The organism is Ruegeria sp. CF8, assembly GCF_056537285.1.
Map to the genome: position 1 here is coordinate 1 of NZ_JBQFRG010000016.1, position 56588 is coordinate 56588.

Consider the following 56588-nt stretch of genomic DNA (forward strand, 5'->3'; position numbering starts at 1 on the left):
GGTCATGTAGACAGAACGCAGCGTATCGAGCCCTGAGCCGACTATGGCGCTCTAACTGAGCGTTGTGGACGAATGGGTCTGTTCGCAGCCCAAAGCGGCCATTGCTGAACCCCGAGCTAACTTCCGCTATTCGGCAAGGAGGCAGAGACCTTTGTATGACCTCTGCCTCATCACTTCATCTATTGAAGAACTTAGCAACAGCATCGGTTGATGCCTTCACGGCCTCGGGCTTGTAGTAGAAGTCCACATGGGAGAACTCATCAAACGCCAATTCCACATGCTCATTGGTCAACTTCTTGACAAACTGCGTTGAGCACGGGGCCGTAAATGCTGAGCTGCTATAGATGGTCAGGGACGGCTGAACGATCTTGTCGGCATAGGCTTCCCCAATAGAAATCAGCGACTGCATGCCCTGATCGCCAATATGCATGTTGGTATAGGTCGGAACCGCAACCGGGCCTTTGACCCCGTCGCGTCCGTAGTAGTCATAGGATTCTCCGGCCATCGGATTGACGCCTGATCCGACAAAGTCTTCCCTGGACTGTTCATCATTTAAACCGAATGGAGCGACATAGTCTGGTTCGCCTGTTTCGTAGATCTTTTGCTTTGAGGCGTTCGAAGCTGCGATTTGTTGGTTAACCACATCGCGGTCGGTCCATTGGAAGCCATCAGCTGCCATCATCCCCGAAACCATGGCGATCTTCTTGATCCGATGATCGGTCACGGCAGCCGATGCGATGATCGAGCCGCCTTGGCATACTCCCAGACCGTAAATCTCGTCGACGAACGGCAGAGTGCCGAGGTAGGACACGGCATCCCATGTGTTTTCGATGAGCCGGAACATGTAGCGGGATTGCTTGTGCTCTCCGGGTAGCGCAGGGGACGAGCCCATTCCGAGGTAGTCGAAACCGAGGTAGATGAAGCCCCGTTCGGCCATTTCCGGACCGTAAGTGGCCGGGATCTGATCTTTGACCTGCGGGAAGGGGCTGGCCCCAACGATTGCCTTGTAGGTCTTGGTCTCATCAAAGCCTTCGGGCAGGTAGAGATCGCCGGCCAAATCCACGCCAAAGGATGTGAAGGTGACTTCGTTTTTGCCAGCGGTGAGATTTTGGGTAGTCATAGTCTTGGTCCTTTCGGGGTCAGACAGCTTTGCGCCTTGCTAAAGTAAATCGTTGTGTTTACTTATGGTGATGAGCAGTGTTTTGTAAACACGTCTTTTTACTTTTTGAGGCTGAAATCGTGAAACGCACTGAAAAGAAAAGAAAAGATATAATAGATGCGGCCATTGATGAGTTCAAAGAGCAGGGGTTTCTGGGGGCAAAGACCACTTCAATCGCGAAAAAAGCCAACGTATCGAGTCGCACGCTCTACAATCACTTCGAAAGCAAGGAGGCCCTTTTTGAAGCTATCTCACAGATCATGCTGGAGCAAAACCGGAGCATGGAGCCAGTGCCCTACGACCCGGATCGCGACTTCGTTGAGCAACTGAAGGACGCCTTATGGCACTACATAGGGGTGATCACCGAAGAGACGGCCATCGGATTAAACCGGATGGTCATCTCAGAATTGATCCGTGACCTTGACCGGTCCCGGCAATTCTTCACTGAAACCGCGACACATGATTACCCAATAACGAGGCTGATCAGCGAAGCCATGGACGCAGGAGTAATACGAAAGGCTGATCCGGTTTTTGCAACCAACCAGCTTCTGGCTCTCGTTAAAAACTTCTTCTTCTGGCCTGAGTTCTTCCTCGGTGAGAACCCAACGCCGAAGAGCGCACTAGACGATTGCATCACGATGTTTATGGCGCACTACAAAGCAGGCGTTTAATCGGCCATCACGAAGGGCAGGAAAGTCCGCAAAGCGGCCGTTCACGCCATGTAGAGCGAATGACCGCACCGAGCCCATATTGCCCAGCTTCCGGCATAAGATCACATTTGCCCCAGTTCTTTGATTTTTGGCAAATCGGGCTTAGGCAGGCTTCTGCTTTCGCCTTGAAAGTTCATGATAGATTGATGGAAATACAGCAATACACTTAGGTAAGGAAGCTTAATGTGAAACGATTGGTTTCTCTGTTAAGGGAGTTCTGTTCATTAAACTCTGGCCCCTTGAGAGTGCTGATCTGCATTAGCCCAGGCATAGTGTGGAAGTTTATGTATCCAGATGCCTACTATTCGACCGGCTGGTCCGGATATGCTGACTTCTGTATATTTGTACTACTCCCGGTGGCGCTGATTTTGATGATCTGGGAATTCATCAAGCATAAGCGCAAGCAATCCCAAAAGTGTTGAACAGCGTTTGAACCTGTCCTCCGGGCGAAAAACACGAATGACCGCTAAGTCCGCACAGCAGACATTCACTGAAATCTGCTGAACGGCCGCACCGACCGCATTCTACCCGACGCTGAGAGGTGCACGAGAGGCAGCTATATGCCAATGGCTCATCGAATCGTGAGAACCACAGCGGGAAAAAGAGTATGTTGTTGGGGGGGTAATTAAGGTGATTAAAATGCCGCAGAGAATAGCGATTGTTACAGGTGCAGCGAGAGGCATTGGACTTGCCACTGCACGCTTGTTGGTAAGTCAGGGAGTAGGCGTTGCGCTGGTGGATCGCGATACTGAGGAGCTTGCCAAGGCTGCCGAAAACCTAGGCCTCGCGCTGCCCTATGACGTGTCTGTTCCTGATCAAGTCGAGCAGATGGTTAACGATACGCTAAAGCACTTTGGCCGGATTGACACGCTCGTTAACAACGCCGGAGTTGCAGATTTTGGGCCAATTGAAGGCACCACCTTTGAGCGTTGGCGGCGCGTCATGGAAACTAATCTCGATGGGGTCTTTCTTTGCTCGCAAGCGGCGACACCAGCATTGCGGACTTCGAAAGGGTCGATCGTTAATATTGCGTCAATCTCAGGTTTACGTGCTTCGACGCTACGCGTCGCTTATGGCACGTCTAAAGCTGCCGTTATGCACTTAACTCAGCAGCAAGCCAGCGAGCTGGGTGAATACGGAATCCGGGTCAACTGCGTTTGTCCCGGCCCCGTGCGCACAAAGCTCGCGATGGCTGTCCATTCGCAAGAGATCATAGATGCGTATCATGATGCTATACCCTTGAACCGCTACGGCTCAGAAGACGAAATTGCGCGGGTAATTGCCTTTCTAACATCTGATGATGCGAGCTATGTGACAGGACAGATAATCTCTGTCGACGGTGGATTCCAAAGCACCGGAATTGGTCTCCCAGCCTTGCGTCAATAGGCATCAGCTTCGAGAACCGGGCATTCATGTGGAGATGCCGAGTGGCGCTTTGTCCGCATCCAGTGAATTCGCAGACGTCGAGATTTTGCATTTGCAGCGGATGGCAGGTTCGACGGGCCGCGCCGCAGCAGGTCGACCAGTTGGTGAATGTCCGGAATGGGTCGAACTCGCAGTGCTAAGTGCTACTTCGGGTTTGGATGCTGCGCCGCCTCTTAGGTCTGCTCTGAGCACAATTTTACCGAATGCTGCGCAAAACACTAACGACTGTTTTCACCTACCGCGCTCTCAACGTTTAATTCCGTAAGTGTGATGCGACCTCTCTCAATTGATTGCCTAGGTGCACGTTTTCCTGTTGAGCTATTCACTCAGAACCTCTTCCTTCAATTGGAACTGCGCAATGGAAAATGAGCACAACAATAGAGCCCGTGAACTCCCTTTCGCGCTTTATGATGCGTTTACGGCCACTCCATACTCCGGAAGCCAGGCTGGCATCGTATTGAATGCTTCAGGACTCGAAAGATCAGAGAGGTCGCGTATTGCGCAAGAGATCGGCGCGCCCGCCACCTCATTTGTGGACTGTGTTGAAGATGGCCGCGTTGTTCTTCAATTCTTCTCCACGGTGATGGAGTTGCCGATGTGTGGGCACGGCACAATTTGCTTGGTTACCCGTTTGGTGGATACTGGCCTGCTTGATCTGCCGCACAAAGGCGCCAGAAATATCACTTTGGTTCTTCCAAACAGTGAAGCAAACGTTGAGTACCACCTCAATGAGATGTCTCGTGTCGAAGCGATGCTGGATGTCGCCGTGGCGGATTTCTCATCGGCAGACATAGACATGAAAAAACTCGCAGACTTGCTGGGCATTCAAACGGCCGATTTGTCGACAGAATTACCAGTAGAAGTGGCGCGTGGTGATTTTGTCCATCTTTGCCTACCAATGCGTGACCTCGCCGCTATGAAAGCTCTAAGGCCGAATTTCAGCAGGCTTGCTTCTTTCTGCGTTGCGCATGGCCTAGAGACGGTTGCCGCGTTTTCAACTGACGTTATGAGTACAGACCGGCATTTGCATGTTCGCGATTTCTGCCCAGCAGTCGGGGTGGCGGAATCCGCTGCGGCTGGAACGACGAACGCAGCTCTCGCAACTTACGCCCTGCGTCACGGGCTTGTGCAGGCCAATACAGAAGGGGTCGCTACTGTGCTGGCGGAACAGGGGATTGAACTTGGCAGGCCGAGCAAAGTGACCAGTCGTGTTCAAATGCATGAAGGGCAAGTCTTGCGACTTCAGGTCGGTGGGGTGGCTACACAAGTAATGGAGGGAACGCTAAACGTCGCGTTCGCACAGACATGATAAATTTGATAAGTGAAGCTCTGGTGTGGGATGCCCACGCTGGAATTTTTCCGTCGCCAAACGTTGATCTGGACACTCTTGGCACTTGGCAGACCCACCACGTTAACTATCTGAGCATTAACGTCGGTTTCGACGTCATGCGACGTGATGAAACACTGGCGACACTCGCAGCCTATCGCAGATGGATACTCGCCCGTCCCGAAAACTACGTTCTGGCTGGAACATTGGAAGATATCAAAGCGGCCCACGAGACAGGTAAACTGGCGATAAGTTTCGATATAGAGGGGATGAACGCACTGGGCGGTGACTTGAACATGGTCAGCATTTACCATGCTCTGGGCGTTCGGCAGATGCTTTTTGCCTACAACCTTGGAAATGACGCAGCAGGGGGCTGCCATGATGCAGATACCGGGCTTACTCCATTTGGATGCGACATACTCAGTGAAATGAACCGCGTCGGCATGATCGTTGACGCCAGTCACACCAGTTATCAAACAAGTATGGAACTGATCGAAAGATCTGCCACGCCGGTTGTTTTTTCTCATTCAAACCCCGCATCGGTTTGGCGGCATCAGCGCAATATCTGCGATGATCAGATCAAAGCCTGTGCCGCAAAGGGGGGCGTCGTCGGCCTGAACGGACTTGGTATATTCCTTGGTGAAAATGACGTTAGCAAAGCTGCGCTGTTACGACACCTACAGCACTTGTTGGACGTAGCAGGTTCGCAGCATGTTGGTCTTGGTTTTGACTACACCCCAGACTTGAAAATTGATCTGAGTGTCATCCTGTCTGCCAGGCCGGACTATTGGCCCACTGGCCAACAGTATGACACATCTATGATTGGCCACGCCGGGCCCGACTGTATTCCGGTTTTGGTTGAAGCGATGCAAAGCTGGGGACTGACCGGGGAGGAAATTCGGGGTGTCGTTGGAGGGAATTTCGCCCGTGTTGCGAAACAGTCTTGGAAGGGTGAACTACATACCAAACAGACAAATGTATGAAGTGACCTCTACGAAAATCCCAATTGGCTAAGAGCAAATTCCAACCCAAACGGACGCTCTGATTTTCAAATTGTAAGACTGTAGAGGCCCGTGTTTCACCAACTCGATCTATGTGTGTTTTGCACTCGCGGCGAATGCCTAGTAGCGGAATGCAAACGTAGAACCAACGACCGTGCTCAAGGTCCGCTTGGGGTCGGTTAGTCTTGGTAGTTATTTAGCCGAGTAGCAGAAGCTGCAGCCGCCAATGACCTCAAGTTCCAAGTGTTCTCGGGTTTTAGCAATTATAAGACTGGTCACTCTGTTTCTGACGACCTTGCCCATAAATTGATATCTTCTTCCGAACTGATTTCATCGATCTTTTTCAACTCGTCAGAACTGAAGTCGAGATTATCAACAACGCCTGCGCAGTCGACGATCTGTTCCGGCCGGGACGCACCGATAAGTGCGGTGGTCACGCGCCCACCTCTGAGCACCCAGGCCAGAGCCATTTGCGCCAGAGTCTGACCACGAGCTTCGGCCATATCGTTCAGAGCACGGACACTTGCCAGAGATCGCTCGTTAATCATGCCATCGAGTAGCGACTTTCCTTGTGTGGCACGGCTGCCATCCGGAATATCGCGCAGGTATTTCGACGTAAGAATGCCTTGTGCTAGCGGCGTGAATGCAATCGATCCTACCCCAAGATCGTCGAGGGTATCGAGCAAACCGTCCCGCTCCACCCAACGGTTGAGCAAGTTGTAAGAAGGCTGGTGAATCAAACAGGGCGTCCCAAGGTCGTTTAGAATTTTCACCGCCTCGCGCGTGCGTTGGGAGTTGTAGCTTGAGATACCTGCATAGAGCGCGCGACCCGACCGTACGATATGATCCAAAGCGCCCATCGTCTCTTCAAGCGGGGTTTCGGGGTCAAAGCGGTGGGAATAAAAGATGTCGACATAATCAAGCCCCATGCGCGCGAGTGATTGGTCACAGGACGCAATCATGTACTTGCGCGACCCCCATTCTCCGTAAGGTCCCGGCCACATGTCGTAGCCTGCTTTGGAGGAAATGATCAGCTCATCCCTGTAACCCGCGAAATCCGTTTTGAGGATCTCGCCAAATGCCTCTTCCGCCGATCCGGGTGGTGGACCGTAGTTGTTCGCCAGATCAAAATGAGTGATCCCATGGTCGAATGCGGTCCGACACATTGCTCGCTTGTTTTCGTGCGTCGAGTCCGCACCGAAATTGTGCCACAGCCCCAAGCTGACAACAGGAAGCTTCACACCAGACCGCCCACATCGCCGATACACCATCCGCTCGTAGCGGTCCGGCTCCGGGGTGTACGGCATGGGTTTTGGCTTTGGCGGTCGTTGAGCTTTGGTCATGCGCACATAATCAATGGATTGTTGGGCCTGTCAAACGGATCACCTCCAGTAAGATCGACACGAGTTTCAGCGCGTCCAGGATGGGTGCTTATGGTTAGTCTTACTTCAAGCACTAAAGTCTTACGATTTGATCGATTGCATTCGGTACCGCCACATAGACGCCGCGAAAGTCTGCAAAGCGGGCTGCAACCGCAGCATCAATATGGCGGGTTGGATGTCGGCTCTGGGCCGCCCGCGAGAGCGACCCGTGAGCGTTTAATCTCAATGGCTTCGGCGATGGCCAAGGCATCCTCGAGTTCGACGCCGAGACATTGGACTGTACTATCCATCTTAGTATGGCAAAGAAGAAGCTGAACAGCGCGAAGGTTTCCGGTTTTCTTGTAGATCTGAGTGACCTTTGTTCTCCTCATTGAATGGGTGCCGTAGGCGCTTGCCTCGAGACCGATCGACGTGACCCAGTCGCGTACAATCCGCGCATATTGACGCGTCGAGATGTGCAATCGCTCGTGAAATCGGCCGGGCCAAAGGTACTCCGAGCCGACCATCAGCTCGTCTTCCATCCACTTCTCAACAGAGGCTCGTGTGCCTTCGGATATTTCAAAGCGCACGGGTTTCTGCGTCTTGCTTTGAAGGACCGAAGCCCGTTCCCTGATCTGACCCGATGACATGACATCGGCCACCTTCATCTTCGCCAGATCGCAGCCGCGGAGCTTACTGTCGATTGCCATGCTGAAAAGTGAAAGATCGCGATGGTTTTCGGCAAGCTCGAGGCGCACTCGGATCGCCCAGACATGTTTTGGTTTCAGAGGGCGTTTTTGACCGACGATGCGACCTTTGTTCCAAGCGGGGCGAAGTGCACGAATGGCAGGTAAGTTTGGGGTTTCCATGGCTGATCCTCCGATCCGCCATGCCCGCCCACAACGACAACCTGACGTTGACACGATACAATATCACAGGATGCTGCGTGCCGCTCGAATGACAGTGAAGCGCAGAAAGCTGACTTTGCAAAGTCTAGCTTGAGCCCAAAACGGACGTGCACTGAAATAAATGAAATTGGCTTTCGCCGCTTTCAGAAAAAAGGGTTGTGAGTTTCCTTCTTTAATTCGAAGTATCCCAAATCATACCTAGGTAGGAGGAGTTACCATGAAGACAGCGGTTGTGACCGGCGCCGCGGGAGGGATGGGGCAGGCCATCTGCCGCCAATTGCAGACAAACGGGTTGCATGTGATTGGTCTGGACCTCAAAGAAGAGCGTCTTAACGAACTGGCATCAGAATTTAGTTCGGACTTCACACCTATTTATGTTGATCTAACGGATCCTTTGGCCGTGGCTCAAACGTTTGAGCGCATTAGGACAGCCTATGGCGGTCTGGATGCTTTGGTAAACAACGCGGGCACCTGCTTCATGTCTGACTTCCCGCACATTCCGCCTCAGGAACTCGAAAAGCAGATGGCAATAAACTTTAACTCCGCATTCCATTGTTGCCAGCAGGCAGTCCAATTGATGTTGCAACGCGAAGGTATCAAGAAGATTGTAAATATCTCATCGAATGGTGCTTACAATTTCGATGTGTTCGACCCTCCTCATTACCGTGCGTCAAAAGCGGCGATGGATACACTTACGAAAGACCTCGCCCGTCGATACGCACAGGAAAAGATCTGTGTAAATTCTCTAGCTCCTGCCATGACTGAGACACCGTTGTTCAATGTGTTAACTGAGGAAGTCTTGGAGAAAGCGGTTAATGCCATGCCGCATGGTCGCGCGATGCTGCCCGAGCAAATCGCCTCTTGGGTCGGTTTTCTCATTTCGCCGGCCGGAGATGTTTCTAGTGGGAATGTGATTATTCTGAACCAAGGGCGCGACGTCAGATAACTCTTGGTTGCGGCGTCACTTTTCGGGAAATGGTCCACGGTGTGGGGTCAGCTGTAGACTTCTGGTGCTTTCTTCAGAACAGGCCACTGCTTTGGACAATGCCCATAGATTACAAAGGCACCTCGCTCGGACGCTAGACGCATCAACCTGTCTGCGCTGGCAATCGCTGCATCTTCGTTCCAAGATCCGGCAAACTTCTCGTCGATTTCTGCTGGTCGGGAAATCGCATCACTGGTTAATAAAATCACCCCCGACGGAAGATCGACCATCACGGCGATCTGGCCAGGTGCATGGCCCGGCGCCGCCAAAACGAAGATGCCCGGTCCAAGCTCTACGTCGCCATCAACAACCAGATAATCCTGATCGGGCCACTCCAATGGCCGCATATCGCCCCAGTACAACGGGCGGGGTAAGGCTCGCTCCGCAGCAGAGATAAGAATTGGACTGCTTGGAAAGTCGCCGAGTGCCCCGATATGGTCGATATGGGTGTGCGTACAAATCTGTAATGTAATATCTGACGGAATAAGCCCAAGTTTTGCCAGTTGTGCGCGTGGCAGATTAGCTGGTTCACACTTCAGGACCTCGCCAAACTCGTACAATCGATCTTCATTGACCGCGGCGTCGGTATCGTTGGCATATTTTTCAGGAAACCCAGTATCGATGAGTATTGCTTCTCCTAAATCTGTCCGGATCAGAAACCCGCAGATCCCTATGATGCGGCCAGTGGAATGGACCTTGAACAGCCCATAGTCCAAAACTGCAAGGTCAATCGGTCGCCCTTTGACAAATCCCTTTGCTTGCACAGAATCTCTCCCAGATTGACTACAAAGATTTTGAGTAGAGCATGAAAGTCAAGATACACACACTCTTTCAGTACCTTCTGGATACCACGGAAGCGGATCCAGAAGCTTTCGTTGGGTTTTCCTTGTCCGAGTCGCCGCGTTTGGGTGAGTTCATGGATGCGCTGGATCCAGCGCTGCCGTTGGATTGGAACCAAAAGAGCTTTCGGGGTCTGCCTGCTTTACGACGGCATGTTTTGGACCGCGCCGGCCTGTCTGATGATTGCAAGCCAGACGACGTCCTAATCACCGCCGGCGCCGCAGAGGCCAATTATCTTGCATTCATGCAATTAGTCCAACCGGGCGACGAAGTCGTAACGGAACGCCCGGGCTGGCCACAAGCGGGCGTATTGGCAGAGGCAGTAGGCGCGACGCTAAAAGTTGTCGACCGCGAAGAGAGTGCTGGTTGGGTATTGCCGCTCGACAAAGTTGAGGCCGCAGTAACAGCGCGCACGCGGCTCATCTTTATGACCAACCCCAATAACCCCACCGGGCAGTTGATGACACAAGCAGAGCTGGAAAGGCTTGTCCAAATCGCAGATCGCGTAGGCGCATGGCTGGTTGTTGACGAGGTTTACGCGGGATTGGAGTGGGACGGGTCCCGTGCCCCTTCGATTGCTGGTTTGTATCCAAGGGGTATCACGACGGGCAGCGTTTCCAAGGCACTAGGGCTCCAAGGACTGCGTACCGGCTGGATGATATGCCGTGATCCCGGTCTGATTTGGGACGCTATTATTCTGCGGGAAAACTCGAGCGAAATTATGAATATTCTCGGCGAAGTCATCGCCGAAATCGCCTTTAGGCCTGACCGATACAATCAGGCTATAAAAACTGCACGTGCAGATGGGATGAAAACGCTGGAACGCCTGGATCGGTTTGTTGCCGATCAACCCAGCCTCGATTGGGTCAAACCTCAGGCTGGATTGATTGGTTTGGCATGGCTCGATGGGATTGATGGCGACGTTTTCGCAAAACGCTTGCTCGCCGATCCCTATCGGACATTTCTTTTACCGGGTTCGTCTTACGGGATGCAGAGCCACATCCGACTGGGTGTGGGGGGAGGTGCTGCTGCCAACCTTGACCTTGGCCTAGAGCGCATGGGCGAACTGTTGGCAAACTGGTAGATTTAGGACACTCATTTCGGCTTCTCGGCCTGCAACGCCGGTCAAAAAAGTGCTGCCCGATCAAAGCTAACACTGAGCGTCTTGATGGTGCAAGTTCACCCGCCATGTGCTGGAAGCTTTTCCGCTAGAATAGCGCCGGTTACACGCTAGTTCGAAGATGGAACAAACGATTCATAGCCAAGGTTCGAAATGACAAGTTGGACAACTGAAAACGTCCAAGACTATCCGCGACCACCTGCGATGCGGGCAGTGCCCCATAGGGTGCGGATCGAGCTCGGCGGTCAAACAATCGTGGAGACCGATCAGGCGTTTCAGGTTCTCGAAACCCACCACGCCCCCACGTATTATATTCCGCCTCAAGACATTGGTGCCGTTCTGACAAAGGTTTCGGGTAGATCATTCTGCGAGTGGAAGGGTGTTGCGAGCTACTGGGACGTTCAGAGCGGGGCGGCCGCGGCTAAGAAAGCTGCGTGGAGTTATGCTGCGCCAACCACCAGATTTGAACAGATTAAGGGCTATCTCGCCTTTTACGCCGGACTTATGGACGCTTGTTTTGTTGGTGAGTGCCGGGTGATCCCGCAACCCGGGGACTTCTATGGAGGCTGGGTCACTGAACACTTGAAGGGTCGCATCAAAGGCGCTCCGGGCACGGAATTTTGGTGAGTATTGATGACTGACCCTAAATCCTCAACAACCCCTTTGGCAGTTCCAACAAGCCGTTTGGTCCGTGTTGCTGGTTTAGGTAGCATGACGGCAGGTATCGCGGGGAACATGGCAACACGCGCCCTAAGAGATATTGGTCGCGGAGCAAAACCCGATTTTAGAGGCTTATTGATAACTCCCGGCAACGTGACACGCATTGCGGATCAGCTTTCGCGTATGCGCGGGGCCGCGATGAAGGTGGGTCAGTTGATTTCGATGGATACAGGTGAGGTCTTGCCGCCTGAACTGGCTGACATCATGGCGCGTTTACGAGATCAGGCGCATTTCATGCCACCGAAACAATTGCGTGACGTCCTGAACCGAGCTTGGGGTGCAGATTGGCGAAAATCCTTCAAAGATTTTAATGTTAGGCCCATAGCGGCAGCGAGCATTGGGCAAGTACATCGTGCGACATTGAAAGACGGGCGCGATGTGGCGATCAAAGTGCAGTATCCGGGCATCGCTCGTAGTATCGACAGCGATGTTGCGAATGTCGCGACTCTGGTTCGGATGTCAGGTCTACTCCCGAAGAGCTTTGATCTGGATCCGTATATCCAAGAGGCGCGAAGTCAACTGCATGAAGAAACCGATTATGAACGCGAAGGACAGCACCTGCGCCACTTTGCTGACCTATTGCAGAATGATGAAGCGTTCGAAATCCCAGAGTTCTATCCAGATTGGAGCACGCCAGAAGTTCTAACGATGTCCTTTCTGGAAGGTCGCCCTATCGAAGCCGTGGGTGATGCGACCAGCGAGGAACGCAATCGAGTCTCAAAAGCCTTGGTCAATCTCACGCTGCGCGAGGTTTTCGAGTTTGGTATCATGCAGAGCGATCCAAACTTTGCCAATTACCGATACAACCCATCCAATGGAAAAGTCAGTCTCTTGGATTTTGGCGCGGCACGCGCACTGCAACCATCCGAAATAGATGGATATGTGGATCTGTTGCGGGCCGGTTTGCTTGAAGACGGCGCGGCGCTTCGTAAGGCTGCCAAGCAACTGAAGCTTATTGAAGGTGATGGCCCATTTGACGACCGGATCTTTGTAATGATCCGCAGCGTTTTCGAAGCAATTCTATCTGCCAATGAATTTGATTTCTCTGACCGAACGCTTTCCCTCCGCCTGAACAAAGAGAGTATGGCCCTGGTCGAGGCCGGCTATATCCCGCCTCAGGTGCCAATGGACGTTCTTTACCTTCAGCGAAAGATTGGGGGAATGTTCCTGTTGGCCACTCGATTGAGTGCCTCGCTACCCGTGAAGACGCTTCTTGAAAAGTACGTCAGCTGAGCGGCCACGATTCACTCAAAACCAACAAGCCGAACAACTACAAACCTGCGTCACTGATCAGCGTGACAAACCGAAGACGAAGTGTGAATACGGCTCGAATGTTGCCAAACGCGGATTCGAGAACGCCTTTGAAGAGACAATCCAGCCTTTAGAAATGCCCATCGTATAGGTTAATCATGTCGACGAACTTGTCCTGTTAACCGGCTTCGCTCCGAACCAAGAGGCGATCTTCGAAAGCTTCGGTCTTAGGGGCAGGAAAACTCTGTATGCAAGTTCTAGCAGAGGCGTTACCCCGGGTAAGCCTGCCAGACGGGCTAGCCAACGCCATTTGGGTAAAGTGCCCCAGAGTTCCGTGAACCCGCGCGCACCGGACACAAGTTCTCCATCTGGTCGGCGCACAGTGAATCGATTCATCGCTTCTTGCCGCGTTAGATTTGCACCAATACGAGCACTGGGTTCTGAAACGTCGACAAACCGCAGATGTTCAGCGCCCTTGCAAGAAGCATAATGCCTGATCTCAACCGAGCAAAGCGGGCATGATCCATCGTAGTACACCGTAGTATGCGATTGACCGGTGTCATCAGATGTGAGTGCAAACTCAGCATTGTCCGTGTTGTGCATTTTGTTTGACCTTGCCCATTGGGTTTCGCCTATACATTTGTAAGAACTAGCGCAAAAACCAAAGAAACGAGGGGGCAGCCGTGGTAGACAGATGCGCTATGAAGCCGCAACTTGGGATGCTGCAAGTCAGAGTTAACGGCAGCTTCCGCTCGAATTGTAGGCGTACAGGCAAATGTATTGGATGAGGTCAAAAGGCATAAGTCTGATCCAAGAAACCCGCCGAAGCGTATCTATCAGAAACCATTGGGAAGGAGATAAACATGCGCTCGAATAGTATTCTTGCAGCGACCCTCGGATTACTTGCGGCCACTTCCCTTCAGGCTGGTGTACAAATTCGATTCATAGAAGGCGCGCCTAAGGACCGATTTGTTTTGACAAATGTCGGAGCTTGCGAAGTAGAAGCCTCGACCCTAAAAATTGACTTGTCGCAATCTGCCGGACGTTTGATTTTCGATGTTACCGAAAAAGGTGCAGGCGTGGAGGTCTTCCAACCTCTTGAGTTCGTTGAGGGTGCGGACGCTTTGCGGCAAATTCCAGCGGTCGTGGACGGGCAAGATACAATTGAACTTGAGATCGCCTCCCTTGCGGCCGGGGACAGGTTAGCTTTTACCATCGATGTAGACGACACCATTGGGCAACGCGAAATCACTGTAACGGGGTCGGAGATCGAAGGTGCCACGGTGTCATTTACCGATGCCGATGAGATCAGTACTGCGACCTTCACTTCTGAAGCGCTTGTCAACGTGCCGACCATGGACTGCTGAAAGCTGTCCCACAATGTCGACTTGGCTGATCCGCGTAGCATTTCTTGCGCTCACCTTGGGGGGCGGCATCCTGATCGGTACACTGACCGCACCCGGCGATTGGTATACCCAGCTTTCTAAACCGGGTTTCAATCCTCCAAATTGGATTTTTGGGCCGGTCTGGACGGTGCTTTATGTCTTGATCGGCATGGTGGGTTGGCGTCAGTTCGAAACAGACCGCGGCTCGACCGCCATGAAGCTGTGGTGGACACAGATGGGTCTGAACTTTTTGTGGTCCCCGGCCTTTTTCGTACTGCAACTGCCGCGGTTTGCCCTTTTGGTCATTGTCGCGTTGTTGGCTGTCATCGTCATGTTCATCACTCAGGTTAGGAATTCAGATCGGGTTTCCGCACTGGCCTTCCTGCCGTACTTCGCGTGGGTCGCATTTGCCACGGCTTTGAACCTCTCCATTGCGATACTGAACTGAGAAGGAACAATATGCGTGCCAGCTTACTTGGGCTTGTTTCAGGTCTTGTTATCATCGGATGCACTATGGCTCAGGCTGATGAAAATCTTGCAGAAGACTTCTCCAAGTCTCCGGAGGCGCGTTGGGACTACGTTGCCGACACCGTCATGGGAGGTGTTTCCTCAGGACAGGTGCAGTTTCGTTCGGAAGGTGATGTCGCATTCGCGCGGCTGACCGGAACCGTCAGTACAGAAAACAACGGCGGTTTCATCCAATTCCGACGCAAATTGTCTGATCGTCCAGATGAGGGTGTGTCAGGCGTTAGGCTATTGGTACGGGGGAACGGCGAGCCATACTTCGTTCACCTCAGAACGCGTGGCACGGTGCTTCCGTGGCAATACTATCAGGCCGAGTTCGCAACTTCTGACAAGTGGACCGAAGTTTATTTGCCTCTGTCAGGCTTCAAGGCTTCAGGTGCCATGTTGCGCGCTATTCCCGTTGCTGATTCAATCACCTCAGTTGGAGTTGTTGCCTACGGGCGCGATCACGAGGTTCGCGTAGATGTCAGCGAGATTGGTTTCTACTGAAGGTTTCCCAAAATTGGGCTGATATCTTCAAAAAGGTTAGTTTGACATGGTTCGAGATCGAAGTGTGCCAAAAGAAACTGCAAAACTTGATTTTGGATGTCTGCTTTGGGCTGCGAGCGCAGTGGCAGAATTAAATTTGATGTGTGCCTGAAGTGAATTAGACTGAGAACTAACTGTTCAGATAGCTCATTAAGAGGACATCATGGCAGCTCCTTTAGTCCAAAACTGGGAACTGACCGCCGCAATCCAGGACATAGCAGATTGGCTGGTTCAACAGGGCTTAGAGAATGCGCCGGTGGAGATATGGCTCGAAGCATTCTGCAACCGCCTTGTTTCGGCGGGTATTCCACTTCAAAGAGCAAACATCACTGTGCGCGCACATCATCCCGAAATTGGGACAGTCGCTTTCCGATGGCACAGGGACGGAGGAAATGAGCGAGAAGAGTTTATTCGAAGAACGGATGCACCTGAAGAATACGTTCTGAGCCCGATTTACTATCTTTTGGCAAACAACGTTGAAGAGATTAGACAAGACCTGACGGTCGACGACCCGGAGCTTAATTTTCCTTTGTTTGACGAACTCCGCGAGCGCGGTGCCACAGACTACTTCGCTGTCAAACGGTTCTTCCTTCTTCCAGATAATGCTACACCTGTCGATCCAATGCAGGCCGAGGAAGGCGCAATTATTTCATTGGCAACCGACGCGAGCGGGGGCTTCACAAGCCAGCAACTTGACGGTCTGCGTCAACTGATATCTCCACTTTGCCTGACGCTGAAATGTGGGGCAAACAGGCTGATGGCTGAAGACATAACCGCCGCGTACTTGGGAAAAGACGCCAGTAGGCGCGTTCTTTCCGGGGACATCACCCGAGGTTCATCCGAAACGATTTCAGCCGTGATTTGGTACTTTGATCTACAAGGATTTACCAAATTATCAGAGGCGCTTCCGGGACATTCAATAATAGAATTGCTAAACGATTACTTCGCGGAAGCTGTTGACGTCGTTGAACGCCATGGCGGTAATGTTCTGAAGTTCATGGGAGATGGAATGCTTGCCATCTTCGATATCAATCAAGTTCCGGATGCGCGCCGCGTTGCAATTCACGCAGCAGCGAAGTTGCGAGATACCTTTGACGAACTCAACCAACGACGGCAAGCGGACGGTTTACCAACGACCGGCTTCACTCTTGCGCTGCACGCCGGCGATGTTCTTTATGGAAACATTGGCGGCAGAACCCGCTTGGACTTCACAGTGGTCGGCCCGGCAGTCAACACATCGTCGCGCATTCTTGGCATGTGCAGCGCACTAGATCAGAACATTATCGTCTCCAACAAGGTGGCCGGCGACTTGGTGAACTTCATTCCAAGTCTTGTTTCCCTGGGGCAATACAGATTGCGCGGTGTTGCTGAAAGGCAGGAGCTGTTCACGATAGACTAAACGCGAATTGAAAGGCACTGCCTAACCCGTAGGGCCGCCGGACGGTCTTCAATCATTAACTTGTCCTGAGTGGTGGACTGTTACGATGATCAGTCAGCCTTCGCCATAAACGCCTCGAAAGCCTCCTTATAGTCTGGATGCCATCGGCTCAGTGCGGGGCGATTTTCGATAACGTCTCCCACACTCCAGGCAATGCGTTTCTCATCGATATCACGTGAGACATCATTGTCGGGGCAGAGGATGTAAAAGTCCCCGCGGTTCACGCCGTCGACAAAGAAGTCGACCGTCTGCTCTGCGGTCCAAGCGGAGGCGGGTTTTTCAGGCAGGGAGATCATACCAGTATAAACAAAGCCAGGCACAAGGAGATGCGCTGTGATCTGATGGCCGGGGCCGTTTCTCAGCTCATGTGATAGCGCCTCTGTGAATGCTTTCAGAGCTGCCTTTGAGACGTTGTAAGCCGGGTTGCCCGGAGGTGTGGTGATACCTTGCTTGGACCCTGTATTGATTATTGCACCTGGCCTGTTTCGCGCGATCATATTTGGCGCGAATACCTGAGTGCCATGGATCGGACCCCAAAGGTTCACGCCCAGCATCTTCTCCCAAGCCGTGGCGTCCCCAATGGTCGATGATTTGCCGCCGACACCCGCGTTGTTCATTAAGATGTCTGCCCCGCCGTAGCGGTCTGCTACCATCCGTTCCAACGCCTCTAGTTGCGCGCGATCACTGACATCTGTCTCAGACGTCATCACATCGGCCGCACCGGCGGCAGACACCATGTTTGCCGCGGCAGCCAGTTTCTCGGTGTCTTGATCAACAATAACAATGCGCATGCCCATCTGAGCGAACTTCACTGCTGCTGCGAGGCCAATGCCGGAAGCACCCCCAGTGATCACGGACACAGAGTCTGAGGAAAATGCGGGGTGTGTCATCGGCTAGGCTCCTCCTATGCTCGTGTTGGATCGACAGGCCCGGAAAACCCCAGACCTGCCGTAGTTATTAGGCCGCGTTGGCGACGTTAGTTTTAAGCTTCATCATACCTTCCATACCGTAGGCGGTGAAGAGCACCTCGGTTGCTTTTTCCGCTTGCACGTTCATCGGAATGACAGGGTCTGCCATGCCGCTCTTGTCCACTTCATTGCGAAACTGCCGCTGTCCAGGCGCGGTATGGATCACCTCAAGCACCGCGTCCGACACGATCTGCGGAACCTGTAACGGGTTGTTGGCTAGGGATTCCCCCATGCTTTGCAGCATGGCCTCGGGCGCTCCGGCAAATTCGCCATAGCTTGCATCCCGGTCGCGCGAAGACGGCTGAATGAGGTTGGTGAAGAAGTTCGTGGGGAAGCCGCCGGGCTCGATGACAGCGACATCGACACCAAACTGGCTCAACTCCCAGCGGTAGTTTTCGCTGAGCGCCTCCACGGCCCATTTCGCCGCGTTGTAAGGGCCAAGGAAGGGTACTGTCACGCGGCCAAGAAGGCTAGTGACGTTCAGGATCAGCCCACATTGCCGTGCCCGCATTTTGGGTAGGACGGCGCGGATCATCCTCTGCACACCAAAGACATTGACGTCAAAGACGCGCTGAAAATCGTCGCCAGAAAAATTCTCTTGCAGACCGTGTGCACCAGCCCCGGCGTTGTTGACCAATACATCGATCTGACCGAGAGCACCCTCTGCCGCGGCCAAGCCCGCTTCAACAGAAGCATCGTCTGTCACATCGATATCGACAACCTCAACGCCGAGATTGCGTAAGGTCTGCGCGGCCTCTTTGTTGCGTCCTCCAGGATCACGCACAGTGCCGGCAACGCGATGCCCGGCCTTGACCAAATCCGCCACCATCAGATTTCCAAATCCGCTGCTGGCACCTGTAACGAGTATGTTCATGTCTTTTCTCCTGCATGTGGCCCTGCAACGGGGCCCGTGATGGTTCGAAGTTAAAGATTGCCAACTCAAAGCAACAGAGGTATCAAATTGAACTGATGGTTGCGGATATTAGAACGATTGGCATACCTGCCTTGGTCAGCTTCCACACCGTCGCGCGGCTCGGTGGGATCAGCGTTGCAGCCGATCATCTCAACATGGCGAAATCGGGTGTGTCCCGGCACATATCGCGGTTAGAAGACCATTTTGGTGTGAAGTTGGTCGAGCGGAGCGGAAGGTCCGTCAAGCTCACCCCGACAGGCGTCCGACTGAACCAGCGTATCCAATCCATTTTGGCTGACATTGATTTGCTTGGTGACATCGCCCGTGAAGAACGGGGGGACGTCTCGGGCCAGGTAAACTTCGCCGCAACAGCGGAATTCGGCTCGGTGATTGCTTCAGTAATTCTTCCGGCCGTCCAAGAGCGCTTTCCAGATCTTTCGTTGGTCATGCGCCCGGCTTATGATTTCGAGGATATGCAGGATCCCAATACGGATTTGGCATTCCGGATCGGAACTTTCGAAGATGACAGACTGGTCGCGAAGCAGCTTGGCAGCTTTCGTTGCTGGCTCGTCGCGTCACCCGAGCTTGCAGCCCAGACAGCGATCAACACACTAGACGACCTGAAGGACCAACCCTGTCTCACCTTCAGAGGTGATGTTGCCAATACTACCTGGACCTTCTTTTCCCCAGACGATGTCTCAACCATCAAGGTAAGCGGACCCTTTGCCACACGGAGTTTTTCTGTCTTACTTGATCTTGCCATGGCGGGGCACGGATATGCGTTTCTGCCTGAGTTCATGTTGGGTGAGGCCTTGCGAGAAGGACGGCTTGTCCGCTGCTTGCCCAATCATGTCTCGCGCCCATATTCGGTTTATCTGACGTTCCGTCCTGGCTCGCGGCGCATCGCACGAGTGGACACAGTCGCCTCCCTTGCAGAGGAACTTGTCCCGAAACTCCTTTCTTGCAATTCGATATAGGATCTTTACTACAAACGTGCACAAATGCCGGGCGGTCTTCTTTGCAAGAGCCTCTAACGAAGATGAACACCGGGCTCCAAGATCAGGCAATTTAGCTTGTAAGCTGCCATTGGATTGAGCGGATTGAATGGGCGCTCAGTCCGCAAAGCGGATGCTCATGCCGAGTGGAGCGAATGACCGCTACGAGCCAAGTCTCAGACCTTGGTGTCCGGCGCAGCATTCGACGGGATGGGCGGGAACCGGACCTTCGCTGCGGAAGCGCTACAATTGCCCGTCACCTCGGAAAGCTGACATTCGAGCAGTCGATCGTCTCCTCGGTGGCTTTGTAGCCGCTGGAGCTGAGCGCCAGCGGTTGGCGAAGCGAGTCTAACCCACTCACTGAAACCGGTCCCGCTTGTCGATCAGATCACCTGTGCCAAAATTTCAAGACTGCTTTGCTGCTTTTGCTGTAGATGACAAAGTCGGGGCTTCTTACCTGTCTCAGTATTCAAATGCTGAGGAAAACTCTGATGACACGCAAGATTTTCTCTCCCTATACGTTGGGAGAGCTTGAGCTGGCCAACCGAATTGCGATGGCACCCATGACACGTTCGCGCACGTCCCAACCAGGGGACGTGCCCAACGACACGATGGCAGATTACTACAGCCAGAGAGCGAATGCTGGTCTAATTGTCACTGAAGGCACACCAATCTCAGCTGTTGGTCGCGGCTATTCGATGACACCAGGGATCTACACTCCCGAGCACATTGAGGGCTGGAAAAAGACAACCAAAGCCGTGCACGATGCTGGTAGTTCGATCTTTGTGCAACTGTGGCATGTTGGACGTCGCAGCCATTCGGTTATCTCGGGCCAAACACCCGTTTCGGCTTCGGCAGTGAAAGACCCCGACAAGGTTTTCGGTCCGACGCCAGAAGGCACGTTTGACATGATCGAAACTGAAACACCCCGCGAAATGACTGTTGAAGACATCCAGGCGACAATTGCTGACTATGTCCAGACTGCTCATAACGCGATTGAAGCGGGTTTTGACGGGGTCGAAATCCACGCAGCCCATGGGTATCTGCTTGACGGCTTCCTGCGTCTGGCCAGCAACCAGCGTGACGACATGTATGGTGGTAGCCAGGAAAACCGCATGCGGTTCGTGCTGGAGGTTCTAACCGCCGTGAGCGACGCAATTGGTGCCCATCGTGTAGCGGTTCGCCTGTCGCCTTATGTGATCGAAGGCTTTGCCGATCCCGACCCGGAAATCGTCGAGATCACGCTGAAGTTGCTTGAGAAACTGGCCCCCATGGGCCTGGCCTACGTACACTTCTCCGAGCATATCTCGCGCTATGAAAGTGTGCCCGAGAGCTTCCGCATTGAAGCGCGTGCCCGATATCCTCGTCCGATCATGGTGGCGGGTAAACTGAGCCTGGAAAGCGCCGAGGAACTGCTGGAAAAAGGATATGTAGACATGGTTGCCTTTGGCACGCCCTATGTCACAAACCCGGATCTTGTGCAGCGGTTCAAGAACGGTTGGCCGTTGGCCGAGTTTGACGCTGATGCCCGGCTGACGCTCTATGGGGGCGGTGCCGAGGGGTACAGTGACTATCCCCCATACGCACCTAAACAAAGCGCCGGTGAAAAAAGCCAACCAGAAATGGTCAGCTAAGCTAAATCACCGATTCAAATAAATACGTCCTGACCTTAGGAATGCGGGCTGCCAAGTTTGGCGGCCCGTTTTTCTTTGGTCACTACTGAGGCGGTTGGTGAACTTGCAATATGTGAAAATTTTTCACAGCCGAAACGCCATTTTACTCCCTACTGGATCAAGGTCTTTCGAAACAGGGTAGTCCTCATCGCGGGTCAGTTGGTTGAGGAGCTAACGTCCGTGTTCGACAAACTGGGAGGATCCAAGTGTCCAAAATCGGAAAACTACTCAAGCAGGCCAGCGCGACCGCATTGGTGGCGGGCCTAACCCTTTCATCCGCCGCGGCAGAGACTTTTATGCCCAACTGCTACATCCCGGCGCCAGGCAACGAAAAGATCATTCAGTACGAGGCCAAGGATGGTCCATACCGTGTTGCCCTGGTTAATGGCCATACGGGTATTCCGTGGCGCGAACAGATGATCCAGAGCGTTCGAGCCTGGTCCGAACGTCCGGAAAACAAGGAAACGATCAGCGAACTGCGCGTTGTTTCTACTGGCCCTGATGTGGCGACCCAGATTGCCGCTGTCGATAACTTTATCCAGGCTGGCTATGATGCGATTGTCTTTATCGCCGTGAACCCGACCGCTTTTGACGCTGTTGTGCGCCGCGCAAACCGCGCGGGCACCGTTCTGGTATCGTTCGATAACCCGGTCGACAACGACTCGATCCTGCGCATCACCCCAGACTGGGTGGATTTCGAAACAATCAAAGCCAAGTCTGTGCTGAACCAAATGCCTGAGAAATCTGGCCGCATCCTGGAAATTCGGGGCATCCAAGGCAACTCGACCGACCGTGATCGTCATACCGGTGTTGAACAGGTTCTGGCGGACTATCCTGATATCGAAGTGGTTGAAGTTGTCGGCAACTGGGACACAGGAACCGTTCAGCGTGTAACTGCAGATGCCTTTGCCGTGCATGGGCAGTTTGATGGCATCATCTGTCAGCATGGCTGTCGTGGTGTGACCAATGCGATGGCTGCCGCTGATCACCCAGCAGTGCCCGTTGGTGGAGACGCTGAGAACGGATACGTGAAAGCGATGGCCGGGAACGAAATCCCTGGCATCTCCGTTTCGGTTTCTCCGGGCATGGGGCCGTTGGCCGTGCGCGCCGCAGTGGCGCTGCTGCAAGGCGAGTCATTCCCATCCATGGCGAACCTGCCGATCCCGAATGTCGAAACTGCCGATATGGTCGCGGGGACGCACTATTACCCCGATGAGCCCGATACGTTCGAAACTGTAACGGGCTACGCAACTTGCGGGGCGGATATGGTCTTTACCCCGGATGAGCTGCGGTCGCAGTCGTTCGAGAACGACAGCTAATTTCGGTTCAGCCCCGAGATGTCATCTCGGGGCTGGCTGAACGGGAGGGAAGGCAATGCGTGAAACATCCGCATTTTTGACGCTTGATGGGATCAGCAAGCGCTACGGGGGCATCTTCGCCCTGAAAAATGTACATTTTGAAGCCTCCAAAGGCTCGATCCACGCCATCTTGGGCGAGAACGGCGCTGGCAAGTCCACGCTGATGAAATCTCTGGTCGGTGTTGTGCAACCCACCGAGGGGCAGATCATGCTCGAAGGCCAGCCACTGAGCATGAATGGGTCGGCTGAAGCCGCCCGTCATGGTATGGTCTGCATCTTTCAGGAGTTGTCGATTGTTCCTGACCTGAATGTCGCAGCCAATATTTGTCTCGCGGAACCGCCGACCAATCGTTTCGGCCTGATTGACCGTCCCAAGCAAGCCCAGATGGCGCGGGATGTTTTGCAAGAGATGGGCGTCGGTCTGGATATCGACGTGCGTAGCAAAGTTGCTGATCTGCCGTTGTCAAAACGTCAGATCGTGGAAATCGCCAAGGCGGTGATACGCAAACCCAAGGTTCTTATTCTGGACGAGGCGACATCCGCCTTGACCGCCGCGGACGTTGAGCCGGTGATGGAGCTGCTGCGAAGGCTGCGTGACGAGGGAACGCTGATCCTGTTCATTTCACACCGCATGCACGAAGTTGAGGCGCTGGCCGACACCTGCTCGGTTTTTCGCAACGGTGAGCATGTGGACACTTTTGCAACGGGCAGTCGGACGGACGAAGAGATCGTTCAGATGATGATTGGCAAACCGTTGTCACAGGTCTTCCCCGAAAAGGCGCCCGCCGGGCAATCTCATCCCCCATATCTGGAAACGCGCGGCCTGACGTGGAACGGCAAGCTCAAAGGTGTTGATCTGACGGTCAGCCCCGGAGAGATTGTGGGCCTGGGCGGGCTGGACGGTCAGGGCCAGCAAGAGGTGCTTCAGGCGTTGGCCGGAGTGCTGCGCGGTGTGGATGGTGACATCCGGATCGGCGACAAAACTGAGGTGCCATTAGGCCCCCGTGATGGTCTTGACGATGCGTTCCGCGTCGCCTTGGTGCCCGAAGATCGCAAGACCGGCGGTCTGTTCCTGCCGCAGTCAATCGCGAACAATCTAACTGCACCTATTCTCGACCGTTTCAGCCCGCATGGCATTGTCAGCGGCAAGGCAGAACAGGCCAAGATTGATGAGATGATCGAGACGCTGCAAATCAAAGTGAGCAGTGCGGATCTGGCGGTTTCCACTCTGTCTGGCGGCAATCAGCAAAAAGTGGTCATCGCCAAATGGCTGGCCACCCGGCCCAAGCTGTTGCTGCTGATCGACCCCACACGCGGTATCGACGTGGGCACCAAGCAAGAAATCTATCGCCTGCTGCGTGATCTGGCCAACGATGGCTTGTCGATCCTTCTGTATACCACCGACTATGACGAGTTGATCGGCCTCTGCGACCGAGCGCTGATCATGTACGACGGTCGGGTCAATTCAGAACTGAGCGGCGATCAACTTACCGAACAAAACATACTGTCCAGTGCGCTCAACATGGGTGACCGGCAGCAAGAAAGGGCAGCGTCATGAATTCCGCATTCTTGAAGACGCATGGGCGAACTCTGTTTGCGTGGGGCGTATTTGCCGTGCTGATGGGAATCTTTCTAAGCGTGCACCCCCGCGGGGCGACATTGGGTGTGTTCACTACCTGGTCAAACCAATGTGCCGCATTGGCATTGCTCGCGGTCGGACAGACCATCGTGGTTCTGTCCAAGGGTATCGACCTGTCCATCGGTCCGATCATGGCGCTGACCAACTGTATCGCGTCACATCTTGTCAACGGATCGCCAACCGAAGTGGCCTTTGGCGTGATTATTGTCATTCTGGCGGGTGCCTTGTGCGGCCTGATAAATGGTCTGGTAGTGGTCATCGGCAAGTTGCAGGCGATCATCGCGACGCTGGCAACCGGCGCGATCTTTACAGGTCTGGCTTTGTTGGTTCGTCCGATCCCCGGTGGCGATATCTCGATCGGGTTGAGCGATGCGTTCACCATGGATGCGTTCGGCATCGTGCCCTCCGCCGTACTGGTCATGGCGGGTGCCGTGGCGATCTGGTATCCAATCCGGCGTCACCCTATCGGACGCTCGATCATTGCGGTCGGTTCGTCTGAGGCGGCGGCCGAAGCCTCGGGGCTGAACGTGGCCCGTGCTAAGATCGCGGCCTACACATTGGGCGGGGTTTTCGCAGCCTTGGGTGGTCTGTTCATCGGCTTCCAGACTCTGTCGGGTGATCCTTCGATTGGCTTGACTTATACGCTGAACTCGATCGCGGCTGTTGTCATTGGTGGTACGATGCTGACGGGCGGTGTCGGCAGCGTCGTGGGCTCGATCGCGGGTGCTTTGGTTCTGCGCACCATCGGCAGCCTGATCTTTTTCATCGGCTTGCAGCCCCTCGCGCAGCCCTTGTTCGAAGGCACCGTTCTGCTGATTGCCGTTTCGTTCGGCGCCACGCGCCTTTTGAAAATCACCAACCGCATGGAGGTGTTCCAATGAACAGCGTGGCACAAGACAAACCACTCATTGCGCAGAAACTTCCTTTTGATGGGCCAACGCGTTCGGTTTTTGCGGCCATCATCCTCTTGATCGTGGTCGGAGGCCTGTTCTTCCCGCAGTTTCTGTCGCCCTATTACCTGGCTCAGCAAATGCAGAACGGTGCCTTTCTGGGGATCGTAGCTGCGGGTGCGATGATGGTAATCCTGCTGGGGCAGATTGACCTATCGGTGCCCTGGACGATGACCGCGGCGGCAACAATCTCGACCGCCGTCGTGGGTGCAAACCCCGCGGCCGGAATAAGTGAGCTGGGGCTGTTGGCGGGCCTGGGTGTTGGTGCCTTGGTTGGTCTGGTGAATGGATTTGGCGTCGCGGTCATGCGTATTCCATCTATGATCTGGACACTGGCCACAAATAACATCCTGCTTGGGTTGTCGGTCTATTTCAGCGGATTTTACGCTTTGGCGAGCCAGCCATCCCCGATCATGAGCGCACTTGGCCAAGGGCGGATTGCCGGGCTGCCCGTGGTGGTTCTGGTCTGGATTGCGGTCTCGCTCCTGACCATCTTCCTGCTTAAACGCACTGTGTTCGGTCGAAATATCTATCTGGTTGGTACCTCCGAACCTGCGGCCTATCTGTCCGCAATAAATACCAAGCGTGTCACTATTCTGGCCTTTGTCTTTGCCGGTGTGATGAGCGCTCTTGCGGGCATGATGTTGGCAGGGTACGCCGGTCAGTCCTATCAGCGGATGGGGGATCCCTACCTGCTGCCGGGTATTGCGGCGGTCGTTTTGGGCGGCACCAGCCTGTTCGGTGGCGTTGGCCGCTATGCTGGAACTGTTGCTGGTGTGCTGCTGATAACGCTGATGTCATCGATGTTGTCGATTATGCAGGCCCCCGAGGCCGCCAAGCAGATCGCATACGGCGTCGTGATCATCGTGATGGTCGGACTCTATAGCCGCAAGAACGCGGCAAAAGGATAGGTCCATAATGCAGGTTAGAACATCCAACACCGTCAGACTCACCCCTCCGGCCGATTGGCCGGAGGAACGCCAGGCCGAACTACTACGCAACATCCGCAATGGCTGCGTTGGTCGATTTGTCCTGTCCGAGAACGCGCGTATGCGTGTCTGGCGTCTCGATCTCGACCCGGGTGAGCGGCTGGGGTTTCACTGTCACGTTCTTGACTACTTTCGCGTCGCTTTGACCTCGGGGCTTGCTTCATCATGTGACCATCTGGGCAATGAGGCTGAATTCAGTTTTGAGGCAGGTGAGGTGCGTCACGTGCAGTTCCAGGAGGGCGACTTTCTGCTACACGACATGAAAAACACTGGAGATACTCGGTTCTCCATGATGATCTGCGAGCATCTGCGCAGTGAGAACGCGCCATTACCGATCCCGGATCATATCCGGGTCAAACCGCGCCATATTGATGACGTTCACTGGGAGCCTTCGGCAAGTGCTGCGGTCACGTAATCAATGAACACGCGGATACGGTTCGCCATATGCGCGTGATCTACAAATAGCGCCTGCACGGGTTCAGTGTCACCCGGATTGAATTCTTCGAGAATGGGGATCAACGCGCCGTTGGCGATATCTGCTCCGATGTGAAACTCGGACAGGCGGGCGATACCGACACCTTCTAATGCCATCCGGCGCATGGTTTCACCGTCGCTGACGCGCAAGTTACCCTTAACCGCTTGATCCAAACGTTCGGATTCACCCTGTTTCTGCCCATCAAAGGGCCAGATATCCAGGCTGCGCTTGATGTTGAAGTTCAAACAATTGTGCCGTTCCAGATCGGTGGGATGCCTGGGTTTGCCGAACCGGTCCAGATAGCTTTGCGAAACAACGACATGTCGCGGTGTTTCCAGAAGCTTGCGCGCCTTCAACGCGCTGTCTGAAAGATGGCCGGTGCGAATGGCCACGTCGGCACGTTCGTAAATCAGGTCAACCGGCATGTCAGTCTGTACCAGATCCAGCGTGATGCCGGGATAAGCTTCAAGAAAACCGGGAACGATTGGCAGCAGATAGTGCTGCGCGAAGGGAATGTTGGAATTGACCCGTAAGGTACCTCGGGCTTCTTCTGACGCAGAGGACACCGCGCGTTCCGACTGCTCGATCTCGCTGACGATCCGCTGTGCTCGGTCAAAGAACACCTCTCCCTCGGGCGTAAGCTGCAAGCCACGGGTCGAGCGCAGGACCAGGGACACCCCCAACCGCTGCTCAAGCCGCGAGATAAGTTTCGAGATTGCCGATGGGGTTAGCCGTAAGGCGCGGGCGGTAGCTGAGAAGCTGCCATGTTCGACAACGCGAACAAAGATTTCCATCTCGCCACCACGGTTGATCATTGCCTTTGGTCCTCTGAATTCGGCTTGGCATTCCTAATATCATCATAGCCGATCCGCCTGTGAAATAAATTCAAATAGAGTTTGCCATAACAGCTCTGGGAGAAGGTAATCCGGCATGTCACCGTCCTTCTGAGGCCGTCCACGCGACGGACAAAGGAGGAGGAAAGCATGTACGCTAAACGCGCACTGATCGTTGGGGCGACCGGCATTGTCGGGCTGAATGTGGCCGAACACTTGCACGCACAAGGGGGTTGGGAAATCCACGGTGTTTCGCGTCGCCCGCCGCAGGGTGTGTCCTACATCAACAGCCACGCGGTTGATCTGATGGATCATGACAACGCTGTTGCGTCCCTGTCCAAGCTTTCGCCGACCCATATCTACTATTGCTCGTGGACGCTGGGCAAAGACGAAGACGACAATATCCGTCTGAATGGCAACATGCTGCGAACCGTCTTGGATGCTTTCAAGGACAAGGGATGCGTGGAGCATGTGGCTGTGGTGACCGGCACCAAACACTACCTTGGTCCGTTCGAGGACTATGGCAAAGTCACCCCGATCACACCGTTCCGCGAATGCGCACCCCGGCTGGAAAAGAAGAACTTCTATTACGAACTGGAAGACGTTGTGATGGAGTACAGCGACAAGTTTGGCTTTGGCTGGTCCGTGCACCGCTCGCACACTATCATCGGTTACGCCGTTGGAAATCTGATGAACATTGGCGCGACACTGGCCACCCATGCATCCATCTGCAAGGCGACAGGGCAGCCATTCCGCTTCCCCGGTTCCCCGACGGCCTATCGCGGCCTGAACGACATCACCGATGCGCGCATTCTGGCGAAACAGATCGTCTGGGCCTCGACCGAACCCAATGCCCGCAACGAAGCGTTCAATGCGGTCAATGGCGATGTCTTCCGTTGGGAACAGCTTTGGCAGACTATCGCGGATTATTTTGACATCGAGGTGGCGGAGTACCCCGGCGAATACAACTCGTTGGAAGAACAGATGAAAGACAGCGGGCCTGCATGGGACGCCCTGGTCGAAGAGCACAACCTTCAGCGCACCCCCCTGAACAAGCTGGCGTCGGCCTGGCACAGCGACCTGGATCTGGGCCGCCCGATGGAATGCGTACACTCGATGGCGAAATGCCGGGCGCTCGGGTTCGATCAGTTCCAGGACACAACCCAAAGCTTCATCGACGTGTTCGATCGACTGCGCGCTGAACGCATCATCCCCTGAACACACCACATACACGAAATCAAATCACCAGAGGTTCTTTCATGACACAGGATCTGAATGGCAAGGTGGCGATCGTCACCGGCGCCAGCTCCGGCATCGGGCTGGAGACCGTAAAACACTATCTTGACGCGGGCACAAAAGTTGTCGGTGCCGCGCGCAACACGGCCAATCTGGCCGAACTGGGCGATCCCAGCCAGGTCGTCGGCGTCGATGTCGACCTGATGCAGCCAGGCTCGGCTGAGCAGGTTGTCAAAACAGCCCTCGACACGTTTGGCCGGATCGACATCCTGTTTAACAATGCGGGTGCAGCGCCCGGGCGGGACGACTTCCTGTCGGTCACGGACGAGCATTGGCAGCAGACCTTTGACCTTAACGTGATGGGATACATCCGGATGGCGCGTGCCGTTCTTCCGGTGATGGAACAGCAAGGCAAGGGCGTGCTGGTTCACTGCGGGTCCGAGGCCGGGATCAAGCCGCATCCGCTGCTGCCGGATTATTCGGTGTCGAAGGCCGCAATCAACATGATCTCGAAGATCCTGGCACGGGATTATACCCGTAAGGGCATCCGCTCAAACATCGTGGCGCCTGCCCATATCCGGACCGAGCTTTGGGACGTGCCGGGCGGTTTCCTGGACACGCTGGCCGATCACTATGGTGTGCCGCGCGAAGACCGCGACGGGGCGGTTACCGCGTTCCTGGAAGACAGCCAGTTGCCTGCGGGCCGACTTGGCACGCCCGAGGATGTTGCCAAGGCCGTCCTCTACCTTTCGTCGGATATCTCTGACTTTGTCAGCGGCATCGTTTTGGGCGTGGACGGCGGCGTGGTCCCGTCCCTGCAAACTTGATTCAGGAGTAAAGTGGCATGACAACTCTTACCAGCAACGATCAGATCACACCCGGGGCCGACTGGGATCAATCTCTGCAAACCGAGATCCTTGAAAACAAGATGAATGGCCACGTGGGTCAGGATCTGATTTCGGAAACAGACGACGTGCGCGTGTGGCGCCTGGCCCTGAAACCGGGCGAGCGCGCGGGCTTTCACCGCCATGTGCTGAACTACTTTTGGGTAGCGATCAACGCGGGAAAATCTCGGTCGCACTATGCGACCGGCGTAACAAAAGATGCCGACTACGCGGCCGGCGACGTCAAGCATTTCAATTTTGCCGAGGGCGAGTTCATGCTGCACGACCTGACCAACATCGGCGACACCGAGCTGATCTTTACGACCGTCGAATTCAAAAACTCCCCAAACAGCCCTCTGCCTGTGTAGCAGAGGCACACACCTCCTCCGACTGGCCCGGGCACCTCCCTATCGCCCGGGCTTTTTTCTTGAAAGGACGTACTATGATGCGCACGCGCGCCGCCGTTGCTCTTGAAGCCGGCAAACCCCTGGAAATAATGGAAGTAAACCTCGAAGGGCCAAAGGCCGGTGAGGTACTGGTCGAGATCAAGGCGACGGGCCTGTGTCACACCGACGAGTTCACCCGCTCGGGTGCTGATCCCGAGGGGATATTTCCCTGTATCCTTGGTCACGAAGGGGCAGGCATCGTTGTTGAAGTGGGCGAAGGTGTTACCACCTTGAAACCCGGCGATCACGTCATCCCGCTTTACACCCCCGAATGTCGCGAATGCCATGCCTGCTTGTCGGGCAAAACAAACCTGTGCACTGCAATTCGCAACACCCAGGGCCAGGGTCTGATGCCCGATGGCACGACACGGTTCAGCATGCTCGATGGAACACCGATCTATCACTACATGGGCTGTTCGACCTTCGCCAACCACACGGTTCTGCCCGAGATTGCGCTTGCCAAGGTGCGCGACGACGCGCCTTTCGACAAGATTTGCTACATTGGCTGCGGCGTGACCACGGGCATCGGTGCCGTCATCAATACGGCCGGGGTCGAGTTGGGGTCATCAGCCGCAGTGTTTGGCTTGGGGGGCATCGGCCTGAACGTGATCCAAGGCCTGCGCATGGCGGGTGCGGATATGATCATTGGCGTCGATCTGAATGATGACAAGGCCGAAATGGCGAAGAAATTCGGCATGACCCATTTCGTCAATCCGTCGAAACTGCCCGAGGGCCAATCCGTTACCGAAGCGATTATTGATCTGACGAAGACCGAAAAGGATCAATTCGGCGGCGTGGACTATAGCTTTGATGCCACCGGCAATGTCGGCGTCATGCGGGACGCATTGGAATGCTCGCACCGCGGTTGGGGTGTGTCGGTGATCATCGGCGTGGCCCCTGCGGGTGCCGAAATCTCGACCCGCCCGTTTCAGTTGGTCACCGGCCGCGTATGGAAAGGAACCGCCTTTGGGGGCGCTAAAGGTCGTACCGACGTGCCAAAATATGTGGACTGGTACATGGACGGCAAGATCGAGATAGATTCAATGATCACTCACAAACTGACCTTGGATGAGATCAACCATGGGTTTGATTTGATGCATGAAGGCAAATCCATTCGTGCGGTCGTCGAATTTTAGGAATTGCTTGCAGTACTAAGTCTATTTGTTTCGTTTGGTCTGACGCCAACAGCACCCAATGTCGTTGGGATGACTACAGGGGCCGCCTGACGGCGGCCTCTTGGATTCACTCAGCGAAGTCGTCTTTGCGCGACCGTAAGGTCGTCCATTCAGTCAAGCCAGTCGACCACCCCAGCTTGAACGCAAACACGAGCGTATTACTGTCATTCTTAGTGATCGCGGCCACTGCACCAACGACAAGGAGTCGTCCTTGCGCAACTTCCAATCGTGTTGCCACTGGGAAAACGATTTAGTTTCCGATTGTTTGCCTCCCCCCGATGACTGCCGTTCGTCGACAAAGGCTGACTTCAAATTCTGTCGGCACTCTCGGCCTCTGACGGCAACACAACAGTGCGCTCGCAGCGAACGGCAGCTTCAATAGGCCGCACCGCAGAGACGGTGATCCAAGTCGAACGACCGCTTTGGGCCGTTGTCACACATCCCGACAAACTGACTTATCGGAAGCTTTGTCCGCATCTCGGTATTTGCTAAGCTCAGTTGTGAATGTCCGCTACGGGCTGAGACCAGTCACCAGAAACCGTTGAGCCTACGGCAACTATGTCCGCATAGCACTCGTTCGACTTAGTTGCAGCGAAGGTCCGCTCTGAGCCCAAAGTGGAAATTCACTCGCCTAAGGCGAGATGAGTAATTTTGGACGATTTTGCATTAGCCTGATCCCAAGTAGCAGAGACAAACATCCAAAAGCCAATCCCATAGCGAGAGCATTGGCTACGAAGATGCCACCAAACAAGGATATCGCTGTTCTTCCCGCTTGTTCGATGGACGTGTCTGCTACGATCAATACCCAGTCTTGAAGGTATAGTGCGAATAGGACCGAGAGCCCTATGGGCGAAATGATAAGCGCTGTGCCGAGAGATGCCAATCCTCGGCCGAAGACGGCCCGCAGTGTTGACCCTTTCAGTACGATCGCAGCTGTGGAAGTAAAAACCACAAGTACAGAGAGCAAGACGAATAACAGGTCCATAACTGGTAGTAAGTCTTTCGAGACCGCCCCGCTGACGGCCGAGGTGAAGGGCAATAGAACGAAGGTCACAAGCCCTGCAGCAACGAGCCCTGTGAATAGCTTTGGTAACATGCCAGGCGAAAGGCTGCCACCGTGGTTGTTTTTAGCTGTTATGGGCAGAGCCGGGTCAATCTGATCCCACTGCACAGGCATTGGTTTTGCACGAGAAAGCATAAAAGCCCCCTTGAATTGTTGAATTTGAGACGACCTAGCCAGCCGCTTATTCTTGGGAATCTGGTAGGCCGGAACGGAGTTTCTTTCGGCGCTTGGACTAATATTTGCGCGATCTAGACATGCCGATGCGCGAACATTGGTATCCTTGCCATTTCAAGTGATGAACATCCTGATTACGTAAGCGACAGTCGCTAAGCAAAAGACGCTGCCGAACCAGATCGCGCCGAACCAGAAAACTTGCTTTAGAAGTTTCAATGGTAATTCTCCTCTGGATCGATCTTCCCGCGGAAAACCCAGTACGTGTAGGCGGTGTAGGCCAGGATCACAGGCAGCAGAATGACGGCTCCGACCAAAGCAAAGGCCAAACTACTGTCCGGCGCTGCGGCTTCAGCAATCGTGAGGCTTGGGGGTAGCATATAGGGATAGAAGCTGATCCCAATGCCGATGAAGCAGACGACGAACAAGGCAATGGCGCAGAAGAAGGGTTGATAGTCTCGCTGTTCCCTCAGGCTGCGATCAAGCATCCATGCAATGACAGCAACGATAGCCGGCACTAGTACAGAGAAAACAATACCGGGCCACGAAAACCATCTGATCAGATAGATAGGGTCTTGGAATGGGGTTAAAAGACTAACGAGACCTATTAACGCGAGCGTCATGAGCATCAGCGGTCGGGCAAAAGAACGCATACGGCGCTGTATCTCGCCCGTGGTTTTCATGTTGAGCCAGGTTGCTCCTAGCAAGGCATACCCGATCACCAAGGCCACACCCGTCAGGACAGAGAACGGCGTCAGCCAATCCCATTGTCCGCCTGCGTACAGTCGATCCTCGACCGGGATACCTTGGACCAGCGCGCCGAGAGCGATGCCTTGGCACATGGCAGCTACGGTTGAGCCGCCATGAAAGGCAACATCCCACAGCCAGCGTCCGCGAACCGTTCGCCAGCGGTATTCGAAGGCGACACCGCGGAAGACAAGTGCAAGAAGCATGACGACAATGGGCAAATAGATAGCGGGCATCACCACGGAATAAACCAGCGGGAAAACAGCGAACAAACCTCCGCCGCCCATGACCAACCAGGTCTCGTTCCCGTCCCATACAGGCGTGACCGAGTTCATCATGACATCGCGATCTTTGTCGGTTTTCGCGAATGGAAAGAGGATCCCAATTCCAAGATCGAAACCGTCCAGGATCACATAGGTCAGAACGGCAAAGACAATGATGCCTGCCCAGATCGTCGAGAGATCAAGCATTATGCTGCCTCCGCCAAGGTTAAGAATTCAATGGGTTTATGACTTTTCTGGAAGCTTTCGGCAGGTGGTTTTGCCATGAGGCGCAGCATGTAGAACGTGCCTGCTCCGAACACCGCGAAATACACAACGATGAACGCTATCAGAGATGCGGCAACTGTAGGCGCATCCACTTGCGAGAGTGAGTCAGACGTCCGCATCAGCCCGTACACCGTGTAAGGCTGGCGCCCCACTTCGGTAGTGATCCAACCGGCCAGTACCGCCACGAACCCGCTGGGCGCCAACAGGACGGATGTGCAGTGCAACCAGCGATCTTCGTTAAGGCGGCCCCGAACGCGCTGCACAAGCGACCACAAGCCGACGCTCAGCATAGCAAAACCGATAGCGAGCATGACGCGGAAGCTGTAGAACACGATCGCGACCGGTGGTTCCTCCTCGTCGGGGATAGTGTCCAGACCGTCAAGCGGCGCGTTTAGGTCATGTTTCAGGATCAGCGATGATAGTTTCGGGATTTCGATGGCATAGTCCACGCGCTTTTCTTCTTCGTTTGGAATGCCGAACAGGATAAGCGGTGCACCTTCGGGATGGCTGTCGAAGTGACCTTCCATCGCCATCACTTTCTGCGGTTGATGCTCCAACGTGTTCAAACCGTGAAGGTCGCCGGCGACGATCTGTACAGGGGTGACCAGAACAGCCATCCACATTGCCATCGAGAACATTCGGGTGACCTCAGCCGTGCGATTGCGGCATAGCAAGTGCCAGGCCGCAACGCCGGCCACCACAAAAGCAGTGGTGAGATAGGCGGCAAGAACCATGTGTGTCAGGCGGTAGGGGAAGGACGGATTGAAGACAATCGACCACCAGTCAACGGGAATGAACTGCCCCAGCTCGTTGATGTCAAACCCAGCCGGGGTTTGCATCCAGGAATTGACCGACAAGATCCACGTAGCCGATATCAGCGTGCCAAGAGCGACCATCGCTGTGGCCATCATGTGCAAGCTCGGACCGACGCGTTCGCGACCGAAAAGCATAATGCCGAGGAAGCCTGCCTCGAGGAAGAAGGCTGTCATGACCTCGTAGGCCATCAAGGGTCCGATTACGGGACCTGCGGTGTCCGAGAACACGCTCCAGTTCGTGCCGAACTGGTAAGACATCACGATGCCGGACACGACGCCCATGGCAAAGCCTACGGCAAAGATTTTTTTCCAGTAGTTGAAAAGGTTGAGGTAGACCTTGTCCTTGCGCCATAGCCAGAGGCCATTGAGAACGGCCAAGAAGCTTGCCAAGCCGATGGAAAAGGCGGGGAAGATGATGTGAAACGACACAGTAAAGGCAAACTGGATGCGTGCCAGGGTCTCTGCGTCGAAGTTTGCGAATAGGTTCATTGCCGTTTCCTTTGGCGTTGGATTGCGAAGCGCGGCAGTCCCAGAGTCGCGTCTGTTACTGGCCCCTTCGATGTCGTTCGAATGAGCCAGATTTGGGGTTGGTGCCTGTTTCAGTCGTTTGGGTCCTGGACGGTTGTTTTTGGATTTTGGACAAAACCGGGGTCGAGTTTGGCGACTGAAGTCCAGGACCGCGGCTTCCTCAAACGTGTGACGTTTGAGGGTCCAAAACAAAGTTGCCACCCGGCTCGTTTCTCGAGCCGAATGGCAACCTATCAGAAACTGTGCGAGTTCTGTGCGGGATGGTCAGTCAAACTGCGTCTGGATGCTAGCAGCGCATGCTGACCGGTCGGGTTTGTTCGGCTGTGTTTCTCCTATTTCTGTTTCGTTGGCGGTCGAGCTTTAGTCGTTCCAGTCTTTGTGTTCTTCCTTGAAGTCGTCGCGGCGCTCCTGGGCTTCGTCCTGCGCGTCTTCGAAGTTGTCCTTCTGGATCGCACCACCCACGGCGCCAACTGCGGCACCAGCGGCAGCGCCACCTACAATGTTCTCGCCAGCAATACCGGCGATCGTGGCACCGACAACTGCGCCCTTGATCGCTTTGTCGGTGACGTAGTCGGCCTGAGCCGTGGCTGCCATGGTGATTAGAAGCGCGCCGGAGATCGGGGCGATAAAGAGTTTCTTATTCGAGGTCTTCATAGGGTTATCCTTGTTCTGGGTCAGCAACCACCGCGGCTGCTGTGTGCCATTGAACTAGGTGACCCGATGGCCTGCTTTCTTTTGGAGACGGGACAAGGTTTTGTGGATCTTGGACATCTTCCGCCCTTTGGCGCTAAGCCCTTTAGCGACCAGCTTTGCGGAACCTGGCGGGCGTTTCGCCTGTCCATCGCTTGAACGCCACCGAAAAGGCGGCCTGATCCGCAAATCCAAGCATGAAGGCAACACGGGCAACACCCTCACCACTACGAAGCATACGCTTGGACAGGTCGCATAACACCCCTTCCAAGAGCAACTTAAAGCTTGTTCCCTCGGCCGACAGGTGCCGGGTCATAGTGCGCCGCGTCAGTCCGAGCGCTCCGGCTATATCGTCGCCGTTTGGTATCGGTCCGGGAAGACGCTCCCCGAGCAAGTCTACAATGCGGTCGGACAGACTGCGGACTGCATCAGGCTGCGCCTTCAGTTGTTCTTCCCCGTGCCTACGTAAATGCCCCAATAGGGTGGGGTCTGCCGTTGGTATCCGAAAACTCATGCCGTTTGGGGGCAAAGCCAAGGCGTATCCGGACTTGAAACCTGAGACTTCACATCCGGCCAATTCGGCCAGCAGCCGGCAGTGCTCGGTATCGTCCGTTTCCAACTCGATTGAGATAGGTGCAAGCCCGCCAGAGGTGATTTGTTGAACTCGCTTATAAAGACCGAATATCAGCATTTCACGGTGGCGAGGGTATTGATGCGCCGGGATTACACTGCTCTCCAGAGTGATCTTTGGCTCTTCGGGCGCCCCCACAACGTCAAGACGCAAGTCAGGATCCTGCATTGCATAAAAGCGTTGCGTCAAGGCTAGCGCGTCTTTCACCGTTTCGGCTGCCCGCACGATGTAGGCCAGAAGTGTTCCGGGACCTTGCGCCGAAAGCCCCACGCGCGCCGCAAAGGTCTTATCCTCCAAAACCCGGCACGCAGTTTCAACCACACCCGCCTCATGAAGCAACTCGACAGTGGCGTCGGGGCTGTCGAGTACATCCGAAAGCGCTCCAGCCATTTCCAGAACTTCAGGAAACGGAATGCGCGCGCCAGGTTCTTGCGAATAACGCAGCCCAACGTTTTGCAGTCTGTAAGCGCTAATGCGTGGCACTGTTACGTCCTCCCCTAACTTGCACGCAACTCCCTGCAGTCACTGCAATTGTCCAGAAGCCAATAACAAATGTCCAGAACGCTCAGGATCGCAAGCGCGATGACGGTTAGGTCCGGGTCATCAGAAAGGAAACGACCATGATCTACTTCGCAAGGTACTATCGCGTACTGAAGGCAATCCAAAACTCCGCCAAGCACGAGTGGTCCGGGGGGAATATCCACGGTCTGCACGGTTCGACACTTGGCGAGAAAACACCGAACGGGCGTCGTTGGGATCCACCCTACGCCCCGCAGGAACAGCCCCCAGAACCCGCACAACAACCAACCGAGAATTGACGTTCTCAAGACACTGAAAATCTACACGCGCAGCTTGGCTGCGCAACAAAAGGAGCTGAAATATGAAACCACCCGCGTTCCTGATGGCGCCAATACTTGGCGTCATCTCAACTCCGGCGTTTGCCGCTGGCGGCGACCCCAGATGGTGGGTCGCGCCCAATCAAACCGACACCTATGCATGGGTCGGCTTGGTCGTTCTCGCCCTTGCGATCCTGCTGGTCGTACACCTCTATGCGCGCTTTGAGCGTTACACTGAACACAAATCAATCGGCACTCCGCTGCGTACAACAATTCCGACGATGCTCACTGTCGCCTTGGCGTATGAGTTGATGCCTGCCCTGAGCCACTTCAGCAGTCTACTGCCGGGCGCCCTAATCCTGACCGCAATCGCCCGCGACTTCATGTTGTGGTGGCGTCCGTCGAAAGAGGAGTTAGTAAAATGATTGAGCTTCTCGTCACATCTTTTCCGTTTGTCCTGCGCGTGATCTATCTGAAATGGCGCGGGCTGCCAGTCACCCTGTACAATGTTCACCGGGCGCTCTTCATGTGGTTCGTCCTGGCCCTGATCGTGTTCTTTGCCGTGTTCTACTACTACCCCAAATCCTACACTGGCCTCGTGCCTTTCAGAACTGTTCCGGTCGTTGCCGAGAACGGTGGAACCGTCACAGATATCTATGTAAAGGGCGGTGATCGGGTAGAACCGGGCGATCCGCTGTTTGCCGTCGAGAACGCGTCTGAACAAGCCGCCGTAGAACTCGCAACTCGCAAAGTTGAAGAGATAGAAAGCGCGAAACTGGCTGCTGAATTGCAAGTCCAGACCGCGCAGGCCGTTCTAGATGCCGCGATCACCGCTAGAGAGCAGGCCGAATTGATACTTATGGATCACGAGGCACTTCAAGCAAAAGGCTCAGCGGCATTTCAAGTGAGCCAGTTGGAACGTGCCCAGTCAACCTTGAGCACACGAGAGGCAGAGGTTGAGGCTGCTGAAACGCAACTTGGAGTGGCACATGTTCAGGCAACGGCTGTTCTGCCAGCCCAACTTGCATCAGCGCGTGCATCGTTGAAGCAGGCTCAAGTGGAGCTGTCAAAAACTCTGACTCTCAGCTCAGTCGACGGTGTAGTTGAACAAGTCACCCTGAACGTTGGTTCGCGCGCAGCGCAAGCCGCAATGAGCCCAGCCATGCTTATTGTACCGGATCGGAAAGATGCAGAAAAAGGGCGTATCGTTGCTGGATTCTCGCAGGTTTCTCGCACCGAACTGTACGAGGGAATGGCCGCAGAGGTGGCGTGCGAAAGCAACTTCAACATTTCGATGCGGAATACTGTTCTTCCGGCAAGGATCGTCCGAATTCAAGAGCAGATTTCTTCCGGCCAGCTTGCGCCCAGCGGTCGCCTGATAGAGCCCAGTGAAAAGGCAAAAAGGGGTCAGATCGTTGTGCATCTCGATCTGGTGCACCCGGAACACCGCGAACTATTGGTGCCGGGTAGCGGTTGCATCGTCCAGTCCTACACCACCAATTTTGAAGGTGAAATGGAAGGAACTCTTGCCGCCCACGGGATCCAGGCTATGGGAATAATCAAGGCAGTCGGATTGCGGGTTAAAGCTTGGTTCGGTCTGACTTCGGGTATCGGCTTGATCGGTGGCGGACACGCCTGACTTCCCAAAGACACTCCTATTCAAAAACACGGCTCCCGATAAACGTTGGGAGCCGTTTCTACTACTCACGTACAGACCGCGCGCCAAAAAAGCGAGTTCTGTCACGGCTTTCCGCTACACGTCGAACGATTTATAGGTCCGCTCAGGCAGTCTTTGCAGCAAAATGACAGCTAAATACATTAGGCCGGAATGTCAGCTTTGTCCGCATAGCAGACATTGATCGATTTTCCCCGAATGACCACTCTGCGGACAAAGTTGCCGTAGACTCATCGCTTTCTGATGACTGGTCTCAGCCCAAAGCGGACATTCACAGTTAGACTTTGAAATTTTGGAGATGTGCAGTCACAAGGCATTTTGATCGGCCAGTTTCACACGAAACCAATCAAACACGATATTGAAGAAGAATGCGTAGATGAAGATAAATACAATCAGCGCCGCCTCCAGTTTCATCGCATCCCACAGTGTTAAACTCAGGGCACAGGCGAGAACAGGCAGTGTCAGCGCAACAAAGGTGCCCTCAAACAGCAGTGCATGAACCATTCGCACAAACACTGATTTATGCGCGTTTTTTCGGATGGTCACCAGAATCCAATCAAACGTCATGTTGAAGACTAAGTTCCACAGCATCGCAGCCAATGAGAAGAACACCCCAAGGATCAGCGATTTCTGCACGTCGACATGCGAGATCAGCGGAAGCAGCAGGGCAATGCTTAGTAGCGCAAAGACTTCAAACAACACGGCGTGCACCATCCGGCCAGCAAAACTCATTAGTGTTCTCCTAAATTCATGTCTTCGAGAGAGTTTTACTCTGTTGTTGTGATCTATAAAGGCGGATACCATCTGCTAAACAGATAGATGGTGGGGAACTCCCGATGCGCGCATCATTCGAGCAGTTAGAGGCATTTGTTACTACCCACAGCGAAGGCTCATTTTCCGCCGCAGCCCGCAAATGCAACAAAGCGCAATCGGTGATAAGCACCCTCGTCGCCAATCTTGAGGTCGATCTGGACGTCGAGCTTTTTGACCGTAGCCGAAGATACCCGACCCTCACCAAAGCAGGCGAAGTGTTAATCTCGCAGGCCGAAATCCTGTTGGAACGGCGCAACCGGTTTTTGGCCATCGCCGACGCGCTGTCGATGGCCTTGGAGAACCGCGTTACGCTAGCAATGGCACCACATATCAAGATCGCCAACCTCGGAGAGATCATCCGTGCCTTCAGCGCCGAGTTTCCGTCTGTTGATGTGGAAATCCAGTCATTTACGGCCGGGGAGATTCAACGGCTGATTGTCGAAGGCGCGGTGGATTTAGGCATTATTTTGGAACCCGAGGGCATCCCTCAAACACTCGACTTTCGATCTTTAGGCACACTCAGGTTGGTCTGCATCAGCCATCCCGAAAGCTCGTTGGCACAAATGCCGTCGGTCTCTTGGGAGGAGTTGCGTCTGCATCGTCAAATATTGTTGAAAGAAGCCGATAACCCCAACAGCGCTATCCTTAAGGCCTCGCCATCAATTTGGCAGGTCAGTACTGCATCGGAGGCCATTGATCTTGTGCAGGCCGACCTGGGGTGGTCCGCACTGCCCTTGCACGCGGTGGATGTCTTTGTTCAGACCGGTGCGCTTAAAATCCTACCGCTGCAATTCGAGACCAAACCCTACGCCGAACGCTCGGTGGATATGGTTTGGTCCTTCGAAAATCCCCTGGGTCAGGCAACAGCCAGGCTGTTGGAGCAACTATCTGAAAAAGCTGTGATCCAGAACTCCACTGTGACTTAGATTTCGCCGCGAAGTTCCTCAGCAAAAGAGGAAATCGTGTGTTTCGGTGACCCAAGAATCACACGGGTTTCACTGTCCACCAGTTCTTCCTTCAGCTGCTGCACGAATGTTAACAAATGTTCGATAAAAGCCGCGTGCTCTTCCGGCAATCCCATCTGGCCAACCGCCTCCATAGGCAACCGGATGACTTCTGCCTCAGGGGCGTAGGTTTTCAGAAACTCTGTAGCCCCCTCGGTGTAGGTCTTGGCTTGCAAACCCTGAACCGCAAACTCTTTATTTTTGGCCGCGTCGTTATCAATTGCATTGAAGACAAGATCGGCCAGATCGCTGGAATTGGTGAACCAGATAGGATGAACGTGGTTTCCGATGACAGCCAGTTGGTTGTCCATCAGGAATTTTGGCAGGGAATCAAGAAAGAACGAGCAGTAGAAGAATGTATAAGGAATGCCCGATGCCTTTATGGCATCGATCCCGACTTGGCGGATCGCATTTGTGCCATAAGCCATGCCTTCGGTCGAAAACTCTGGATACGCAGTGTCGACCCCTGCAATTTGCATGATGTGCTGAACACCAGTCTCTTTCGCTGCCGCTACGACATTGATCACCCCCTCGCGTTCGGTGTGAAACGGCAAGGTGGTGTCTAGCGACTCGGTATTCAGCGTGATGTATAATGTCTCAGTGCCCTGCAAAGCGGATCTCAGGCTGGCCAGATCCGACACGTCGCCCCGTACAAGCCGAACCTCTGGGGGCAGAGCTGGTTTTGCCGCCTCTGGATTTCGCACGATGGCAGTCACTTCCGCGCCTTTTTCAACAAGTTTTGCGGTTACGCGATGTCCTAGATGGCCCGTGGCGCCGATTATAGTGATCTCTTTTGTCATGGTGGTATCTCCTGTTTCAGCGACGCTTCTACAGGTTAGGAAGCAATATGTTTAGTTATTATCCATCTATCTGATAGATACTGCGGGGGCAAATGAAGGAATGGGTCTCACGAATTCAATGAAAAGGTGCACTTTGAAGTCATTCAGGGACTATGTCTGTTTTCGCGAAGCAACGTAGGCTTTGCAAAGTGCACTTTTGCTCGAAGCATGGAAGATCGAAACCGCTGAAGGTTGGTCAGGCTCGACGTTGGCCGCCCTCCGCATCATCGACTGGAGGCAGCGGAATGCGGACAATCACACGTGGACTTAGTAGTTCCCGAGATCGGACAGTGTTGCCGTATTCTGCAACAAAGCGAATGACGGCTATCGTTTCTAACATTTCTCAGACTAAGTTCTGTTCCATCCGGATTTTGTCCACTCTCAAATCAGACAGCATCCGTTTTGCCCAGGATAGAGCTCCTGAAGACAGCAAGAACACCTCTGGAATGACAAGCCACTCGCTAACCCAAACACCGCCAGAGCGCTCATGTTGGTGCAGGGTTAGTTCCCCGATTTGCTCCGACCTTTGGCGCCCCAATCTTGCAACGGCCTCAGCAAATTCACTGGCCCGCTGATTGCGTTTATGATGCATTGAGGATGAAGCACCCTTGCCGTTTTCATGGCATTCGCGCACCTCACAGATATCACTGGATGATAGCAGGTTTATGTTGTGGGCTATTTTGCAGATCGTCGCACACAGCGCGCCGAGAGCGGTGACAATATCGGCCACGCCGTCACGAGCGTTTTGCCAATGAGGTTCTGCAAGGCCCAGACCAAGCGCCTCTGCCATTCGCGCCTTTATCTCTGCTCCTTTTCCATCATCATAATTTGACAAATCCCCCAGTGGCCCGCCGACCTGAACCAGCGTCCCGCGCCTTTCCGCTTCGGTGATCACCTCACGACGGCGCAACAGTTCTGCGCGCCAGACTTCAAACTTGGTCCGGAGCAGCATCGGGATCGCATGTTGCCCGTTGGTGCGCCCGATCATGCGCGTGTTGGGGTGCGCCTCGATCAGACCTGTCAGGGAGGAAACGAGCTGATCGAGGTCGCTCAACACGGTCGCCAGACCGAGCTTCATTTGCATCGCAAGCGCTGTATCCATGATATCTTGCGTGGTACTTTTGAAATGGACGAATTTGGCGAGGTCCTTGCCAACATGTTCGCGCAGTTGCGCGACTAGTCCAACAATAGGTCTCCCGACTAGCCCCATGGTCTGCCGCAGGCGGTCTTGATCGAGCTGACCGATACAAAACCCGTCGAGCGCAACAACAGCTTCATCCGGTACGAGGCCCGCTTCATTTTGCACATGTGCCAGCGTTTGTTCGACTTTGATCCATGCAGAGATTGTCGAGGGTTCAGACCAGATGCGGCGCATATCTGTGCTGGAAAAGCTGCCTTGCATGAGCTGCCATTCAAGCATCGCCTAACTCTCCCTGTGCCAGTTTGCGCTCTTTCATGATGCCGCGAATGCGGAAGGTAATGGCCCCTGCACCAAGGAGCAGGAAGGCAAGCGCGATAGGGCGTTCAATAAAGATCAGCGCGCCACCATCCGACATTAGCAGGGATTGCCGGAACGTCTCTTCTGCGCCTTTGGCCAGAACGAAGGAAATCACGAAGGCCGCAATGTTGAAGTCATATTTGCGCATCAGCCAGCCAACGAAACCGGCACAGGTCATAACTGTGACATCGAACATTGAGCCGCGGGCAGAATAGGCCGCAACAAAAGCCGTCATAAAGATCAGCGGATAGAGCACATTGGTCGGGATTTTCAGGATCAGCCGGGCGACTTGCGTGGCACCGAAATATCCGATCAGGCCATAGGCGAGGATACCAAACATGCCGCAGGCGAAGAGCTTATAAACAAGTTCTTTGTCGGTCAGGAACAGCGTCGGCCCGACCTGGATGCCATGGATGAGGAACACTCCCAACAGAATTGCCCCGATGGTCGAACCTGGAATGCCCAATGTCAGCAGCGGCGCCATAGACGGGCCGGATACCGCGTTGTTGGCCGCTTCTGGCGCGGCCACACCTTCCAATGCGCCCTTGCCCCATTGTTCAGGGTTTTTCGCGCGGCGTTTGCCTTCCCCGTAGGAGATGAATGCCGCAATCGCAGATCCCAGACCCGGCAGCACACCAATGCCAGCACCGATTAAGCCACCACGCACAGCATGGGGCAGACAGGGTTTGTATTCCTCCCAGGTCAGATCATTGCCATCAGCGGAGCTTTCGTTTTCCTTGGTCTCGCCGGTCGCATTGCGGCGTTCTTCAAGCTGCGCAAAGACTTCACCCAAGACAAAGACACCAATCATCAGCGGTACAAGGCCGATACCGTTGGAGAGATCGAACGAGCCGAATGTGTAGCGCTCTTCGCTGGAAATTGGATCGAGCCCAACCATAGCCACCAGAATACCCAGGAGCGCAGAGGCCAGACCTTTGACAATGGATTTTCCGATTACTGAGCCGATCACCACAAAGGCGGCAAAGTAGATGGCAAAGGTTTCTGGTGGTCCCAGCTTCAGCGCAATTGCCGCGATGAACCCTACGCCAACAACCAGCAGGACGTCACCCATGAGATCGCCGATCACGGATGAGATCGTGGCAACCTTCATTGCTTTGCCCGCCTTACCAGCGCGCGCCAGTGGATAACCGTCGATTTGTGTCGCGGCGCTCGCGGCAGTGCCGGGTGTATTGAACAGGATCGCCGCAATAGAGCCGCCATAGCGCCCGGATTTTCCAATCACATAAAGAAAGGCGAGTGCAAAGAGCGGTGACATATAGAATGTAATTGGCAGCAGCATCGCGATTGCAGCGGATGCCGTCAGACCCGGCGTTGCGCCCACGATCATGCCGACGGCAGCGGCAAGAACGATGGCAAAAAGTAGCATCGGGTCGGTGATGACCGAAAGAAGGGCCGGAAAAATTTCCATAAGACTTACCCCTGTATCCAGCTGAGCAGGTCAAACACTTCGCCATAGGGCGGGAAGACACCAAGCAGTACAAAAAAGATGAGGTGAAAGACCAGCGGGCAGATGACCACGGAGACCGCAAGGCCAATCCAGCTCCGCACACCAAACATGTAAAGCACGATGGGAGCCACTATGGCCGTGGGCAGCAAATAGCCAAACCAGCGGAAAGACTGTTGGTAGATCAGCGCAATGGTGAACAGCGCGATGATCTGGAGAGTGGCACCGCTGTCTCCGCTTGCTGTAGCAACATCTCCGGTCTGACGGGATGCACCCAGCAACAAGAGGCCCGACAAGCCCAGAAGAGCGACGGAGGCAGCAAAGGGCACGATCCCGGCCCAGGTGTCGCCGGGCGATGCAGCGGGCACCTGCCACGCGCCCCAGATGGCCACTAGCGAAACAACGGCCAGAACAAGACCTTCGGCATAAGCGCGCATTTTTTCCTCCCTGAATAGTGCGTGGACAGAAAGAAGCCGGGAGATCATCGATGCCCCGGCCATGAGGACTTAGTTGGTCAAACTTTCGACCAATGGAGTGGCGTCCTCTTTCATAGAACTCAGCGTCGCCTTGGCATCCGCGCCGTCCTGATAGACCGGGCCAGTGCCGCGCGACGCCAGCAATTCAGCAAATTCAGGCTTGGCTGCGATCTGTTCCAATGCTGTTTCCATCGCCGCGACCACCTCAGCAGGCGTGCCCTTCGGAGCAAAAACAATCACCGGCGAGGAGACTGCGGCAAACGGAATGCCCAACTCTCCAAACGCAGGCACATCATTCATGATGCCATCGCGTTCTTGGCTGTTGACGGCCAAGGCGCGCAATTGATCTTCGAACCCGGCCAGCTGTTGTACGCCCAAGAAGCCGAAGTCGGCTTGTTCCCCGATCAGAGCGGCGCGGGTTGGCCCGCCACCTTTGAACGGCACATCCTGCGCTTCGATACCGTTATTGGCCAGAAAGCCCAGACCGCCCACATGGTGGAAGCCACCGCGGCCTGAATGCGCCCAACGAAGCGATCCAGGATCAGCCTTGGCCGCGTCGATCACGTCCTGAACAGTCTGAAACGGGCTGTCTTTCGGGACCATCAGCGAGGTTTGCAATTGGCCGACCTGCGCAACGAACTCAAAGCTGTCCAGTGCATCAATGTCAGTGTCGCGGGTCATGGTGGACAGTAAGAATGAGCCACCAGAGGTCATCATCATCGTGTAGCCATCAGGCCGTGCGCCAACGACAGAATTGGCTCCATTTAAGCCACCTGAGCCGGGTTTATTTACGACCACAACGGGGACTTCCAAAATTCCTTCGGCGGCGGCCGAGATGGCGCGGGCGTAGGCATCAGTGCCGCCGCCTGCCTTGTAGGGCACAACCAGGTTGATCGGGCGTTTGGGCCAGTCAGCCGCAAAGCTGGCTGTGGCTGATGCCGCAAGGGCGATGCCTGCCAGTGCGGCAGAAATGAGTGTTCTGCGTTTCATAGGATCCTCCCTAATTTCTCTCCTGATCTCACCTAGCAGATGACGGCGCTTGCGAAAAATGCAAAGATGTTTAGTTTGCTTGCAAAATTTGCAAGTGATGGTGCCCAACATGAACATTAAAGCGCTTCGCGCATTTAGAGCTACGCTGTCTGAAGGATCACTTGCAGCAGCAGCAAACATACTGCACCTTTCGCAACCAGCGGTGAGTCGCTTGATTTCCGGTCTTGAGGGAGAATTGCGGCTTGATCTCTTTGATCGCAGCGGTCGGAACCTAACCCCAACACCCGAGGGGCTGGCCTTCTATCGCGAAGCGGGCCGCATCCTCGATAACCTGGATGAGATCCCTGGCATCGCCGCTGAGATTCGTGCAGGCCGCACCCAGAACCTTCGGATCGTCGCAATGCCGCGCATCGCTCGCGCTCTAGCTTCCCCTGCTGTCGGTCAATTTGTTAGGGCAAACCCTGATACCAATGTCAGCCTCGATGTACGCGCTCGCAGAGAAGCTGGGAAATGGCTGGCGGGTCGGGAATATGACGTGGGCATTGGTGCGCTTCCCGTCGAACACCCCGACATCCAAACCGAGCTGCTGTTGCGCGTGAGAGCACAAGCCGTCGTACCAATTAACCATCCGCTTGCCGATCTGATGGAAGTTTCCATTGACGATCTGGCTGACGTTCCTGTTGTCCGCCTCATGCACGGACTGCTCTTGCGCGATCAATTGGACGATATGTTTCGATCCGCAGGGATACTGCCAAAACAAACTTGCGAAGTCGCATCTTCGACGCTGGCATGTGCTCTCGTAGCAGATGGCGGTGGCATCACAATCGCAGATGAACTCGTGGCCGCCGATGTAGATCAGACCCGTGTTCGGACAGTTCCAATTTCGCCTGAACGCTGGATGTCGTTTGGGCTTCTTTTTCCGCTGCATTCGGAACCAAACGAAGCGCGTGACCAGTTCGTTAAAGTATTGAGATCGCATGTCGCAACACTCGCGACGTCAAGCAATTCGATAGAGGTGGTAAGTTAGCGACTTAATTTGCCCCGCGGCGCAGTCTTTTGGAAATTCGACCTTCAGAGAGCATAGCATCCAGAAAACTGTCATAGGTGAATTGCGCGGAATCCGAGTTTTTGGGCTCAAAGCAATCATCCGACGTTTCCGGTCGGACTTGTTGACTCGCTTGAAGTGTTCAATTGTGTCTATGCGGACACCGGAAGGACCATTGGCAGTCCAATGCGATCACTAATTGTACGTTATGTAAGAGGTAGCTCAGCGAAGTTGGGGGATCCTGATAATCAGTCTAAACGCCATGGCCGGTTAATCTGGCATACCTGCTAAACGCAATGCGTTGAAGTAACGTTCTCCGCCTTCCGAGCCGCCGTAATCCACATTGCTACGCCATTTCGAGATCGTATCGCTTGGCTCCAGTCGTTGCATTTGCGCTAAAGCCTTGGAAGCTGCTTCTGATTCACCAAGCATTGCATGTGCCGCGGCTCTTGCACTGTGAAGCGCGGGGTAGTCCTGAGAATAGCGCAGTCCAGCTTCGGCATAGGATATCGCGTCCCGGTCTCGGCCCAACATTACACAGGCAGTTGCGGCACCTCCGGACGCACTAACGAATACCGCACTGTAGCGACCCAGTCGGAGTGCCGTTTGAAAACAACTAAGCGCCTTTTCAGGGTCTCCTGACCAATTGTAACCCCATCCCATGAACGAGTGGAGGCGAGCATCTAGCGGTGCCCTTTGCTGGATTTGCTCAAGTGCTACGGACAAGCGATCCGCATTCCCGTCGGTATTGTAATCAGCAACGGCTACGCTGAGGTCAAGCGTCGAGTTTTGCCCGGCCATATGCCGCCCCGCTTCGACCCACCCAGGGAGCAATTCGTAGTAGGGAGCCAGCTCAGAACGAAGGTCATAAGTTCGGGCACCATTCATCATCGAGATTGCTTCCGCATATGCAGCTGCAAGGTCCGGTTTGGCCGCAATCGCTCGCGCATGGTAAGAAATTGCGCCCTCGTAGCTGTCGATTTCCGAACCCGTCCAAGCAATCATACCCATTACTACACATTGCTCGGCGGTCAATTCGCTTTCAGGCAAAACGGAGAGCTTTGCGGTCTCGAACTGGATCAAGATTCCGCTTACGGCGTCCAACAGCTTTTCCACGACCTCGTCTTGCCAATCAAAGATAGCTTCAAGCACACCGTCGAACTTCTGAGTCCAGATTTCTGAACCAGAAGAGTCATGTAAACGGGCTTCCAAGCGCAAACGGTCACCATGACCACGCAGCACGCCGCGAAGTGAATATCCCTCCGAAGACTCCGTTGAGGATATCGCCGCGTTTAACCAGTTGATCGTTCGAAAATAAGAACCGAAATCCGACGTGAGAGATACGGCCATTTCCTTTAATTCAGTGCGCTGGTCGTTGCATGTCACAGGATGAATGAAGAGCTTTGGCAAGCTAGTCTCTGCGAAAGACTGTGAACTTTGCGATGCCCCCAGCAGTGGTCTATCGTGCATCCACACATCCAGGCTGCGCTGGATGTTCTTGAGCCTCTTCTTTCCCACAGCTTTGAAAGCATCTGCCAGAGTGCGATCAAGGTTCAAGTGTACGGGTTCAGAAATAGCTATGCCGCCGGATGGCGCAATGCTCTCAAGTCGTGCGGCAATGTTGACGCCGTCGCCCAGGATGTCGTCCCCTTTTTCTGTGATGTCGCCCACATGAACACCAATTCGCATGTTCAATAGCGAGTGCTCAACCAATTGCTCCTGTATCTGAATTGCGGCGGTCACAGCTTGCGCTGCGCTGTTAAATCGCGCCAACCAGCCATCACCCATGCTCTTGACGATCCGACCGGATTGACCTGCTATTGTCGGGGTTACGATGTCGCTTTCCAGGTGATCAAGCATTTGCAGTGTGGCTTGCTCATCTTTGTGCATGAGCGCCGAATACCCAACGACATCTGCGGCTAGTATTGCAGCCAACCTTCGTTGCAACTGTTGCCTCTTGTTCGACATAAGTTCGACGATAGATGATGCGGCTCTTTACTCCAACTGGTAGTATACGGGGTTCGCTCGGGGCTCGTTAATGGATCTCTCTGCATTTGGTATCAGCGATTACGGGACGCCAAATCTCATTCATCCCAACGAAAACCATCGTTATAGATTTTCACATGCCCTATTGAAGGCAACGCGAAGTGAGACCCCAAAACCAAGCAACTGGTTTCCGAGCAATGTTCAAGCAGCAATCTACGCGACTTCACTGCCATTTCGGCGTCGGAATCGAACTTGAAATGCCAGTCGGGATGGTGACATTGCGCGGTCGTGTGAAGCGCATCGCCAGTGATCACCGCCTCGCCCCCCCCGCTTTTCACGAGCACTGAAACATGGCCTGGTGTATGTCCCGGTGTTGGGAAAAACGTCACGTAATCACCCAACTTGTGCCCTGCCTCCACCAGTTCCACTTGACCAGCCTCCACTACAGGCAAAACGCTCTCGACGTAGGTAATACTGTTCTGCAAGCGCTGAGTTTCTTCATCATCCTTTGGCATCAGATAGCGCGCGTTTGGAAAGGTAGGCACCCAACGGCCATCTTCTAGCTGCGTGTTCCAGCCTATGTGGTCTACGTGAAGATGAGTGCACAGCACATAGTCGATTTCGTGAGTGCTCACGTCAGCGGCTTTCAGGGCTGCCATAAACCGACCGTCGGAGCGTTGATGCCATGCTGGATGATTTTGGTTGGTTTTGTTATTGCCGACACAGCTATCCACCAAAATGTTATGTGAAGGCGTTTTCAGAAGGAAACCTTGTATGGGCAAAATTAGTCGTCCAGAGCTGTGGTCGATGCTGCCGGGAGCAAGGCTTTCAATGACTGTTTTGACATCTGGTCCGGCGGTTGGAAACAACTCTTCTGGCTTCATGAATGGGGCATGAATCTCAAGAATTCGCCAAACCTCTACATCGCCAATCTTGCAGAGCATTGCTTCAATCCTTTGGTTGCCTGAATGTTGGAAGACCATCGCCTCTCAGGGCACTTGAAACAAGCTTGTTAAAGCTTTCATCCAGCGTGCAATCTTGCAAACAGACATATTGTGATGCCTCAGAGCAGAACGCAGCCAGATGATGGAGCACTCAGGAGAACAATCACAAAAAAAGCGTCGTAAACGACCTACAAAGCCATTGTACGATTAAGACCGTCCGTACAAATTTGCAAAGTCCGCTTTCTGCGCTTTCGAGACATTCGCAGAATTTGGTAGGTATGGTTTCTTACTTACCTCGGAGGCAGCGCGGTATGTTGTGATAGAGTGCTCCGGTCAACGTCGGGTTGTCGCTTGGGAGGGCATGGCGGATCGGAGGGTCAGTCATGGAAACACCAAACTTACCGGCCATTCGCGCGCTTCGCCCGGCCTGGAATAAGGGACGTATCGTTGGCCAGAAACGACCGCTGAAACCAAAGCACGTCTGGGCGATCCGCGTTCGACTGGAACTGGCCGAGAACCATCGCGACCTCGCGCTGTTCAATATGGCAATCGACAGCAAGCTTCGCGGCTGTGATCTTGTGAAAATGAAGGTCGTCGATGTGATGGCGTCGGGGCAGATCAAAGAACGCGCCTCAGTCCTGCAAAGCAAAACTCAAAAACCAGTCCGTTTCGAGATTTCCGAAGGTACCCGGGCCTCGCTCGAGAAGTGGATGCAGGACGAACTCATGGTTGGCTCAGAATATCTTTGGCCGGGCCGATTTCACGAGCGCCTGCACATCTCCACCAGACAATACGCGCGAATTGTCAGAGACTGGGTGACATCGATCGGTCTTGAAGCGAGCGCGTATGGCACGCATTCGATGCGGCGCACCAAGGTCACCCAAATCTACAAGAAGACCGGAAACCTGCGGGCCGTTCAGCTCTTACTTGGTCATACAAAAATGGACAGCACGGTTCGGTATCTTGGTGTCGAACTGGAGGATGCCTTAGCTATCGCAGAAGCCATTGAAATTTAGAAACTTCGGGTCGCCTTCAAGGGCGGCCCATTCCGGACGTTCACCAACTGGTCGACCTGCTGCGGCGCGGCCCGTCGAACCTGCCATTCGCTGCAAATGCAAAATCTCGACGTCTGCGAATTCACAGGATGCGGACGTTCGAACTCAGCCACAAGAACAATTCCCACACAATTGGCAAAATGGGTCAATGCTGCGATCAGAACCTGACCCTAAACGCCAGTCCAACCAGTGGCGCAGTTTCATAGCTCTGGCGACTTATTTCTGCTCCATTCGCATCATCTAGCGTCAGGCGGCCGTCAAATTCTGCGCCTGCAAATACGCTCAATGAAACTCCAGGATTTGGGTTGTATCCAACAGAAAGTACGACGGGGACACTCTTGTCTTCGCCCACCCCGTCTGGCGCGAGACCTTCCCCATCCAACCTGAATCGAATTCTCTCCGATCGTGCGGTTAAGGAAAGGTCTATGGTCTCAGTCAACGTGTGGCTCAGCGTCAACCCGGGGCCTTGTGTCGCTCCAATCCCTGAGCCAGTGTTCAAGTTCCAGCGATCATTTAGGTCCCAATCGATCAGAAGGGCCGGAAAAAAATCGGTACCACCATCTTCAAATTGAGAGAACGCGCCAAAGGCCGGTCCTATCGTCAGGCGCTCGTTAAGTTGCCAAGCAATACCCGCGAAAACGCCGTAGGTCCTACCATCAGATGCGGAAGCTCCACTTTGATAGTCCCACCTGATCTGTGGTGACACAAAAACTGTTGCTGTATCGCTCGCACGAAATCGCATGGGAACAGCAACGCGCAAGTCACGGATATTCTCCCATGGCTGATTGTTCGATTGACTAAAGCTATAATCCAGCTTGCCGAAGCTGGTTGAAAGCCCAATGGAGTTTCCTCCTTCCAGATTGTAAAGTGCGGTAGCGCGAAGAAATGCTCGGCTTGCAGAGAATTCGCCACCGTCACTCAAATCCGCGTCCCCTTGAAACGCAGCAAGCCCATCAACCTGATACGCCCAACCTAGCCGGTGCTGCGCGGCTGAAGGTAACGCTGCAAATCCTAGAGAAATAGCTCCAAAGCAGCACGTTAGAACAAGGTTTTTCATTTGGCGTTTCCCACGTGACGCTGATTCATGTTGGGTTGCCATTACTGAACGAACGTTTCAAGCCCAATAAAATCTGCTCTGCGGACCAAAGCAGCCATATTGTTTCAGTAGCTTGGTAACCGCACAGGCCTCTAATTTGTTGAACATTGAACCGAAAATAATGGCCTCCCGACGAAACCACTCACTAGAATCTCCGGGAGGCAACCAGACAAGTCTGGTAAATACGCGAGCAGCAGAGGTAATACAAATTTGCCACGCGTACGAATACTTGAATCTAAAATACAACAATTCAAGTAACTTTACGCGCGCCAAAAAGCTTGCTCTGGCGCGCTTGAGAATTTCTTGTTTGTTTCGGCCTAAACTTCCGCGTCGAAAAACGTGGCCGCGCTGTGCAAATGGCGGGCAACGAACTTGGAGAGTAGCGAACAGAATTTGCGCTCATGCCAACTTGGTTGACTACCAGCGGCTAACCGCACATTCGACATAGTCCGGCTAGTCCCATGGTCAGATTATCTCCCCGCGTTGCCTATCATCCCAGATAAAGGTGGCGCAGGGAACTTTGATCCATCCGTCGATCAGTACCGTAACAACAACACCCCAAAACTACAGCCCGCGTTGTTCACTTGGTTTCCCTCCGAACGATGCGGGTCTTTTTGAAGATGGGGGTGTAATGAGTTTCCGTTATTCAGAGCGACCGACCGGACCTTCCAATGCTGGTTCGGTAGGTGGTGCATCAAGTGCCTTTCGAAAGATCACCTTGTCGTCGCCATCGTCCCAAAAAATTACGCATACCCGAAGGTTGGTTCGAGTTGGAGTGTCCGAAATGGGCTCCTTGCAGAACTCGGTGCAGATGCAGCACAGGCCCCTGCCCTGTTTACACGATTCATCCAACAGCCCTTTGCTGCCCTTGAATGTGGGTAGACGATGCTACAGACGCAGTCCGCATTGTCGCCATTCGCTGCGACGCGAAACCCGGATCAGCTCGAACAAACGCATCGCGGGACTAAGCGGTCGTTTGCCAAATTGCTGAAAGTACTGTCTGATTGAATGACGGTTCATAAGGAATAGTGGTGCGCAGCATCTATGCCTGACTAAGAAGGCGTCACCTTGAATTGGAGGTGACGGCGTAACCGTTAGTCAGGCATACCCGCCGTCCGTAGGTCATTCAGCCAACGGTCGAAAACGCCCGGCGCAGTCCAAACGCCGTCGTATTTGTCTTTTTCGAACTGCAAGGTGCGGTTCGGAATGTCTTCCTGAAATTTCACATAGGTTTCACGCGCGCCTTCCAGATCTCCTACACACACTTGTATGACAATGAGATATGGCAGGTTACGAGAAGGTATTTCGGGTACTTGTTGGATGGTCTGCAAAGCTTCATCGCATCGTTCATCCGCCCAAAGCGCCCGCGCCAACTCCGCTTTATATGACCAATCATGCAACGGGTCGATCTCTATTGCGTGTTCGATATCAGCAATCGCGCCGTCAATGTCACCCAGAAGTATTTTGGTTGAGCCGCTTGCCCTATACACATTCGAATAGCTTGGATTTAGCTGCATTACCTTCTCATAAATCTTCAGGGCTGCTTTCAGATTGCCTCGAGACTGCTGCAATCGAGCAAGAAGGTATTGGTTGAGGTAGTTGTTCTCATCCAGCGCTACCGCTTTGGCTGCGTATTCTTCGGCTTTGCGGAGCTCCGCTTCGCGCTCGTCGCTGGTGCTGGCGTAGTGAGATTCACTCCAATGCACGAACCCCATCGACATGTACCCTATGGAAGCTTCCGGATCGGCCTCTATGGCCTGCTCATAGAACTTCACGGCCCTCGCATTCGCCTCTCTTCCGGGTTGTCGGAAATGGCTGAAGCCTTCCGCCGCCAAGTGCATTGCCGTTACCGTGCTACGGCTACCCTTTGGCGGCGTATAGTGCGATACCCTGCCGCCTACAGTTGAGGCAACCGAACGGATGATCTCCCCCTGAAAGTCAAAGAGTTGCCCCACTTCCCCATCATAGCGCTCAGACCATAAGTGATCGCCTGTATGTGCGTCGACAAGCTGCACTGAAATTATCAAGTTCTCACCGATCTTTTGCTGACTACCACTGAGAATGAGGTCTGCGCCAAGTTCTTCTTGAATGTCTTCAACGCTGGCGTCTTTGCCCTTGAAGCTGAAGCTTGAGTTCCGAGCGATAGTTTTGAACGTCGTGTAACGTGAAAGGTTGTTCAGGATGCCCTCGCTGATGGCATCACTTAGGTATCCGCGATCGGGACCGGGGCTTTGGTCTTCAAAGGCCATGACCGCGAGTTTTGGCTCGCCTGACCCTCGACCAGGGTTTGGCCATGCAAGAAACAGGTAAGTGACAAGGGCAGCCAGTGCCACGACCACAGATAAAACTAGCTTGGTGGCAGGTAACATGTGCCGATGATGGCCGACAGCCTTTGCTTCCTTTTCGGGCCAGACCCAAATGCCGACAGTCTTGGAAATGTTCTTCAACTCATGATCGCCTGAAAAGGAAAACTGAGTATCGATTTTGTCTAGCACAAGATCAGCCACTGTCTGAGAGATGCATATTCCTCGTGCCGGCGCGATTTGTTCAAGCCGGGCCGCGACGTTCACGCCATCCCCCATCAGGTTCTCACCATCTACCATGATATCGCCCATATGCACGCCAATTCGGAAGGGCATTTCACTACTGACCAACGCCGCTTGGATGCGCAAGGCACTCCTGACTGCCTCAACTGGACTAGAAAATTCGGCGATGACACTGTCACCTGCGCTACCGAAAATGCGCCCGCCATGATTTCCGATCTCGGCATCAATTATTTGACGAAGACCTTTGAGAAGCTTGAGTGTCGTCTCCTCGTCCTGTTCCATTCGCGTTGAAAAGCCAACCGCATCTGCAGCAAGTATCGTTGCCAAACGTCGGCTCATCGCTATTTTCCCAAGGGTCGGTTGCGTTTCAAATAAGGAAAGAACCCCTTAAAGACTAAGTCAAGAACTGAAGTAGATCGCCGTTGGCATTGCGCGAACGCACTTAAAGTGGCTGCTCTGGGCTCGTTCCGGACCTTTTCTGCTAGGCGTTCGCGTGGCTGGAGGGCGGACGAAGTGAACTTTCGGTGAAAAATTGCGAAAGGCAGTCTCGACGTCGTTCATCCCATATTCAGATTTTGGAATTAAAGATTCATTGTGAACCCATCTCTCTGGCCAAAAACGGTTCGGGGCTGTCTGTCTCTTCCAGACCTTTATCTGTGATGAGCCAAAACCGATTGCCAACATTTCGCAAAAAGCTGCGGTCGTGACTGACAAGCAAACATGAAGCGCCGTGTGTGATCAGTTCATCCTCGAGAGACTCTTGTCCTTCAATGTCGAGATGGTTGGTCGGCTCATCAAGTAAGTAGAAATTCGGATTTTTGAGCCGCAGTATTAGCATCGCCAAGCGCGCCTTTTGCCCCCCAGACAGCGCACCAATTTTGGTGTCTTGCATCTGAATGTTCACACCCGCACCCGCCAGTACACTGCGCGCGCGTTGGTCGCCGATATCAAACTGGCCCGCAACAACAGTCATCGGTGTATCGCTGTCTGAAAGCTGGCTCAGATGCTGATCTGAATAGGCTGACACAACCGAAGTAGCACATTTGACCGCGCCACTTTTCCCTGAAAGTGCACTTTGCACCATCTCTACCAATCGGGTTTTGCCGGTCCCATTGGCTCCCAAAAGTACGATGCGGTCTCCCGGCAAAATCCATTTCTGCCCGGTCTTGTACAACAAGCGACCGTCCGGCGTTTCAACCCGTGCGTCATCCAAAGTGACAAGAGCCTTGGCATGAGTTCCAATGTTTACCAGCCTGATATCACCGGCGCTGCGTTCGTGGTGCGCAGGTTTGGCACCCGCTTCAATCTTTGCAGCGCGATCATTTAGCTGTTTTGTCTTGGTCACCAAAAGGTCAGACCCTGAGTTGATGCCGATGTTCTTTAGCTTCGCTGCCTGATTGCGTAGCTGCTGTGCTTTGTTCAAATCATTGGCAAACCGCCGTTGGTCAGCGGCATCCGCTTCATCGAGCGAGGCACGTGCTGCCGAAAACGGAAGCGAATAAACACGTGACCTATTCGCACGCAAAAACAGCGTTTTGTTGGTGGTCGCATCAAGAAATGCACGATCATGAGACGTCACGACAACAGGCATTTCACGTGGCAAGGCAGACAACCAGTTCTGGAGTAAGCCTATACGATGCAAATCCAAATGATTAGTTGGTTCATCCAGCAATAGGAGATCTGGCTCCTGAATCCAGGCCGCAGCCAGCAATGCAGTCCTTTGCCACCCGCCACTCAATTCGTTGAGCAGACGATGCTGTAACTCATATGGAACACTCAGATCACCAAGCACGACATCCACACGCCAGCTTTCGTATTCTGCCTGCTCGGCAGAAAGGGAATCCAACACCCACTCATGGAGCGTTTTGGTGTAGGCGCGTTCCGGCACGTATTGGGTCACATATCCCACC

General features: G+C 54.0%; 54 protein-coding genes (1 of these 54 running past the window's edge). 29 read left to right on the plus strand and 25 right to left on the minus strand.

Translation table 11 applies throughout. The annotated features are described in order from the left end of the window. Nucleotides 1–175: 175 nt before the first annotated feature. Nucleotides 176–1120, minus strand: coding sequence for an alpha/beta hydrolase (locus ACR0EV_RS23290; protein ID WP_480802285.1), 945 nt, complete (start codon nucleotides 1118–1120; stop codon nucleotides 176–178). Between the two features lie 119 nt (nucleotides 1121–1239). On the opposite strand from ACR0EV_RS23290, the gene ACR0EV_RS23295 reads away from it, so the two are divergent. From ACR0EV_RS23295 to ACR0EV_RS23310, 4 genes are all read left to right on the plus strand, one after another. Next, a complete protein-coding gene (locus ACR0EV_RS23295) occupies nucleotides 1240–1830 on the plus strand; it encodes a TetR/AcrR family transcriptional regulator (RefSeq protein WP_480802286.1) in 591 nt (196 codons plus the stop codon). Between the two features lie 678 nt (nucleotides 1831–2508). Then, nucleotides 2509–3255 (plus strand): SDR family NAD(P)-dependent oxidoreductase, encoded by a 747-nt coding sequence (locus ACR0EV_RS23300; RefSeq protein WP_480802287.1) that lies wholly within the window; start codon nucleotides 2509–2511, stop codon nucleotides 3253–3255. A 397-nt stretch (nucleotides 3256–3652) separates the two neighbouring features. Further along, nucleotides 3653–4603, plus strand: coding sequence for a PhzF family phenazine biosynthesis protein (locus tag ACR0EV_RS23305; RefSeq protein WP_480802288.1), 951 nt, complete (start codon nucleotides 3653–3655; stop codon nucleotides 4601–4603). After that, nucleotides 4600–5604, plus strand: a complete 1005-nt coding sequence (locus ACR0EV_RS23310) for a dipeptidase (protein ID WP_480802289.1) — start codon at nucleotides 4600–4602, stop codon at nucleotides 5602–5604. Before ACR0EV_RS23305 ends, ACR0EV_RS23310 begins: the two co-directional genes overlap by 4 nt. Before the next feature lie 293 nt (nucleotides 5605–5897). Here ACR0EV_RS23310 and mgrA read toward each other — a convergent pair whose 3' ends face one another. Next, nucleotides 5898–6929 (minus strand): L-glyceraldehyde 3-phosphate reductase, encoded by a 1032-nt coding sequence (gene mgrA, locus ACR0EV_RS23315; RefSeq protein WP_480802290.1) that lies wholly within the window; start codon nucleotides 6927–6929, stop codon nucleotides 5898–5900. Between the two features lie 233 nt (nucleotides 6930–7162). Next, nucleotides 7163–7852, minus strand: coding sequence for a tyrosine-type recombinase/integrase (locus tag ACR0EV_RS23320; protein WP_480802291.1), 690 nt, complete (start codon nucleotides 7850–7852; stop codon nucleotides 7163–7165). 256 nt (nucleotides 7853–8108) lie between these two features. Here ACR0EV_RS23320 and ACR0EV_RS23325 point away from each other — a divergent pair, with 256 nt between their 5' ends. Next, the gene (locus ACR0EV_RS23325) at nucleotides 8109–8837 is read left to right on the plus strand and encodes an SDR family NAD(P)-dependent oxidoreductase (protein WP_480802292.1); all 729 of its coding nucleotides are present in this window, start codon (nucleotides 8109–8111) and stop codon (nucleotides 8835–8837) included. 47 nt (nucleotides 8838–8884) lie between these two features. Here ACR0EV_RS23325 and ACR0EV_RS23330 read toward each other — a convergent pair whose 3' ends face one another. After that, a complete protein-coding gene (locus tag ACR0EV_RS23330) occupies nucleotides 8885–9640 on the minus strand; it encodes an N-acyl homoserine lactonase family protein (protein WP_480802293.1) in 756 nt (251 codons plus the stop codon). 41 nt (nucleotides 9641–9681) lie between these two features. Between ACR0EV_RS23330 and ACR0EV_RS23335 the strand changes: the two genes are divergently transcribed. The 3 genes from ACR0EV_RS23335 (at nucleotide 9682) to ACR0EV_RS23345 (ending at nucleotide 12789) form a co-directional block, all read left to right on the plus strand. Beyond that, nucleotides 9682–10800, plus strand: coding sequence for a pyridoxal phosphate-dependent aminotransferase (locus ACR0EV_RS23335; protein WP_480802294.1), 1119 nt, complete (start codon nucleotides 9682–9684; stop codon nucleotides 10798–10800). Between the two features lie 189 nt (nucleotides 10801–10989). Then, a complete protein-coding gene (locus ACR0EV_RS23340; RefSeq protein ID WP_480802295.1) occupies nucleotides 10990–11463 on the plus strand; it encodes a DUF427 domain-containing protein in 474 nt (157 codons plus the stop codon). A gap of 168 nt (nucleotides 11464–11631) precedes the next feature. After that, a complete protein-coding gene (locus tag ACR0EV_RS23345) occupies nucleotides 11632–12789 on the plus strand; it encodes an ABC1 kinase family protein (protein ID WP_480802296.1) in 1158 nt (385 codons plus the stop codon). A 174-nt stretch (nucleotides 12790–12963) separates the two neighbouring features. On the opposite strand, the gene ACR0EV_RS23350 is transcribed toward ACR0EV_RS23345, so the two are convergent. Beyond that, nucleotides 12964–13410, minus strand: a complete 447-nt coding sequence (locus ACR0EV_RS23350; RefSeq protein ID WP_480802297.1) for a thiol-disulfide oxidoreductase DCC family protein — start codon at nucleotides 13408–13410, stop codon at nucleotides 12964–12966. Nucleotides 13411–13670: 260 nt separating this feature from the next. Here ACR0EV_RS23350 and ACR0EV_RS23355 point away from each other — a divergent pair, with 260 nt between their 5' ends. The 4 genes from ACR0EV_RS23355 to ACR0EV_RS23370 all read left to right on the plus strand — a co-directional run bounded on the left by ACR0EV_RS23355 (nucleotide 13671) and on the right by ACR0EV_RS23370 (nucleotide 16644). Continuing rightward, nucleotides 13671–14174 carry an aggregation factor core gene (locus ACR0EV_RS23355; RefSeq protein ID WP_480802298.1) on the plus strand — a complete coding sequence of 168 codons (504 nt, stop codon included), beginning with the start codon at nucleotides 13671–13673 and terminating at the stop codon, nucleotides 14172–14174. A gap of 13 nt (nucleotides 14175–14187) precedes the next feature. Further along, entirely contained in the window at nucleotides 14188–14640 is a 453-nt protein-coding gene (locus ACR0EV_RS23360; RefSeq protein ID WP_480802299.1) for a TspO/MBR family protein, read from the plus strand. Between the two features lie 11 nt (nucleotides 14641–14651). Continuing rightward, nucleotides 14652–15206 (plus strand): CIA30 family protein, encoded by a 555-nt coding sequence (locus tag ACR0EV_RS23365; protein ID WP_480802300.1) that lies wholly within the window; start codon nucleotides 14652–14654, stop codon nucleotides 15204–15206. Between the two features lie 202 nt (nucleotides 15207–15408). Further along, nucleotides 15409–16644 carry an adenylate/guanylate cyclase domain-containing protein gene (locus ACR0EV_RS23370; RefSeq protein ID WP_480802301.1) on the plus strand — a complete coding sequence of 412 codons (1236 nt, stop codon included), beginning with the start codon at nucleotides 15409–15411 and terminating at the stop codon, nucleotides 16642–16644. An 89-nt stretch (nucleotides 16645–16733) separates the two neighbouring features. Here the strand turns inward: ACR0EV_RS23370 and ACR0EV_RS23375 are convergent, their stop codons facing one another. Then, nucleotides 16734–17573 (minus strand): SDR family NAD(P)-dependent oxidoreductase, encoded by an 840-nt coding sequence (locus ACR0EV_RS23375; protein ID WP_480802302.1) that lies wholly within the window; start codon nucleotides 17571–17573, stop codon nucleotides 16734–16736. Nucleotides 17574–17640: 67 nt separating this feature from the next. Continuing rightward, nucleotides 17641–18525, minus strand: a complete 885-nt coding sequence (locus ACR0EV_RS23380; RefSeq protein ID WP_480802303.1) for an SDR family oxidoreductase — start codon at nucleotides 18523–18525, stop codon at nucleotides 17641–17643. Nucleotides 18526–18620: 95 nt separating this feature from the next. Here ACR0EV_RS23380 and ACR0EV_RS23385 point away from each other — a divergent pair, with 95 nt between their 5' ends. The 7 genes from ACR0EV_RS23385 (at nucleotide 18621) to ACR0EV_RS23415 (ending at nucleotide 26583) form a co-directional block, all read left to right on the plus strand. Further along, nucleotides 18621–19541: a LysR family transcriptional regulator gene (locus ACR0EV_RS23385; protein ID WP_480802304.1), complete on the plus strand. Its 921-nt coding sequence runs from the start codon at nucleotides 18621–18623 to the stop codon at nucleotides 19539–19541. A gap of 509 nt (nucleotides 19542–20050) precedes the next feature. Then, nucleotides 20051–21193 (plus strand): alkene reductase, encoded by a 1143-nt coding sequence (locus ACR0EV_RS23390; protein ID WP_480802305.1) that lies wholly within the window; start codon nucleotides 20051–20053, stop codon nucleotides 21191–21193. A 245-nt stretch (nucleotides 21194–21438) separates the two neighbouring features. Next, on the plus strand, nucleotides 21439–22551 hold the full coding sequence (locus tag ACR0EV_RS23395; protein WP_480802306.1) for a sugar ABC transporter substrate-binding protein: 1113 nt from the start codon (nucleotides 21439–21441) through the stop codon (nucleotides 22549–22551). 55 nt (nucleotides 22552–22606) lie between these two features. Further along, a complete protein-coding gene (locus ACR0EV_RS23400) occupies nucleotides 22607–24148 on the plus strand; it encodes a sugar ABC transporter ATP-binding protein (RefSeq protein ID WP_480802307.1) in 1542 nt (513 codons plus the stop codon). Continuing rightward, complete coding sequence (locus ACR0EV_RS23405; protein WP_480802308.1) at nucleotides 24145–25110, plus strand: ABC transporter permease; 966 nt, start codon at nucleotides 24145–24147, stop codon at nucleotides 25108–25110. The genes ACR0EV_RS23400 and ACR0EV_RS23405 overlap by 4 nt, the downstream gene beginning before the upstream one ends. Then, nucleotides 25107–26090 carry an ABC transporter permease gene (locus ACR0EV_RS23410; protein WP_480802309.1) on the plus strand — a complete coding sequence of 328 codons (984 nt, stop codon included), beginning with the start codon at nucleotides 25107–25109 and terminating at the stop codon, nucleotides 26088–26090. The genes ACR0EV_RS23405 and ACR0EV_RS23410 overlap by 4 nt, the downstream gene beginning before the upstream one ends. Before the next feature lie 7 nt (nucleotides 26091–26097). Then, nucleotides 26098–26583 carry a hypothetical protein gene (locus tag ACR0EV_RS23415; protein ID WP_480802310.1) on the plus strand — a complete coding sequence of 162 codons (486 nt, stop codon included), beginning with the start codon at nucleotides 26098–26100 and terminating at the stop codon, nucleotides 26581–26583. Here ACR0EV_RS23415 and ACR0EV_RS23420 read toward each other — a convergent pair. Next, nucleotides 26547–27458 carry a LysR family transcriptional regulator gene (locus tag ACR0EV_RS23420; RefSeq protein WP_480802311.1) on the minus strand — a complete coding sequence of 304 codons (912 nt, stop codon included), beginning with the start codon at nucleotides 27456–27458 and terminating at the stop codon, nucleotides 26547–26549. The genes ACR0EV_RS23415 and ACR0EV_RS23420 overlap by 37 nt on opposite strands. Nucleotides 27459–27626: 168 nt before the next feature. On the opposite strand from ACR0EV_RS23420, the gene ACR0EV_RS23425 reads away from it, so the two are divergent. The 4 genes from ACR0EV_RS23425 (at nucleotide 27627) to ACR0EV_RS23440 (ending at nucleotide 31178) form a co-directional block, all read left to right on the plus strand. Beyond that, nucleotides 27627–28694, plus strand: coding sequence for an SDR family oxidoreductase (locus tag ACR0EV_RS23425; protein ID WP_480802312.1), 1068 nt, complete (start codon nucleotides 27627–27629; stop codon nucleotides 28692–28694). Between the two features lie 41 nt (nucleotides 28695–28735). Beyond that, complete coding sequence (locus tag ACR0EV_RS23430; protein ID WP_480802313.1) at nucleotides 28736–29539, plus strand: SDR family NAD(P)-dependent oxidoreductase; 804 nt, start codon at nucleotides 28736–28738, stop codon at nucleotides 29537–29539. A 17-nt stretch (nucleotides 29540–29556) separates the two neighbouring features. Continuing rightward, nucleotides 29557–29964 (plus strand): cupin domain-containing protein, encoded by a 408-nt coding sequence (locus tag ACR0EV_RS23435; RefSeq protein ID WP_480802314.1) that lies wholly within the window; start codon nucleotides 29557–29559, stop codon nucleotides 29962–29964. Nucleotides 29965–30041: 77 nt separating this feature from the next. Then, entirely contained in the window at nucleotides 30042–31178 is a 1137-nt protein-coding gene (locus ACR0EV_RS23440; protein WP_480802336.1) for an S-(hydroxymethyl)glutathione dehydrogenase/class III alcohol dehydrogenase, read from the plus strand. Nucleotides 31179–31848: 670 nt separating this feature from the next. Here the strand turns inward: ACR0EV_RS23440 and ACR0EV_RS23445 are convergent. The 6 genes from ACR0EV_RS23445 to ACR0EV_RS23470 form a co-directional block, all read right to left on the minus strand. Continuing rightward, nucleotides 31849–32415 carry a hypothetical protein gene (locus ACR0EV_RS23445; protein WP_480802315.1) on the minus strand — a complete coding sequence of 189 codons (567 nt, stop codon included), beginning with the start codon at nucleotides 32413–32415 and terminating at the stop codon, nucleotides 31849–31851. Nucleotides 32416–32568: 153 nt separating this feature from the next. Next, a complete protein-coding gene (locus tag ACR0EV_RS23450; RefSeq protein ID WP_475197010.1) occupies nucleotides 32569–32670 on the minus strand; it encodes a DUF2474 family protein in 102 nt (33 codons plus the stop codon). After that, complete coding sequence (gene cydB / locus ACR0EV_RS23455) at nucleotides 32667–33668, minus strand: cytochrome d ubiquinol oxidase subunit II (protein ID WP_480802316.1); 1002 nt, start codon at nucleotides 33666–33668, stop codon at nucleotides 32667–32669. Before cydB ends, ACR0EV_RS23450 begins: the two co-directional genes overlap by 4 nt. After that, entirely contained in the window at nucleotides 33668–35050 is a 1383-nt protein-coding gene (locus ACR0EV_RS23460; RefSeq protein WP_480802317.1) for a cytochrome ubiquinol oxidase subunit I, read from the minus strand. Before ACR0EV_RS23460 ends, cydB begins: the two co-directional genes overlap by 1 nt. A gap of 399 nt (nucleotides 35051–35449) precedes the next feature. Continuing rightward, nucleotides 35450–35743 (minus strand): hypothetical protein, encoded by a 294-nt coding sequence (locus tag ACR0EV_RS23465; RefSeq protein ID WP_475197043.1) that lies wholly within the window; start codon nucleotides 35741–35743, stop codon nucleotides 35450–35452. Between the two features lie 142 nt (nucleotides 35744–35885). Continuing rightward, nucleotides 35886–36893 carry a helix-turn-helix domain-containing protein gene (locus ACR0EV_RS23470; RefSeq protein WP_480802318.1) on the minus strand — a complete coding sequence of 336 codons (1008 nt, stop codon included), beginning with the start codon at nucleotides 36891–36893 and terminating at the stop codon, nucleotides 35886–35888. A 137-nt stretch (nucleotides 36894–37030) separates the two neighbouring features. Here ACR0EV_RS23470 and ACR0EV_RS23475 point away from each other — a divergent pair, with 137 nt between their 5' ends. From ACR0EV_RS23475 to ACR0EV_RS23485, 3 genes are all read left to right on the plus strand, one after another. After that, the gene (locus ACR0EV_RS23475) at nucleotides 37031–37228 is read left to right on the plus strand and encodes a hypothetical protein (RefSeq protein ID WP_475197040.1); all 198 of its coding nucleotides are present in this window, start codon (nucleotides 37031–37033) and stop codon (nucleotides 37226–37228) included. 62 nt (nucleotides 37229–37290) lie between these two features. Next, nucleotides 37291–37671, plus strand: coding sequence for a hypothetical protein (locus ACR0EV_RS23480; RefSeq protein WP_171105559.1), 381 nt, complete (start codon nucleotides 37291–37293; stop codon nucleotides 37669–37671). Then, a complete protein-coding gene (locus ACR0EV_RS23485; protein WP_480802319.1) occupies nucleotides 37668–38885 on the plus strand; it encodes an HlyD family secretion protein in 1218 nt (405 codons plus the stop codon). Before ACR0EV_RS23480 ends, ACR0EV_RS23485 begins: the two co-directional genes overlap by 4 nt. Before the next feature lie 342 nt (nucleotides 38886–39227). Here ACR0EV_RS23485 and ACR0EV_RS23490 read toward each other — a convergent pair whose 3' ends face one another. Continuing rightward, nucleotides 39228–39653 carry a PACE efflux transporter gene (locus ACR0EV_RS23490; protein ID WP_480802320.1) on the minus strand — a complete coding sequence of 142 codons (426 nt, stop codon included), beginning with the start codon at nucleotides 39651–39653 and terminating at the stop codon, nucleotides 39228–39230. A gap of 104 nt (nucleotides 39654–39757) precedes the next feature. On the opposite strand from ACR0EV_RS23490, the gene ACR0EV_RS23495 reads away from it, so the two are divergent. After that, nucleotides 39758–40660 (plus strand): LysR family transcriptional regulator, encoded by a 903-nt coding sequence (locus ACR0EV_RS23495; RefSeq protein WP_480802321.1) that lies wholly within the window; start codon nucleotides 39758–39760, stop codon nucleotides 40658–40660. On the opposite strand, the gene ACR0EV_RS23500 is transcribed toward ACR0EV_RS23495, so the two are convergent. From ACR0EV_RS23500 to ACR0EV_RS23520, 5 genes are all read right to left on the minus strand, one after another. Further along, the gene (locus ACR0EV_RS23500; protein WP_480802322.1) at nucleotides 40657–41538 is read right to left on the minus strand and encodes an SDR family oxidoreductase; all 882 of its coding nucleotides are present in this window, start codon (nucleotides 41536–41538) and stop codon (nucleotides 40657–40659) included. The two genes, ACR0EV_RS23495 and ACR0EV_RS23500, sit on opposite strands and share 4 nt — an antisense overlap. A 382-nt stretch (nucleotides 41539–41920) precedes the next feature. Further along, nucleotides 41921–42952, minus strand: coding sequence for a lyase family protein (locus ACR0EV_RS23505; RefSeq protein WP_480802323.1), 1032 nt, complete (start codon nucleotides 42950–42952; stop codon nucleotides 41921–41923). 37 nt (nucleotides 42953–42989) lie between these two features. Further along, nucleotides 42990–44504 (minus strand): tripartite tricarboxylate transporter permease, encoded by a 1515-nt coding sequence (locus ACR0EV_RS23510; protein ID WP_480802324.1) that lies wholly within the window; start codon nucleotides 44502–44504, stop codon nucleotides 42990–42992. Between the two features lie 5 nt (nucleotides 44505–44509). After that, entirely contained in the window at nucleotides 44510–44977 is a 468-nt protein-coding gene (locus ACR0EV_RS23515; protein ID WP_480802325.1) for a tripartite tricarboxylate transporter TctB family protein, read from the minus strand. A 69-nt stretch (nucleotides 44978–45046) separates the two neighbouring features. Continuing rightward, complete coding sequence (locus ACR0EV_RS23520) at nucleotides 45047–46006, minus strand: tripartite tricarboxylate transporter substrate binding protein (RefSeq protein WP_480802326.1); 960 nt, start codon at nucleotides 46004–46006, stop codon at nucleotides 45047–45049. A gap of 109 nt (nucleotides 46007–46115) precedes the next feature. On the opposite strand from ACR0EV_RS23520, the gene ACR0EV_RS23525 reads away from it, so the two are divergent. Next, a complete protein-coding gene (locus tag ACR0EV_RS23525) occupies nucleotides 46116–47033 on the plus strand; it encodes a LysR family transcriptional regulator (protein ID WP_480802327.1) in 918 nt (305 codons plus the stop codon). 288 nt (nucleotides 47034–47321) lie between these two features. Here the strand turns inward: ACR0EV_RS23525 and ACR0EV_RS23530 are convergent, their stop codons facing one another. Beyond that, nucleotides 47322–48998 (minus strand): adenylate/guanylate cyclase domain-containing protein, encoded by a 1677-nt coding sequence (locus ACR0EV_RS23530; protein WP_480802328.1) that lies wholly within the window; start codon nucleotides 48996–48998, stop codon nucleotides 47322–47324. Nucleotides 48999–49135: 137 nt separating this feature from the next. Continuing rightward, a complete protein-coding gene (locus ACR0EV_RS23535; protein ID WP_480802329.1) occupies nucleotides 49136–49981 on the minus strand; it encodes an MBL fold metallo-hydrolase in 846 nt (281 codons plus the stop codon). A 383-nt stretch (nucleotides 49982–50364) separates the two neighbouring features. On the opposite strand from ACR0EV_RS23535, the gene ACR0EV_RS23540 reads away from it, so the two are divergent. Beyond that, complete coding sequence (locus ACR0EV_RS23540; protein WP_480802330.1) at nucleotides 50365–50997, plus strand: tyrosine-type recombinase/integrase; 633 nt, start codon at nucleotides 50365–50367, stop codon at nucleotides 50995–50997. A gap of 196 nt (nucleotides 50998–51193) precedes the next feature. On the opposite strand, the gene ACR0EV_RS23545 is transcribed toward ACR0EV_RS23540, so the two are convergent. The 3 genes from ACR0EV_RS23545 to ACR0EV_RS23555 form a co-directional block, all read right to left on the minus strand. Further along, entirely contained in the window at nucleotides 51194–52093 is a 900-nt protein-coding gene (locus tag ACR0EV_RS23545) for a hypothetical protein (RefSeq protein WP_480802331.1), read from the minus strand. A 1133-nt stretch (nucleotides 52094–53226) separates the two neighbouring features. After that, on the minus strand, nucleotides 53227–55017 hold the full coding sequence (locus tag ACR0EV_RS23550; protein WP_480802332.1) for an adenylate/guanylate cyclase domain-containing protein: 1791 nt from the start codon (nucleotides 55015–55017) through the stop codon (nucleotides 53227–53229). Nucleotides 55018–55267: 250 nt separating this feature from the next. Further along, nucleotides 55268–56588 carry the 3' portion of an ABC-F family ATP-binding cassette domain-containing protein gene (locus tag ACR0EV_RS23555; protein WP_480802333.1) on the minus strand. 197 nt of this gene lie beyond the right edge of the window, so the window shows 1321 of its 1518 coding nt (coding positions 198–1518); the start codon falls outside the window, past its right edge; it ends in the stop codon at nucleotides 55268–55270.

What these genes read in the sequence shown, in the direction of transcription:
- ACR0EV_RS23290 (WP_480802285.1), bottom strand. Translation starts at nt 1,120, where the DNA reads ATGACTACCCAAAATCTCACCGCTGGCAAAAACGAAGTCACCTTCACA.
- ACR0EV_RS23300 (WP_480802287.1), top strand. Translation starts at nt 2,509, where the DNA reads ATGCCGCAGAGAATAGCGATTGTTACAGGTGCAGCGAGAGGCATTGGA.
- ACR0EV_RS23305 (WP_480802288.1), top strand. Translation starts at nt 3,653, where the DNA reads ATGGAAAATGAGCACAACAATAGAGCCCGTGAACTCCCTTTCGCGCTT.
- ACR0EV_RS23310 (WP_480802289.1), top strand. Translation starts at nt 4,600, where the DNA reads ATGATAAATTTGATAAGTGAAGCTCTGGTGTGGGATGCCCACGCTGGA.
- mgrA (WP_480802290.1), bottom strand. Translation starts at nt 6,929, where the DNA reads ATGCCGTACACCCCGGAGCCGGACCGCTACGAGCGGATGGTGTATCGG.
- ACR0EV_RS23320 (WP_480802291.1), bottom strand. Translation starts at nt 7,852, where the DNA reads ATGGAAACCCCAAACTTACCTGCCATTCGTGCACTTCGCCCCGCTTGG.
- ACR0EV_RS23325 (WP_480802292.1), top strand. Translation starts at nt 8,109, where the DNA reads ATGAAGACAGCGGTTGTGACCGGCGCCGCGGGAGGGATGGGGCAGGCC.
- ACR0EV_RS23335 (WP_480802294.1), top strand. Translation starts at nt 9,682, where the DNA reads ATGAAAGTCAAGATACACACACTCTTTCAGTACCTTCTGGATACCACG.
- ACR0EV_RS23340 (WP_480802295.1), top strand. Translation starts at nt 10,990, where the DNA reads ATGACAAGTTGGACAACTGAAAACGTCCAAGACTATCCGCGACCACCT.
- ACR0EV_RS23350 (WP_480802297.1), bottom strand. Translation starts at nt 13,410, where the DNA reads ATGCACAACACGGACAATGCTGAGTTTGCACTCACATCTGATGACACC.
- ACR0EV_RS23355 (WP_480802298.1), top strand. Translation starts at nt 13,671, where the DNA reads ATGCGCTCGAATAGTATTCTTGCAGCGACCCTCGGATTACTTGCGGCC.
- ACR0EV_RS23360 (WP_480802299.1), top strand. Translation starts at nt 14,188, where the DNA reads ATGTCGACTTGGCTGATCCGCGTAGCATTTCTTGCGCTCACCTTGGGG.
- ACR0EV_RS23365 (WP_480802300.1), top strand. Translation starts at nt 14,652, where the DNA reads ATGCGTGCCAGCTTACTTGGGCTTGTTTCAGGTCTTGTTATCATCGGA.
- ACR0EV_RS23370 (WP_480802301.1), top strand. Translation starts at nt 15,409, where the DNA reads ATGGCAGCTCCTTTAGTCCAAAACTGGGAACTGACCGCCGCAATCCAG.
- ACR0EV_RS23375 (WP_480802302.1), bottom strand. Translation starts at nt 17,573, where the DNA reads ATGACACACCCCGCATTTTCCTCAGACTCTGTGTCCGTGATCACTGGG.
- ACR0EV_RS23380 (WP_480802303.1), bottom strand. Translation starts at nt 18,525, where the DNA reads ATGAACATACTCGTTACAGGTGCCAGCAGCGGATTTGGAAATCTGATG.
- ACR0EV_RS23385 (WP_480802304.1), top strand. Translation starts at nt 18,621, where the DNA reads ATGGTTGCGGATATTAGAACGATTGGCATACCTGCCTTGGTCAGCTTC.
- ACR0EV_RS23390 (WP_480802305.1), top strand. Translation starts at nt 20,051, where the DNA reads ATGACACGCAAGATTTTCTCTCCCTATACGTTGGGAGAGCTTGAGCTG.
- ACR0EV_RS23400 (WP_480802307.1), top strand. Translation starts at nt 22,607, where the DNA reads ATGCGTGAAACATCCGCATTTTTGACGCTTGATGGGATCAGCAAGCGC.
- ACR0EV_RS23405 (WP_480802308.1), top strand. Translation starts at nt 24,145, where the DNA reads ATGAATTCCGCATTCTTGAAGACGCATGGGCGAACTCTGTTTGCGTGG.
- ACR0EV_RS23410 (WP_480802309.1), top strand. Translation starts at nt 25,107, where the DNA reads ATGAACAGCGTGGCACAAGACAAACCACTCATTGCGCAGAAACTTCCT.
- ACR0EV_RS23415 (WP_480802310.1), top strand. Translation starts at nt 26,098, where the DNA reads ATGCAGGTTAGAACATCCAACACCGTCAGACTCACCCCTCCGGCCGAT.
- ACR0EV_RS23420 (WP_480802311.1), bottom strand. Translation starts at nt 27,458, where the DNA reads ATGATCAACCGTGGTGGCGAGATGGAAATCTTTGTTCGCGTTGTCGAA.
- ACR0EV_RS23425 (WP_480802312.1), top strand. Translation starts at nt 27,627, where the DNA reads ATGTACGCTAAACGCGCACTGATCGTTGGGGCGACCGGCATTGTCGGG.
- ACR0EV_RS23430 (WP_480802313.1), top strand. Translation starts at nt 28,736, where the DNA reads ATGACACAGGATCTGAATGGCAAGGTGGCGATCGTCACCGGCGCCAGC.
- ACR0EV_RS23435 (WP_480802314.1), top strand. Translation starts at nt 29,557, where the DNA reads ATGACAACTCTTACCAGCAACGATCAGATCACACCCGGGGCCGACTGG.
- ACR0EV_RS23440 (WP_480802336.1), top strand. Translation starts at nt 30,042, where the DNA reads ATGCGCACGCGCGCCGCCGTTGCTCTTGAAGCCGGCAAACCCCTGGAA.
- ACR0EV_RS23445 (WP_480802315.1), bottom strand. Translation starts at nt 32,415, where the DNA reads ATGCTTTCTCGTGCAAAACCAATGCCTGTGCAGTGGGATCAGATTGAC.
- cydB (WP_480802316.1), bottom strand. Translation starts at nt 33,668, where the DNA reads ATGCTTGATCTCTCGACGATCTGGGCAGGCATCATTGTCTTTGCCGTT.
- ACR0EV_RS23460 (WP_480802317.1), bottom strand. Translation starts at nt 35,050, where the DNA reads ATGAACCTATTCGCAAACTTCGACGCAGAGACCCTGGCACGCATCCAG.
- ACR0EV_RS23465 (WP_475197043.1), bottom strand. Translation starts at nt 35,743, where the DNA reads ATGAAGACCTCGAATAAGAAACTCTTTATCGCCCCGATCTCCGGCGCG.
- ACR0EV_RS23475 (WP_475197040.1), top strand. Translation starts at nt 37,031, where the DNA reads ATGATCTACTTCGCAAGGTACTATCGCGTACTGAAGGCAATCCAAAAC.
- ACR0EV_RS23480 (WP_171105559.1), top strand. Translation starts at nt 37,291, where the DNA reads ATGAAACCACCCGCGTTCCTGATGGCGCCAATACTTGGCGTCATCTCA.
- ACR0EV_RS23485 (WP_480802319.1), top strand. Translation starts at nt 37,668, where the DNA reads ATGATTGAGCTTCTCGTCACATCTTTTCCGTTTGTCCTGCGCGTGATC.
- ACR0EV_RS23490 (WP_480802320.1), bottom strand. Translation starts at nt 39,653, where the DNA reads ATGAGTTTTGCTGGCCGGATGGTGCACGCCGTGTTGTTTGAAGTCTTT.
- ACR0EV_RS23495 (WP_480802321.1), top strand. Translation starts at nt 39,758, where the DNA reads ATGCGCGCATCATTCGAGCAGTTAGAGGCATTTGTTACTACCCACAGC.
- ACR0EV_RS23500 (WP_480802322.1), bottom strand. Translation starts at nt 41,538, where the DNA reads ATGACAAAAGAGATCACTATAATCGGCGCCACGGGCCATCTAGGACAT.
- ACR0EV_RS23505 (WP_480802323.1), bottom strand. Translation starts at nt 42,952, where the DNA reads ATGCGCCGCATCTGGTCTGAACCCTCGACAATCTCTGCATGGATCAAA.
- ACR0EV_RS23510 (WP_480802324.1), bottom strand. Translation starts at nt 44,504, where the DNA reads ATGGAAATTTTTCCGGCCCTTCTTTCGGTCATCACCGACCCGATGCTA.
- ACR0EV_RS23515 (WP_480802325.1), bottom strand. Translation starts at nt 44,977, where the DNA reads ATGCGCGCTTATGCCGAAGGTCTTGTTCTGGCCGTTGTTTCGCTAGTG.
- ACR0EV_RS23520 (WP_480802326.1), bottom strand. Translation starts at nt 46,006, where the DNA reads ATGAAACGCAGAACACTCATTTCTGCCGCACTGGCAGGCATCGCCCTT.
- ACR0EV_RS23525 (WP_480802327.1), top strand. Translation starts at nt 46,116, where the DNA reads ATGAACATTAAAGCGCTTCGCGCATTTAGAGCTACGCTGTCTGAAGGA.
- ACR0EV_RS23535 (WP_480802329.1), bottom strand. Translation starts at nt 49,981, where the DNA reads ATGCTCTGCAAGATTGGCGATGTAGAGGTTTGGCGAATTCTTGAGATT.
- ACR0EV_RS23540 (WP_480802330.1), top strand. Translation starts at nt 50,365, where the DNA reads ATGGAAACACCAAACTTACCGGCCATTCGCGCGCTTCGCCCGGCCTGG.
- ACR0EV_RS23545 (WP_480802331.1), bottom strand. Translation starts at nt 52,093, where the DNA reads ATGAAAAACCTTGTTCTAACGTGCTGCTTTGGAGCTATTTCTCTAGGA.
- ACR0EV_RS23550 (WP_480802332.1), bottom strand. Translation starts at nt 55,017, where the DNA reads ATGAGCCGACGTTTGGCAACGATACTTGCTGCAGATGCGGTTGGCTTT.